Here is a 56,445-nt window from a genome sequence, read left to right as displayed (position 1 = left end):
GGGGCCAGCGCCCTGTTCGCGGCCGGGGGCACGGGCGAGTACTTCTCGCTCTCGGGCACCGAGTACAGCGAGGTGGTCCGCACGGCGGTGACCACCTGCCGGGGCAAGGTGCCCATCATCGCCGGCGCCGGCGGGCCCACCCGCACCGCCGTCGCCCACGCGCAGGAGGCCGAGCGCCAGGGCGCGCACGGCGTGCTGCTGCTGCCACACTACCTCACCGAAGCCGGCCAGGCCGGCCTGATGGCCCACGTGGAGCAGGTCTGCAAGAGCGTGAACTTCGGCGTGATCGTCTACAACCGCAACGTCTGCAAACTCACGCCCGAGTCGCTGGCCACCCTGGCCGATCGCTGCCCCAACCTGATCGGCTTCAAGGACGGCATCGGCGACATCGAGCTCATGATGTCCATCCACCTGAAGATGGGCGAGCGCTTCTCCTACCTGGGTGGCCTGCCCACGGCCGAGGTGTATGCCGCGGCCTACAAGGCGCTGGGCACGCCGGTGTACTCGTCGGCGGTGTTCAACTTCATCCCGAAGACGGCCATGGCCTTCTATGAGGCGGTGCGCAGCGACGACCACGCCACGCAGCACCGCTTGCTGAAGTCCTTCTTCATGCCCTACCTCGACATCCGCAACCAGGGCCCGGGCTACGCGGTGAGCATCGTGAAGGCCGGTGCGCAACTGGTGGGCCATGGCGCCGGCCCGGTGCGCGCGCCGCTCACCGACCTCCGGCCGGCCGAGCGGGAGCGCCTGGGCGAGCTGATTCACGCGCTCGGCCCACAATAGGGCCGATGAGCACCCAGCCCTACCCCCATCTGCTCGACCCGGCGCGCTTCCAAGGTGAAGTGGACGGCCGGCCCACCGCCCTCTTCTTCCTGCGCAACGCGCAGGGCATGGTGGTGGCCGTCACCAACCTCGGCGCCAAGGTGCTGCAGATCGTGGTGCCCGACCGCTCGGGCGCGCTGGACGACGTGGCGCTGGGCTACGACCGGTTGGCCGATGTGATCAGCGGCTCGCCCTCCATGGGCGCCTTCGTGGGCCGCTACGCCGGGCGCATCGGCGGCGCGCGCTTCACGCTCGACGGCCGCGAACACCGCCTCACGCCCAATGCGGGTGCACACTGCATCCACGGCGGACCGCGCGGTTCGCGCCACCGGGTCTTCGACGCCACGCAGCCCGACGCGCAGACGCTGCACCTGCACCACCGCTTCCTCACCGCCGAAGATGACTTCCCCGGCACGCTGGACCTGCAGTTGACCTACCGCCTCGGCGACGACAACGCGTTGATCCTCGAGCACACGGCCACCGCGCTCGACGACCCGGGCCCCGCGAGCTTCACCAGCCACATCTACTTCAACCTGGATGGCGTGGACCAGGGCCAGCGCATCGACGGCCACGTGCTGCAGGTGCCCTTGTCGCGCGAGGTGCTGGCCACCGGCGCCGACGGCATCGCCACCGGGGCCCGCGTGCCGCTCGACGGCCACCCGCAGGACCTGCGCACGGCCCAGGTGCTGGGCACCCTTCCCGACATCGACCTGAGCTATGTGCTGGAAGCCCAGCCCACCGCGCCGTTGCGCCACTGCGCGCAGCTGCACAGCGAAGCCAGTGGCCGCAGCCTGGAAGTGTGGACGACAGAACCGCTGCTGCAGGTGTACACCGCCGGCCAGCTCGGTGTGGCCGAACGCCCCGACCTCGGCAAGTGGGGCGTTCGGCACCGGCCCCGTGCGGCCATTTGCCTGGAGCCTCAGCATTTCCCCAATGCCCCCAATTGCCCGGCGTTGCCGCAGAACGTCGTGGCGCCCGGCCGGCCCTACCAGGCCACCACGCTCTACCGTTTCGGCGTGATCTGAACCGCCGCGACCCTCACCCGCCGGGCGAGAAGGTCTGATCCTGCTTGCGGCATTCGGGCGGTTCGCCGTAACCCGCCGAGCGCACCTGCTGCTCGCGGGAAATCTCGACCTCGAACCAGCGGCAGAACGGGTTCTCGTAGCGGTAGGCCCAGTAGCTGCCCCGGTCCCGCCCGAGCCCCTGCACCTCGCCGGGACGCCCCAGCTTCTCACGCACCTGCTCGGCGCTCATGCCGGGCAGGATCTGGGTGAAGTGCCGCTCGGTGAGCACCTGCTCCGAGCGGACCACGCGACCGGCCGCATCGAGGTCCACGAACCAGGTGTGGCGGCCATAAGGTCCGCGGGGGAATTCCAGCCGGCTTCCGCCGTCGATCTGGCGCGTGGTCTCGGGAGGGCCCAAGCGCGCCACGACCTGATCCCGGTTCAGACCGGCCATATCGGCCGTCGGTGCGTAGCCGCTGCAGGCGGACAGCAGGCAGACACCGGTCAAACACCACAAAGGCAAACGCATGGTCGGCTCCTGTTGAGGGCACAAGCCCCTTGGACGGTTTTCAGGGAGGGGAGTTCCGGTCGCTTCAGCCCAGCAGCGCGGCCAGGCCGCCCTCGGGCTCGAAGCGCTGGTTGCGGTGCAGCAGGCGCGTCGGGCCGGGCCAGACCCGGGCGGCGATGCTGTGTCTCGGATCGCCGGGATAGCAGATCACGCGCCGCCCGTCTTCATCGAAGGGCTCGGGCTCGATCAGCGACGGCGGGCGGCTGCGCGCGGCGGCCAGCACCTGCGCCACATCGGCCAGCCGGCTGAGCTCGCTCAGGCTCATGATCTGCGGCGGGGCCAGGTCGATCTCGCCGGCCCAGTAGCGTTCCAGCCCGCGGCGCGGCGACAGCCACACGGCTTCCGTGGCCTCGCGGGCGCAGTGTTCCACCGCCTGGTCGTCCGGCGCCGGGGCCACGAAGAAACGCGTGTCGAAGCGCTTGTTGGTCACGGAGGGCACCCGGGGCGTCACCCAGCGCGACCACGGCAGCACGGCAGCGGTGGGGATGGGCAGGCCCTGGGCCTGCAGGGCCGCAGCGAAGGCCAGGCCGGCGGCCGTCTGCTCGCGCACGGGCTGCACATGCCGGGCGGCGTTCGCCTGGCCCAGCAGCAAGCCGCACTCCTCGAAGGTCTCGCGCAAGGCCGCCACGTGCAGGCCCAGCGCGGTGTCGGCGTCCAGCGCGGGTTCACACAGGCCGTCCCGGCAGGCCGCGGCGGGTCGGTCCAGCGCCGCCGGATCGGCCTGCCGGTCGGCGGCGTCGAGCTTGCCGCCGGGGAAGACGTGCACGCCGCCGAGCACGCCGGAATTGCCGTGCCGGCGCACGAGCAAGACCTCCAGACCGGTGGGCCCGTCCCGGACCACCATCACGGTGGCCGCGGCCACGGGCGGGGTGAGCACTTCGTCGGAATTGATGGCAATGGGCATGGACCGATTGTCGTCGCCTTTGCCGTCGCCTGCCGCAGGGGCCGGGGCTCAGTCCAGGCGGATGCCGTTGTCGCGGATCACCTTGCCGTAACGCGCATGGTCCTCTTCGCCCAGCTTCTTGAACGCCTCGACGCTGCTGCCCACCGGCAGGTAGCCGAAGTCGGTGAGCTTCTTCTGCACATCGGGCAGCCGGACGATCCGGACCAGCTCGGCGTTGAGCTTGTTGACGATCGCGTCAGGCGTGCCCGCCGGGGCGTAGATGCCCTGGAAGGCATAGGTGTCGAAGCCCGGCACGGTCTCCGAGATCGCCGGCACGTTGGGCAAGGCCGGCGAACGCTGCAAGGTCGAGATGGCCAGCGCCTTCACCTTCTGCGCGGCCACCAGCGGAATGGCGGTGACGATGGGGTCGAAATACAAGGACACCATGCCGCTCATGACATCGGCCGAGGGGCTGGCCTTGTAGGGAACATGATTGAGCTTGATGCCGGTCTGGTTCATGAGCCACTCCACCGCCACGTGCGAATGCGAGCCGGCGCCCAGGCTGGCGTAGTCGATCGCGCCGGGGTCCTTCTTCGCCGCGCCGATCAGGTCCGCCATGCTGGAGATCGGCTTGTTCGGCGCCGCGATCACGACGAAGGGCACGTTGAGGATGTGCGACACCGGCTTGAAGTCCTTCAGCGGGTCGTAGCCCATCTTCGAGTAGATGTGCGGGTTCATCGACATGATGGCGGTCACCGACATCAGCAGGGTATAGCCGTCCGGCGCGCTCTTGGCCGCCGCCTCGGCGCCGATCATCCCGGACGCGCCGGGCTTGTTGTCAATGACCACCGGCTGCCCCCAGGCCTGGGCCAGCTTGTCGCCCAGGATGCGCGCCACGACATCGGGCGAGATGCCCGCCGCGAACGGCACGATGATGCGGATGGGCTTGTTCGGGTAGGCCGCCGCGCCTTGCGCCAGGGCCTGCGCCGCTGCGACGAGCAGCACGGGCGCGATCAGCCACGGCCGCAGAGTTGAAATCTTGAACATGTTGTCTCCATTGTTGTGGTGGGGGCGCGCACGGCGCGCGCCCCGGGGAATCAGAAACCGACCTGGTCCGCGCCCTTGAGCTGCAGCATCTGCCGCGTCTCGTCGGGCGTCGCCACCTCGAGGTTCAGCGCCTGGAGCACCGTGACGATGCGCTTGACCTGATCGGCGTTGCTGCGCGAGAGTTGGCCCGGTCCCTCCCACAACGAATCCTCCAGGCCCACGCGCACGTTGCCGCCCATGGCGGCGGCCATGGTCGCGATGGGCATCTGGTTGCGCCCCGCGCCCAGCACCGACCAGTAGTAGTCCGAGCCGAACAGGCGATCGGCCGTGCGCTTCATCTGCATCACGTCTTCGGGGTGCGGGCCGATGCCGCCCAGCAGGCCGAACACCGACTGGATCAGCAGCGGGCCCTTGACGATGCCGCGGTCCATGAAGTGGGCCGCGGTGTACAGGTGACCGATGTCGTAGCACTCGATCTCGAAACGCGTGTGGTTGTCGGCGCAGGATTCGAGGATGTACTTGATGTCGCGGAAGGTGTTCTTGAACACCCGGTCGTCCGACCCCTCCAGGTAGGGGCGCTCCCAGTCGTTCTTGAATTCCTTGAACCGGTTCAGCATCGGGTACAGGCCGAAGTTCATCGAGCCCATGTTCAGCGAGGCCACTTCGGGCTTGAGTTTGAGCGCGGGTTGCAGGCGCTCTTCCACCAGCATGTTCGGTGCGCCGCCGGTGGTGAGGTTGATGACCACATTCGAGCGCTCGCGGATCGCCGGCAGGAATTTCATGAACAGGTCCGGGTCCTGCGAGGGGCGCCCGTCAACCGGATGGCGCGCGTGCAGGTGCACGATGGAGGCGCCGGCCTCGGCGGCACCGACGGCGGCTTCTTCGATCTCCGACGCGGTGACCGGCAGGTGCGGCGACATCGACGGCGTGTGGATCGAACCCGTCACCGCGCAGGTGACGATGACTTTGTTCTGTTGGGCGGCCATTGGGCTTCGTCCTTTACTTGATGGCAATGGGATTGATGGGAGAGCCCACCGCGCCGGTGATCGGCAGCGACGGCGCGCAGAAGAAGAACTCGTAGACGCCGTCGGCCAGGCAGTCCTGGGCGAGTTCGCGCACGTTGAAGATCTCGCCCATGGTGATGCCGATCATGGGAATCACCACCCAGTGCCAGGGCTGACCGATTTCCATGCTTTCGTTCGGGCGGACTTCGCAGCCCCAGGTGTCGAAACAGATGGCGGCGATGTCCTTGCGGTGGATCCATTCGCAGGTCTCGAAACGCAGGCCGGGGGCATCGCCGCCGGCGTAGCCGCCCCAGTCGTCGGCGTCCAGGCAGTGCTCCATGTGGCCGGTCCGCACGATCACGAAATCGCCCGGGCGGATCTCGACCCCCTGGGCCTTCGCGCAGTCGTCCAGGTCCTGGCTGCTGATGCCGTAGCCGGGCGCGAGCGAGTCGCCGCCCTTGAACCGGGCCACGTCGAGCAGCACGCCCCGGCCGACCATCTTGTCGCGCGTCTTCTCGATGCCGTTCTTCTTCGCGCCCGTGGCATCGACCAGCGTGGCCTCATAGCCGTTCCACATCTTGTCGCCGTAGAAGATGTGGCCGAGCGCGTCCCATTGCGTGCCGCACTGCAGAGGCATGGTCACCATGTCGTCGGCGTAGCGCAGTCCCAGGTGGTCCTGGTTGCCGGCGACGGCATCGGTCCCCGTGGCGAGCATGGAGTGGATCGGGTTGAAGCGGCCGCCCCAGCCCGATTGCGGACCCCGGAAGTTGAAGTCCAGGCCCAGCGAGATGGCCTTGCCCTTTCTGATCAGGCCGGCGGCGCCGACCAGGTCGGACGGCTTCACATGGTTGAGGGTGCCGATCTCGTCGTCGGGACCCCAACGCCCCCAGTTGGACACCTTGGCGGCCATGGCATCGAGGTCGGCCCGCTTGAGGTGGCGCGACGGCGTGTTGGAGGGCACCACCTTGGGGGTGGGTTTCGTTTTCGTGTTCATCGAGTCTCCTGTGGTCGAACCGCACCGTCGGGAACGGCAGTGCAGGCCCCGGAGACTATTGGGTTTGCCTGGCGATCACCAATATCAAATAGGCATCGAACCTAAACCTGAACCGCGCCCGGCCAGTCGCCCGCGGCCATGTGCCTCTGCGCGATGCCGTGGAAGAGTTCGACCAGCTTCTGCCCGGCCGCGGGCATGCTGCGTTCACGCGAGTAGATCAACGACCAGGTGACATGCAGGCCGTGCACCGGCGCGAGCGAGATCGCCCCTGCCCGGTGCTCGTCGTGCATGGCGCTGTACGGGTTGACGGTGCATCCGAGGCCGCGCGAGACCGTCTTCACCAGCAGCCGCGTCGAATTGCTCTCGAACAGCAGCTTGACCTTCAGCCCGCTGCGCTTGAGCGCCTCGTCCAGGATGACGCGCATGGCGTTGGGCGAGCGCGTCAGCGCGAGGGGATGTTGGACCACCTGTTCGAGTTCCACCGTGCCATCCGGCCGCCGCTCGATGTCCATCCCTTTCGGATGCGCCAGGACCAGCGGCTCGGTGATGAGCGAGCGCGACTCCAGACCGCGCATGGATTCGGTGGACGACACGATGCCGGCGTCCAGATCACCGGCCAGCACCTGCTGGTAGATGGAGGAGCTGATGCCCTCGGTGATCGACAGGCGCACCGCCGGGTACTGGCGGTGGTACTGCTCCATCAGCGGCACCGTCATCAGGTCGCACAGCGAGGGTGGCATGCCGAAGCAGAACTGGCCCTGCACGCTGACGGCCAGCGCACCGACGTCGCTGCGGAGGTTCTCCATGTACTGCAGCAGTTCGCGCGAGCGGCTGGCCATCAGCTCGCCGGCCTCGGTCAACCGGGCCCCGCTGTCCGAGCGCACGAAGAGGGTCACCCCGAGCTCCTCCTCCAGCTGCTTGATCTGGCGCGAGAGCGCGGGCTGGGCGACAAACAGGACAGCCGCCGCCCGGCTGAAGCTGCCCAGTTCAGCGATGCGCAAAAAATACCGGAGCTGTCGCGGTGTCATTCCTGGGGGTCCTTTCAGTCTGCGGCCGGGCGCGTCATGGTAGAGGGTGGGCATGGTCCGAAGTGGGAAAACACCATGAAAACAACCTGTTTTTGATTCAAAAGTTTTCAATTGACAGGCTTTCCAGGGCGTTTCGACCCGTGGCGGCCAGAAACCACGGACCGGGCAGGGCATGGAACTTTGGCTTTAGCACTCGCTCATAGAGAGTGCTAACATGCTTCGCAGACACCTGAGGAGGGTTCACATGTCCCACACGCTAGCTCCTGTTGCCACCGCCACCACCGGCTCGATCGCCGTGGCGAATCCCTGGGCGCTCGTACCGCCCCTGGGCAACCTGGACGCCTACATTTCCGCGGTCAACCGCCTGCCGCTGCTCACGCTGGAGCAGGAGCAGCAGGCCGCCCGCCGCCTGCGCGATGACAACGACCTGGACGCCGCCGGCCAGCTGGTGATGTCCCACCTGCGCCTGGTGGTGTCGATCTCGCGCCAGTACCTGGGCTACGGCCTGCCCCATGGCGACCTGATCCAGGAAGGCAACGTCGGTCTGATGAAAGCCGTCAAGCGCTTCGACCCCGACCAAGGCGTGCGCCTGGTGAGCTACGCCATGCACTGGATCAAGGCCGAGATCCATGAGTACATCCTGAAGAACTGGCGCATGGTCAAGCTGGCCACCACCAAGGCCCAGCGCAAGCTGTTCTTCAACCTGCGCTCGCGCAAACAGGGCTTCCGCGCCGACGCGCTCGACGGCGACACCCACCGCGAGGTGCTGTCGGACAACGAAGTGGGCGTGATGGCGCGCGAACTCAACGTGAAGCCGGAAGAAGTGCGCGAAATGGAAACGCGACTCTCCGGCGGCGACGTGGTGCTCGACCCCGCCCCGGGCGACGACGGCGAGGACAGCTTCGGCCCCATCGCCTACCTGGCCGATGCCACCCACGAACCCACGGCGGTGCTGGAGTCGGCCCAGCGCGATGCGCTGGCCACCGAAGGCGTGGCGCGCGCCATGAGCGAGCTCGACGAGCGCTCGCGCCGCATCGTGAGCGAGCGCTGGCTCAAGGTGAACGACGACGGCTCTGGCGGCATGACGCTGCACGAACTGGCGGCCGAGTACGGCGTGAGCGCCGAACGCGTGCGCCAGATCGAGGTGGCGGCCATGAAGAAAATGCGCAAGGCGCTGGCCGCCTACGCCTGACCCGCTGTCCCCAGTTGCCACCACGGCCCCGGCGGTTTCACGACCCCGGGGCTTCTTTTTTTACGGACGGTGCCCGACAGCGGACCTGCGTCACGCGCGGTGGGCGCCACAGGCGACACAATCGAGGGATGTCTGATGTCTTGTGGAAGGGTGCGACGCCCGGGACCCGTCGTGCTCGCAGGCTGGTCGCCTGGCTGACGGTGGTCTTCTTCTCGCTGTTTCCTGTGCTTCACGCGGTGGCCGCCGACGTGGCCCCCGTGGTGCTGGACGGCTCGCAGCCCAGCGTGCCCCTGGCCCAGCGCAGCCTGTACTGGGTCGATCCCGGCGGCCAGCTCACGGTGCAGGAGGTGCAGGCGCGGCAGCACGAACTGCCTTTTGCCGTGCGCAGCGCCGAACACCGCCTGACACTGGCCGACGGCGCCGCGCTGTGGGTGCGTTTCGACGCCCAGGCCCTCGATGACCACGCCCGCTGGGAACTGGAGCTGGCGCGCTCCGGCACCGACCGCATCACCCTCTACCACCAGTTGGCCAACGGCGAATGGAAAGCCCAGCACGCCGGCGACCGCCTGGCGGTGAGCGACTGGGCCTTCCCCGACCGCTACCCGGTGTTCTCGCTCGACCCGCGCACCGATGCCGTGGTGACCTACTGGGTGCGGATCGAGCACGCGCGCGTGCCCTTCTCCGGCACCCTGCAGATCCACAACCACAACACGCTGCGCGAACTGCGCATCCACCAGCAGTTCCTGCTGGGGGCGTACTTCGGCATGACGCTGTTGCTCACGGCCACGGCCCTGGCCAATGCCCTGGTGTTCCGGGACACCAGCTTTGCGGCCTACGCGGTCTACATCACGGTCCTGGGCCTGGCGATGGCCTCGTCGCTGGGCGTGGCCGGGCAATTTCTCTGGCCGGATTCGGCGCGCTGGAACGGCCTGGCAGAGTTCGTGCTGATGCCCCTGACCGCCGTCTGCGGCCTGCTCTTCGTGAGGCAGGTGGTGCAACCCCGGCGCATCGGTCGCTGGCTGGACCGCTCGGCCCTGGCGATGCCCGTTCTGCTCGTGGGCCTCATCGTGTGGGACACGACATCCCCGGACGGCTGGACCCTGCAGGCGGTCACGGCCGCCTCGGCGGCCACCCTGGCGCTGGTCTACGCCATGCTCTGGGCCGCCTGGCGCACGGGCGACCGCTGGGTGCGCTGGATCGCGCTGGGCATGCTGCCGGTCCTGCTGGCCGGGGCACTGCCGGTGATGCGCAACTTCGGCCTGATCTCATCGGGTTTCCTGTCGCAATACGGCATGGTGATCGCCGCCGCCCTCGAAGCGCCCTTGCTGATCTACGGCCTGCTGCAGCGCTCGTCCCTGCAGCACGAAGCCCAGGCCCGCGCCCGCGCACTGGCGCTGACCGAGCCGCTCACCGGCCTGACCAACCGCCACAACTTCATGCTGCGGCTGCACGACAGCGTGGTGCGGGGCCAGCGCTACGGACACCAGAGCGCGCTGCTGCTGATCGGCCTGGACAACCACGCCTGGTTTGTCGAACAGCACGGCCGCGAAGTGGCCGATCGCGCGCTGGTGATCACCGGCTCGCTGTTGCGCTCGGTGGCGCGCGACGTGGACACGGCGAGCCGGGTCGACGACAGCACCCTGGCGTTGCTGATGGAAGGCCCGGTGCGCGAAGCACAGGCCCTGGCAGCGGCCACCGGCATCGTGGCCGGCGGCCTGCGGCCTTCGGTGCAACTGCCCGTGGGCACCACCTTGAAGTTCAAGATCGTCGTGGCGCTGCTGCCCGACCCCACCCCCGAACTTCAGCAGGACGCCCAGGCCCACCTGGACTGGCTGCGCCAGGCCCTGGACGCCTTGCGCAAGGACCCGCGCAAGGCGATCCTGAAACTGAACTTCTGATCAGCCTTCGCGGCGCAGCGCGGGGAAGAGGATCACGTCGCGGATGCTGGGGCTGTCGGTCAGCAGCATCATCAGGCGGTCGATGCCGATGCCGCAACCGCCGGCGGGGGGCATGCCGTACTCCAGCGCGCGGATGTAGTCGGCGTCGTAGTACATGGCCTCTTCGTCACCACCGTCCTTGGCAGACGCCTGCGCCTGGAAGCGCGCGGCCTGGTCTTCGGCGTCGTTGAGCTCCGAGAAGGCGTTGCCGAACTCGCGTCCGGTGATGTAGAGCTCGAAGCGCTCGGTGACCGCGGGGTTCGCGTCGTTGGCGCGGGCCAGCGGCGAGATCTCGGTCGGGTGGTCCATGATGAAGGTCGGGTTCCAGAGCTTGTCCTCGACCTTTTCTTCAAAGTACAGCACCTGCAGGCTGGGCAGGCTGCGGCCGGAGAGCTGGTGCTTTTCCTCGCTCAGGCCCAGCTTCTTGAGCTGCGCCTGCAGCCAGGCGGCATCGTCCACGCTGTCGCCCGCGTCGGTGTACTTGACGATGGCCTCGCGGATCGTCAGGCGCTCGAAGGGCGACAGGATGTCCACCGGCTGGCCCTGGTAGGTCAGCGGCTCGTCGCCGCGGACCTGGCGCACCACGTGGCGGATGAGCTGTTCGTTGAAGTCCATCAGGTCCTGGTAGTTCCAGTACGCCGCATAGAACTCCATCATGGTGAACTCGGGGTTGTGGCGGACGCTGATGCCTTCGTTGCGGAAGTTGCGGTTGATCTCGAACACGCGGTCGAAGCCCCCCACCAGCAGGCGCTTGAGGTAGAGCTCCGGCGCGATGCGCAGGAACATCTCCTGGTCGAGCGCGTTGTGGTGGGTCTTGAACGGCTTGGCGTTGGCACCACCGGGGATCGGGTGCAGCATGGGCGTTTCCACTTCCAGGAAGCCGTGGCTCACCATGAAGTCGCGGATGCTGGCCAGGGCCTGGCTGCGCGCGACGAAGCGCCTGCGGGCGGTTTCGTCGGTCATCAGGTCCACGTAGCGCTGGCGGTACTTGATCTCCTGGTCGGCGATGCCGTGGAACTTGTCGGGCAGCGGGCGCAGGCTCTTGGTGATCAGGCGGATGCGGTCGGCCTGGATGGTGAGCTCGCCGGTGCGGGTGCGCATGAGCACGCCCTCGACCGCGATGATGTCGCCCAGGTCCCAGTGCTTGAAGGCGCCGTGCTGCGCCTCGCCCACGCCGTCGTTGTTCACGTAGATCTGGATGCGGCCGCCGGAGGGGCCGAAGGACGCGTCCTGCAGCGTGGCGAAGCTGGCCTTGCCCATCACGCGCTTGAGCATCATGCGACCGGCCACGCTGGCGCGCACCGGCTCGGCTTCCAGCGCTTCCTTGGTGGTTTCGCCATAGCGGGCGAACAGATCGGCCGCCTTGTCGACCGGCTTGAAGTCGTTGGGAAACGCCACCCCCTGGCCCTGTTTCTGCGCCTCGCGCAGCGCCTTGAGCTTCTCGCGGCGTTCGGCGATGAGCTGGTTGTCGTCGTGCGCCGCAGGCGCACCGGTCTCGGCGGTGGGGGGGGTTTGGGCTTGGGTCATGAATGAAAAATGGGTTGGGCACCGAGGTGCGCAACCCATGATTGTAGTTTTCGGCCCGATCGGGGCCGAATTCGTGTCATTCGCCGAGGTAGGCGGCGCGCACCTTGGGGTCGTCGAGCATGTCGCGGCCCACGCCGGTCATGATGATCTCGCCCGAGTCCATCACGTAGCCGCGGTCGGCGATCTGCAGCGCGCGGCGGGCGTTCTGCTCCACCAGCAGGATGGTCACGCCCTGGGCGGAGACGTCGCGCACGACCTCGAAGATCTTGTCCACCATGATGGGCGACAGGCCCATGGACGGCTCGTCGAGCAGCAGCACCTTGGGCTGGCTCATGAGCGCGCGCGCCATGGCCAGCATCTGCTGCTCGCCGCCGCTCATGGTGCCGGCCAGCTGGTCCTTGCGCTCGCGCAGGCGCGGGAAGATGCCGAACATCTTCTCGATGTCCTGTGCGATGCCGGCCTTGTCCTTGCGGATGTAGGCGCCCATCTGCAGGTTCTCGGTGATGGTCATGCGGGTGAACACGCCACGGCCTTCCGGCACCATGGCCAGACCTTGTTTCACCAGGTCCCACGCGCCCTTGCCCTTGATGCTCTTGCCCAGGTATTCGATGTCGCCGGCCTCGTAGGCGAGCGAGCCGGTGACGGCCTTCATCGTGGTGGTCTTGCCGGCACCGTTGGAGCCGATGAGCGAGATCAGCTCACCTTCGCGCACCTCGAGATCGATGCCTTTGACGGCCTTGATACCGCCGTATGCGACCTTCAGACCGCTGACTTTGAGGAGTGTGTTTGCCATTTGGGTCAATCCTTGATCAGTGGCCGCCGGTGCCGAGGTAGGCCTCGATCACCTTGGGGTCCTTCTGCACGTCGGCCGGTGAGCCGGAGGCGAGCTGCTTGCCGTAGTCGAGCACGGTCACGCGGTCGCACAGGCCCATCACCAGCTTCACGTCGTGCTCGATCAGCAGGATGGTGCGGTCGTCCTTGCGGATGCGGTCGATCAGCTCGCGCAGTTGCACCTTTTCGGTGGCGTTCATGCCGGCGGCGGGTTCGTCCAGCGCGATCAGCTGCGGGTCGGTGGCCAGGGCGCGCGCGATTTCCAGGCGGCGCTGGTCACCGTAGCTGAGCGTGCGCGACTTGTAGTCGGCGAACTTCTCGATGCCCACATAGGCCAGCAGCTCGCGTGCGCGCGCCGTGATCGCGGCCTCCTCGCGCTTGAAACCCGGCGTGCGCAGCACGGCACCGATGAGGCCCGAATGCGTGCGCACGTGGCGCCCGACCATGACGTTTTCCAGCGCCGTCATCTCGGCGAACAGCCGGATGTTCTGGAACGTGCGTGCGATGCCGGCCTTGGCCACCTCGTGCACGGCCGTGGGCGTGTACGGTTTGCCTGCGAGTTCAAAGGAGCCGCTGTCGGGCGTGTACAGACCGGTCAGCACGTTGAAGAACGTCGTCTTGCCGGCGCCGTTGGGGCCGATCAGGCCATAGACCTGGCCGCGCTTGATTTCGATGCCCACATCGCTCAGCGCCTGCAGGCCGCCAAAGCGCTTGGAGACATTCGCCACTTTGAGAATGGTGTCGCTCATGTGAATGCTCCGCTTACTTGGACAGGGACTTGCCGTGCTCGGGCGAGGGCCACAAGCCCCTGGGGCGCAGCAGCATCACGATCACCATGGCCAGCGCGATCAGCAGTTGGCGCAGGATCTCAGGGCCAAGGCGACCGCCGGTCAGTTCGGTCAGCGGGTGCGCCACATGGCGCAGCACCTCGGGCAAGCCGGCGAGCAGCAGGGCACCCAGCACCACGCCCGGGATGTGTCCGATGCCACCCAGCACCACCATGGCCACCACCATCACCGATTCCATCAGCGAGAAGGACTCGGGCGAGACGAAGCGCTGGAACGAGGCGAACAGCACACCGGAGACGCCACCGAAGGACGCGCCCATGCCGAAGGCCAGCAGCTTGAGGTTGCGGGTGTTCAGGCCCATGGCCTTGGCGGCGATCTCGTCTTCGCGGATGGCCATCCAGGCACGGCCGATGCGCGAGTCCTGCAGGCGGTAGGAAATGACGATGGCCAGCACCACGAAGAACAGGAACAGGTAGTAGTACAGCGTGACCGGCTGGAAGGTGTAGTCACCGATGGTCAGTCGCTTGCCGAGATCGAGGCCGAAGACGGAGATGGTGTCGATCTGGCTGATGCCTTTGGGGCCGTTGGTGATGTTCAACGGGCGGTCCATGTTCAGCAGGAAGATGCGGATGATCTCGCCGAAGCCCAGGGTGATGATGGCCAGGTAGTCGCCGCGCAGCTTGAGCGTGGGCGCTCCCAGGATCATGCCGACCACCCCCGCGACCGCCGCCGCGAGGATCATCACCAGCCAGATGTTGTAGTGCAGGCCGTTGGGGAACATCGCCTTGATGGCCGGAAAGGTGTCAGCGAGGTGGGGCGAGCCCAGCAAGGCGAACACATAGGCCCCCACCGCGAAGAACGCGATGTAGCCCAGGTCCAGCAGGCCGGCGTAGCCGACCACGATGTTCAGGCCGAGGGCCAGCAGCACGTACATCAGCGCGATGTCGACAATGCGCACCCAGGAATTGCTGCCGGTGGATTGCAGGATGATGGGCAGCAGCAGCAAGGCCGCGGCTGCGATCAGGAAGATGATCAGCTTGCCGGTTTTGGTGTTCATCATGGTGTTTCTCCCGGACGGTCAGGCACGGTCCGCCACACGTTCACCCAGCAGCCCCGAAGGACGCAGCGTGAGCACGATGGCCAGCACGATGAAGGCGAAGATGTCGGTGTACTGGCTGCCCAGCACGCCCCCGGTGAGCTTGCCGAGGTAGCCGGCCCCCAGCGATTCGATCAGGCCGAGCGCAATGCCCCCGACCACCGCACCGGCGAGGTTGCCGATGCCGCCCATGACGGCGGCCACGAAGGCTTTCAGGCCGGGCATGAAGCCCATGGCGTGCTGCACCGTGCCGTAGTTGGAAGCCCACATCACGCCCGCGATGGCCGCGAGCATGGCGCCGATGATGAAGGTGGCGGAGATGACCACGTCGGGCTTGATGCCCATGAGCGCGGCCACGCGCGGGTTCTCGGCCGTGGCCCGCATGGCGCGACCCAGGTTGGTGCGGTTGACCAGCCACATGAGGAAGGCCAGCGTGACCGCCGTGGTGGCCAGGATCACGACCTGCGTGACCGAAACGACCGCGCCACCGATGGCGATCGGTTCCCGCGACAGCATCGAGGGATAGGACTTGGGGTTGGGTGCCCAGATGATCATGGCGAAGGTCTGCAAAAGCAATGACATGCCAATGGCAGTGATCAGGGGGGCGAGTCGGTTCGAGTTGCGCAACGGCCGGTAGGCCAGTTTCTCGATCGTGAAGTTGAGCGTGGCGCAGACCACCATGGCGATGATGGTGGCGAGGAAGAGAATCAGCCAGGTCGGCAGGCCGGTGGACGCATTCATCATCCAGCCGATGACGGTCCAGCTGGTGAGGGCCCCGACCATCAGCACGTCGCCGTGCGCAAAGTTGATCAGGCCGATGATGCCGTACACCATGGTGTATCCCAGGGCCACCAGCGCGTACATACTGCCCAACACCAGACCGTTGATGATCTGCTGCAGCAAAACTTCCATGAATGTTTCTCCGTGTTTTGTGACAGGCCGGGAAGCGCTTGTGACGCCGGCCCGCTTTGACCTAGCAAAAAACCCGCCAGACATGACCTTGAAACAGGATGACTGCGGGTTGGTGAACGGATTGTAGGGGTGGCTTTTCGGGCCCACATACGTGTAAGCCCTTAGCGGACGCGGGTTTACCCTCGCTTTAGGTGCAACTCCCCAGACCGCATCAGCGCGATTGGAGGTGCATTAGTCTTTTTGATTGTTGAGCTTCCGCAGCTCGCGCAGCTTGTCGCCGATGCGCAATTCCAGCCCGCGCTCCACCGGGCGGTAGAAGCCCGGGTCGGCCATGCCGTCGGGCAGGTAGCGTTCGCCGGCGGCGAAGCCCCCTTCCTCATCGTGCGCGTAGCGGTAGCCCTTGCCGTAGTCCAGCGACTTCATGAGCTTGGTCGGCGCGTTGCGCAAATGCATGGGCACGGGGCGGGTGCCGTCCTTCTTGACGAAGGCCTTGGCTTCGTTGAAGGCCTTGTAGACCGCGTTGGACTTGGGCGCCACCGCCAGGTACACCACGCACTGGGCCAGGGCCAGCTCGCCCTCGGGGCTGCCCAGGCGTTCGTACACCTCGGCCGCGTCCAGCGCCAGGCGCAGGGCGCGCGGGTCGGCCAGACCGATGTCCTCGCTGGCCATGCGGATCAGGCGGCGCGCCATGTACCGGGGCTCGGCGCCGCCGTCGAGCATGCGCACGAACCAGTACAGCGCGGCATCCGGGTCGGAACCGCGCACGCTTTTGTGCAGGGCACTGATGGTGTCGTAGAACTGTTCGCCGCCCTTGTCGTAGCGGCGCATGCGCTCGCCCAGCACCTTGAGCAGCCAGGCGTCGCTCACTTCGGCGAGCTTTTCGCGCCCGGCAGCGACCGCCAGGGTTTCCAGGGTGTTGAGCAGCCGGCGGGCATCGCCGTCGGCGTACGCGATGAGGCGGTCCACGGCCACCGGTTCGATCGACGGCACCGCATCGATCGCCTGGGCCTTGACCACGATCTGGCGCAAATCGTCTTCCGACAGGGGCCGCAGCACGTAGACGGCCGCCCGCGAGAGCAGCGCCGAATTGACCTCGAAGGACGGGTTTTCGGTGGTGGCACCGATGAAGGTGAACAGGCCGCTTTCCACGTGCGGCAGGAAGGCGTCCTGCTGGCTCTTGTTGAAGCGGTGCACCTCGTCCACGAACAGGATGGTGCGCTGGGGCGAGAGCCCGCTGCGCGCCGCCTCGGCCCGCTCCACCGCCTCGCGGATGTCCTTGACCCCACCCAGCACCGCGCTGATGGTGATGAACTGGGCATCGAACGCGTCGGCCATCAGGCGGGCGATGGTGGTCTTACCCACGCCCGGCGGGCCCCAGAGGATGCAGCTGTGCGGCTGGCCCGACTCGAAGGCCAGGCGCAGGGCCATGCCTTCGCCCAGCATGTGCTGCTGGCCAATCACCTCGGCGAGCGAACGCGGGCGCAGGCGCTCGGCCAGGGGCACGTGGGTACTGGCGGTCGACACGGCGAAGCGGTCAGGGCTTGATGACGGCGGCGCCCGGGGGCGGCTGGAACTTGAAGTCCCCGGCCTTCAATGGGGCGTTGGCCTGCCAGTTGTTGAAGCTGAGCACCGAGCGCTGGCCCAGGCTGTCCTCGATGTCGAGCACCGAGAGCTGGCCCTGGCGGAAGCCCACGCGCACCACCTGCAACTGGCCGTTGCGGTCTTTCGGGCGCGCTTCCACCCACTCCAGGCCGTCGCGGGCGGCGGCCGGTTTGAGCTCGAACGCCTCCGAAAGCCCCTTGAGGTCGGCCCCGGCGGCGATCAGCGCGGCCGGTGTGCTGCCCAGGGCTTCCTTCTGCGAGCGCGACGTCACCTGGTTCAGGTCCACGTCGTGCAGCCACAGGGTCTGGCCGTCGGCCACGATGGTCTGCTCGAATGGCTTGGCGTACACGAAACGGAAGCGGTTGGGTCGCAGGAACTCGAACGTGCCGCTGGAGGTCTTGCTGCGCGCCACGGTGTCGCTGGCGCGCTTGGGCGAGGTGACGACCTGGGTGAAGCCGGCCTTGCCGCTGTCCACTTCGCGCAGGAATTTCTCGAGATCTTGCAGGCCGTCGGCGTGGGCGGCGAACGCGGCCAGCGCCAGCGCGCAGGAGGTGAAAAGTGACTTGATCATGGAGGGTGTGATCCGGTTGCGCCGACTTGGTTGCAGGCCGGCGGGACTCATTCCCCGCTGCGCGAGGGCACCAGAATGTCGCGCTGGCCGCTGGAGGTGAGCGCGCTGACCAGCCCGGCGTTCTCCATGTCCTCCAGCAAGCGCGCCGCGCGGTTGTAACCAATCTTCAGCTTGCGTTGCACATAGGAGATGCTGGCCTTGCGGTCCTTGAGCACGATCTCGACGGCCTGGTCGTACAGGGCGTCCTTCTCGCCGCTGCCTCCTTCTCCGCCGCCCTCGCCGAACAGGTCGCCGCCCTCGCCGTCGCCCAGGCTGCTTTCCAGCACGCCGTCGATGTAGTTGGGCTCGCCACCCTGTTCCTTCAGGTAGGCCACCACGCGGTGCACTTCGTCGTCGCTAACGAAAGCGCCGTGCACGCGGATCGGGAAGCCTGTGCCGGAAGGCATGTACAGCATGTCGCCCATGCCCAGCAGGCTTTCGGCGCCCATCTGGTCGAGGATGGTGCGGCTGTCGATCTTGCTGCTGACCTGGAACGACAGGCGCGTGGGAATGTTGGCCTTGATCAGGCCGGTGATCACGTCCACGCTGGGGCGCTGGGTGGCCAGGATCAGGTGGATGCCGGCCGCGCGCGCCTTCTGCGCCAGGCGGGCGATCAGTTCCTCGATCTTCTTGCCCACCACCATCATCAGGTCGGCGAGTTCGTCGATCACGACCACGATGTAGGGCAGGCGCTCCAGCGGTTCGGGCTGCTCCGGCGTGAGGCTGAACGGGTTGCCGATGATCTCGCCGCGCGCCGTGGCGTCGTCGATCTTGGTGTTGAAGCCCGCCAGGTTGCGCACGCCCATCTTGCTCATGAGCTTGTAGCGCTTCTCCATCTCGGCCACGCACCAGTTCAGGCCGTTGGCCGCGTGCTTCATGTCCGTCACGACCGGTGCGAGCAGGTGCGGGATGCCCTCGTAGACGCTCATCTCCAGCATCTTGGGGTCGATCAGCAGCAGGCGCACGTCGCGCGCGTCGGCCTTGTAGAGCAGCGAGAGGATCATCGCGTTGATGCCGACCGACTTGCCCGAGCCGGTGGTACCGGCCACCAGGCAGTGCGGCATCTTCGCGAGGTCGGCCACCACGGGCTGGCCGCCGATGTCCTTGCCCAGGCCCATGGTCAGCATGGACTTGGCGTCGTTGTAGACCTGCGAACCCAGGATCTCGCTGAGCTTGATGGTCTGGCGCTTGGCGTTGGGCAGCTCCAGCGCCATCAGGTTCTTGCCGGGAATGGTCTCGATCACGCGGATCGACACCAGCGACAGCGAACGGGCCAGGTCGCGCCCGAGGTTGACGATCTGCGAACCCTTCACGCCGGTGGCGGGTTCGATCTCGTAACGCGTGATCACCGGACCCGGGGCGGCCGCCACCACGCGCACCTCCACGCCGAAGTCCTTGAGCTTCTTCTCGATCAACCGGCTGGTCATCTCCAGCGTCTGGCTGTCCACCCCGGCCTGGTGCAAGGGTGCGCTGTCGAGCAGATCCACCTGCGGCAGCTTGCTGTCGGGCAGCTCGGTGAACAGCGGCTTCTGGCGCTCCTTGGCCACGCGCTCGCTCTTGGGCACATCGACCAGCGTGGGTTCGATCACCACGGGCACCGGGTGGTGTTCCTCGATCTCGACGCGCTCGACCTTCACCACCTCTTCGCGCTCGCGCGCGGCCTTCTCGCCGATGCGCTGATCTTCCACCGCCTCGCGCTTCTCGCGCCGGGCCTCGAACCAGCCGTCCAGGGTGTGCCCGACTTCCTCGGCCCAGTGGCCCCAGGAGAAGCGGAAGACGGTGGGCAGGCACACCAGCAGCACAGCCAGCATGGCCAGCGCCGAACCGGTGAAGCCCAGCCAGCGCATGGCCACCGGGCCCAGTGCATGACCCAGCACGCCGCCCGCGTGGTCGGGCAACGCGGCCTCCAGGCGGTAGAGACGGCTCCATTCCAGCACCGTGCTGGCCGCCATCAGGGTCACCAAGGCCAGCCAGAACAGCGCGCGACGCGCCCACGGACGATGCCAGAGCCGGTCACCTGTGACCACGTCATCTTCGGTGCCTTGCGCACCGCGGATCCAGCGCGCCAGCGTGGACAGCCAGGCCCGCACCCCAGCAAGAAACAACCACCAGACCGAGAAGCCGAGCAGGTAATAACTCCAGTCCGACAGCAGGGCGCCCAGGCGGCCACCCCAGTTGCCCACCTCGGCGGACGTGCCGGTGGTGCTCCAGGCGGGATCGGCCAGGGAATGGGTGAGCAATGCCAGCAACCAGAACGCGAGCGCCGCAGCGCCCAGCACCAGGCCGATTTCCTGGGCAAACCGGGACACACCCGCTGGCGCCGCTGCACTGCGGTCGGCGTTGAGGGTGTTGAGTGAATAAGTCATAGGCCTCGCTGAAATCCAGCGACAAGCTTACCCCATGACTGTAACCAGCCGGTCACTGCCGGCAGGGCGCAAAAGCCGCCTCAACCGAGCGAGTTGAGGCGCTCCTTGATGACCGTGCTGCCCTCTTCCGTCACCTCGATGAAGCCCCGGTCTTCCAGGTCCTTCATGACCCGGCTGACCATCTCGCGGGAAGCTCCGATCATCTTGGCCACGTCCTGGCGCGAGACCCGGTCCTTGATGGTCAGCACGCCGTCCTTGTCGGGCTGGGCAAACTCCAGCAGGGCGCGGGCGACGCGGCCGTACACGTCCATCAGCGCGAGCGACTCGATCTTGCGGTCCGCGTGGCGCAGGCGCTGCACCAGGCCGCGCATGACCGCGTAGGCCATGGAGGTGTTTTCCGGCAAACAGCGCGCGAATTCGGTGCGTCCCAGGATCAGCACGTCGGTCTGCACCTCGGCGCGCACGGTGGCCGAATGCGGCTGGTTGTCGATCAGGCTCATCTCGCCCACGTAGTCGCCCGGGTTCATGGTCGCCAGGATGACCTCGCGCCCCCGGGTGTCGGTGGTCACCACGCGCGCGCGCCCGGTCAGCACGATGGCCAGGCAATTGGACTTCTTGCCCTGCTCGACGATGCACTCCCCCCGCTTGAAGCGCCGCTTGACCACGGAATCCGCCACCGACTCGGCCTGCGCCTGGGTCAAGGTGGAAAACAGCGGAACCCGGCGGATCAGATCGAGATTGGACAGGAGAGACATGCGTGTATTCCTTGGTTGGGACGGCGCGCGCGGCGCTCTTTCATACAATGATTCGCACACATCGGGCGCCAAACGGCACTGGTCTTGCCCGCAAGCGCACCCATATAACCACCGACTCTAAACCACTTGGCCCCAAATTCGATGGGGCGCTGAACATGAAACACGCGAAAGTCCTCATCCTGGGTTCGGGCCCTGCCGGCTACACCGCCGCCGTCTACGCCGCGCGCGCCAACCTCAACCCCGTGCTCATCACCGGCATCGCCCAGGGCGGCCAGCTCATGACCACGACCGATGTCGACAACTGGCCCGCCGACGCCGACGGCGTCCAGGGCCCCGATCTGATGCAGCGCTTCCTGGCCCATGCCGAGCGCTTCAAGACCGAAATCATCTTCGATCACATCAACAAGGTCGATTTCTCGAAGCGGCCGTTCGTGCTCACGGGCGACAGCGGCGAATACAGCTGCGACGCGCTCATCATCGCCACCGGCGCGTCGGCCAAATACCTGGGCCTGCCCTCCGAGGAAGCCTTCATGGGCAAGGGTGTGTCGGGCTGCGCCACCTGCGACGGCTTCTTCTACCGCGGCCAGGAAGTCAGCGTGGTCGGCGGCGGCAACACCGCCGTGGAAGAAGCGCTCTACCTGTCCAACATCGCCAGCAAGGTCACCCTGGTCCACCGCCGCGACACCTTCAAGGCCGAGGCCATCCTGGTCGACAAGCTGATGGACAAAGTGGCCGCCGGCAAGATCGAGCTCAAGCTGCACAGCACCCTGGACGAGGTGCTGGGCGACCCGACCGGCGTGACCGGTGTGCGCCTGAAGAGCGTGAAGACCGGCGCGACCGAAGACCTCGCGGTCAAGGGCTGCTTCATCGCCATCGGCCACCAGCCCAACACCGACATCTTCCAGGGCCAGCTGGAGATGAAGGACGGCTACATCACGACCCGTTCGGGCCTGCAGGGCATGGCCACCATGACCAGCGTGCCGGGCGTGTTCGCCGCCGGCGACGTGCAGGACCACGTGTACCGCCAGGCTATTACCAGCGCCGGCACCGGCTGCATGGCCGCCCTGGACGCCCAGCGCTTCCTGGAGCAGAACGCCGTCTGACAGCGGGGCTGACGGCCGGCCCTGGCGGCCTGGCCGGCAGTTGGCTATAATTGCGGGCTTTGCTGAGATTTACCGGCTTGCCCGGGCACGAAGCAGATTCGGGTTACCGCCACCCTTTCCTGGCGAGGTGAGGCTGATGGGCCGGCACGGAGACACCTCCGGCTTGCGTTCCACAGCTGTTTGAATGATCGGAGTGTCCTCATGGCACGCGTCTGCGACGTCACGGGCAAGAAGCCCATGGTCGGGAACAACGTTTCCCACGCCAACAACAAAACCAAGCGCCGGTTCCTGCCGAACCTGCAATACCGCCGTTTCTGGGTCGAGAGCGAAAACCGCTGGGTGCGTCTGCGCGTCTCCGGTGCCGCCCTGCGCCTGATCGACAAAAACGGCATTGACGCCGTGCTCGCCGACCTGCGCGCACGCGGTCAAGCTTAAGGAGAACCAAACATGGCAACCAAAGGCGCACGCGAGAAGATCAAGCTGGAATCCACCGCTGGAACCGGCCACTTCTACACCACCACCAAGAACAAGAAGACCACGCCCGAGAAGATGCTGATCAAGAAATTTGATCCGAAGGCTCGCAAGCACGTGGACTACAAGGAAATCAAGCTCAAGTAATCGAGCCGATTCCCCAACAAAAAACCCGCTGTGAAAACAGCGGGTTTTTTGTTGCCTGGGCGCCGCAGCCGCGGCGCCGAGATGGGTCAATCAGGCATGGGCAGAGCGCAGGCGGATCGAGAAGTCGCGCAACGCGGCGATGCCGCTCTCTTCCGCACGGCGGCACCAGGCCTGCAGGTCCACGGCGAGCTGCTCGCGGGTGGCGTTCGTGCTCGACCACAGGGCGCGCAACTCTTCGCGCATGGTCACCATCTTGTCGAGCACCGGGTGCTCGGCGCGCACCTGGGCCAGCTGGGGCTTGACGTTGGCGGGCACCTTGTCGTCGTCGCGGTGCAGCCAGCGGCGCGCGGCCTGCAGCACGGTGGCGTCGCCGCGGCGCTGCTTCAGGGCTTCGAGCTCTTGCTGGCAGGCAACGCGCATTTCGCGTGCATAGCCCGCCATCACCTCGTAGCGGTTGGCGATGATCGCCTCCAGCGTCTTCTCGTCGGCCACGGGGCGCACAGCGCCATAAGCCATCTTCGGCGGCACCTTCTTCACCGAGGCCAGGCCCACGGACTTCAGCATGGTGATGTACATCCAGCCGATGTCGAACTCGTAAGGCTTGACCGACAGCTTGGCCGAGGTCGGGTAGGTGTGGTGGTTGTTGTGCAGCTCTTCGCCACCGATGATGATGCCCCAGGGCGACACGTTGGTGCTGCCGTCGGCGGCCTCGAAGTTGCGGTAGCCCCACCAGTGGCCGATGCCGTTGATGATGCCGGCGGCGGTGATCGGAATCCAGGCCATCTGCAGCGCCCAGACCGACAGGCCCAGCACGCCGAACAGCGCCACGTTGATGATCAGCATCAGGCTCACGCCCAGGCGCGAGCGGCCGGTGTAGAGGTTTTTCTCGATCCAGTCGTTCGGCGTGTTGTGGCCGTAACGCTCCATGGTTTCGGCGTTCTTGGCTTCGGCCCGATAGAGTTCGGCGCCCTCGTAGAAGACCTTCTTGATGCCGAAGATGTGTGGGCTGTGCGGATCACCCTCGTGCTCGCATTTGGCGTGGTGCTTGCGGTGGATGGCCGTCCATTCCTTGGTGACCATGCCCGTGGTCATCCAGAGCCAGAAGCGGAAGAAGTGCGAGGCGATGGGGTGCAGGTCCAGCGACCGGTGCGCGGAATGGCGGTGCAGGTAGATGGTGACGCTGGCGATCGTGATGTGCGTGAACACCAGCGCCACGATGAGCACCTGCCACCAGGCCGCGCCCGTCAGGCCGTGGGCCAGAAACTGGATCAGGCCATCCCAGACAGCAGAAAAGATTCCGGAATCGGAAGAAAACATGGAGTTCCTAAAAGACCGCCCTGGGTCACGGACATGGAGGGGCGCCAAGCCCATGGGCGGTGTGGGCCAGCGAAGCCTGGATTTTAAGGCCGGGGGTGCAAATCACCAACCCATGGACGGCCCGGGATGAAAACTTAAGCCTTTATTTCAGGCAGCCTGGATGCAATTCAAGCCCTTTTCCGCCAAACGGCAGCAAAAAAGCCGTCTGTTGCGTGCCGATGTGGCCACAAACGCAGCCAATCGCCGTTCTCGCCGGCACACAGGCCTGAAGCCCCGGAAACGTGCACCCCCTCCAGCAGACCAGCCACCGGCACCGGCTCGAAGTCTGGATGGGCCGGCCCGAACGCCGCGCAGACGGCTTCGTTTTCGGCCTGGAGCAGGCTGCAGGTGGCGTACACCAGCCGCCCGCCGGGCTTGAGCAGGCGCGCCGCGCTGTTCAGGATGGCCAGTTGCAGCTCGGCCTGGGCGGCGACGGTCTGCGGCGTCTGGCGCCATTTCAGGTCCGGGCTGCGCCGCAGGGTGCCCAGGCCCGAACAGGGGGCGTCCACGAGCACGCGGTCGATCTTGCCCGCCAGGCGCTTGATGCGGTCGTCGCGCTCGTGGGCGATCGCCACCGGGTGCACGTTGGACAGCCCGCTGCGCGCCAGGCGGGGCTTGAGCGCATCGAGCCGGTGGCCGGAGGTGTCGAAGGCGTACAAGCGGCCGCTGTTGCGCATGGCCGCGCCGATGGCCAGGGTCTTGCCGCCGGCGCCGGCGCAGAAATCGACCACCATCTCGCCGCGCTTGGCATCCAGCAGCAGGGCCAGCAGCTGCGAGCCCTCGTCCTGCACCTCCACCTCGCCCTGCACGAAGGCCGGCAGTTTGGCCAGCGAGGGCTTGCCCTGCAGGCGGATGCCCAAGGGCGAATAAGGGGTGGCCGCGCCTGTGAGCCCGGCTTTCTGAAGGCCGGCCAGGGCGGCGTCGCGCTTGGCCTTGAGCACGTTCACCCGCAGATCCAGGGGCGCGGGCTGGTTCAGGCTGGCCGCCAGGGCGTCGAATTCATCGCCCACCTGCTCGCGCAGGGCCGTGGCCAGCCAGTCGGGCAGGTTGTGGCGGTGCGGCGCCAACAGGTCGGCGTCGGTGACGGCGTCGCAGTGGTCGAGCCAGGTTTTTTCAGCGTCGGTCAACGCGCTCTTGACGAAATCGCGGTCGCCCGGAAACGCCAGGATCGCCAGCCGGCGCCACTTGGAACCGCTGCCGGAGCGGGCCAGCCACTCCAGCTTGAGGCGTTCGCGCAGGATGGCGTAGACCGTGTCGGACAGCGTGGCCCGCTCGCGCGGGCCCAGGGAACGGTTTTCACGGAAATGGCGCGCGACGACCGCGTCGGCGGGGTGCTCGAACTTGAAGACCTGCTCGATCAGGCTGGCGCTTTCGTCCAGGAGGGCTTTGGGGTGCATAGGCGGTATTGTCACCCCCTGCGCCGCTGCGCGGCTTCCCCCAAGGGGGACGATGCCTGGGACCGGCAAAGCTGGATCCTCGGCATCTCTGGCCGAGGCTGGTTCGCCGGCCCGGCTTCCTGCACCGGGGATAATCGTGGGCTATGTCCGACATCCCGAACCAGGTGCGCCGCCGGCGCACCTTCGCCATCATTTCCCACCCCGACGCGGGCAAGACCACCCTCACCGAGAAGCTGCTGCTGTTCTCGGGCGCGATCAACATCGCCGGCAGCGTGAAGGCCCGCAAGGCCGCGCGCCACGCCACCAGCGACTGGATGGAAATCGAAAAGCAGCGGGGCATTTCGGTCGCCTCCTCGGTGATGCAGATGGAGTACCGCGACTGCGTGATCAACCTGCTGGACACCCCGGGGCACCAGGACTTCTCGGAAGACACCTACCGCGTGCTCACGGCCGTGGACGCCGCGCTGATGGTGATCGACGCCGGCAACGGCGTGGAACCCCAGACCCGCCGCCTGCTGCAGGTCTGCCGCGCGCGCAACACGCCCATCCTGACCTTCGTCAACAAGATGGACCGCGAGGTGCAGGCCCCGCTGGACCTGATGGACGAGATCGAGCGCGAGCTGGGCATGACGGTCGTGCCCTTCACCTGGCCGGTGGGCATGGGCAAGACCTTCCGGGGCGTGTTCGACCGCCGCACCGACCAGATGCGCGTGTTCGCCGCCGGCGAAGACCGCCGGGGTGGCGACGAGGACGTGCTGGCCGGTCTGGACAACCCCGAGAGCCTCAAGCGCTTCGGCGCCGAGTTCGAGCAGGCCCGCGACGAGCTGGAGCTCGTGGCCGGCGCCTCGCCCGCCTTCGAGGAAGACAAGTTCCTCGCCGGCCAGCAGACGCCCATGCTGTTCGGTTCGGCGGTGAACAACTTCGGCGTGCGCGAGGTGCTCGACGCCCTGGTCGACCTGGCACCGCCCCCGGGCGAGCGGCCCGCGATCCAGCGCACGGTCAAGCCCGAGGAAACCAAGTTCAGCGGCGTGGTCTTCAAGATCCAGGCCAACATGGACCCGGCGCACCGCGACCGCATCGCCTTCGTGCGCGTGGCCAGCGGCCATTTCGAGCGCGGCATGAAGCTCAAGGTGGTGCGCTCGGGCAAGGACCTGCGGCCCAACACCGTGGTGAGTTTCCTCTCACAGCGCCGCGAACTGCTCGACGAAGCCTTTGCCGGCGACATCATCGGCATCCCCAACCACGGCGTGCTGCAACTGGGCGACACGCTCACCGAGGGCGAAAGCCTGCAGTTCACCGGCCTGCCCTTCTTCGCGCCGGAAATCATCCGCAGCGTGGAAGTGGCCGATCCGCTGCGCAGCAAGCAGTTGCGCGCCGGTCTCACCCAGCTGGGCGAAGAGGGTGCCATCCAGGTGTTCCGCCCCGTGGCCGGCTCGGTGCTGCTGCTGGGCGCCGTGGGTCAGCTGCAGTTCGAGGTGGTCGCGCACCGGCTGGAGCACGAATACGGCGTGAAGGCCCGCATCATGAACAGCCCGTACCAGGTGGCCCGCTGGGTGACCTGCGCACCGGAGGACGGCGGCGAGGTCGAACTCAAGCGCTTCATCGACGCCAACAGCCACCGCGTGGCGCTGGACGCGGTGGACGCGCCCACGCTGCTGGTGGACCACGCGGCCACCTTGCGCGCGGTCGAGGCCAACTGGCCGAAGATCAAGTTCCACGCCATGCGCGAGCACGCAGGCCTGGTGTTCGCCAAGGGCGTCTGATCAGGCGGCGGCCAGCAGCCGCTCCACCGCGCGGGGGTAGATCACATGCTCCTGCGTGAGCACCCGCGCCGCCAGCGCCTCGGGCGTGTCCTCGGGCAGCACCGGCACCACCGCCTGCGCCAGGATCTCGCCATGGTCGAGTTCGCTCGTCACGCGGTGCACGGTGGCACCCGCGAAGCGGCAGCCCATCTCGATCGCGCGCTGGTGCGTCTTCAGGCCCGGGAACGCGGGCAGCAGGCTGGGGTGGATGTTGACCAAGCGGCCCTCGTAGTGCGCCACGAACCCCGGGGTGAGAATGCGCATGAAGCCCGCCAGCACGACCAGCGCGGGATCGTGGCGGTCGATCTCGGCCATCAGCGCGGCGTCGAAGGCCTCGCGGCTGGCGTAGGCGGTGTGGTCCAGTGCGGCGGTGGCGATGCCTTGTTCCTTCGCCCAGGCCAGGCCCTGGGCCGCGGCCTTGTTGCTCACCACGGCCGCCACGCGCGCGCCGAACCGGGCCTGCCAGCGCTGCGTCCGGGCCGTCTCCACGATGGCGGCCATGTTGGAGCCGCTGCCGGAGATGAGAATCACGATGTTTTTGTTCACGCCAGACATGGCCGGGAAGTGTAATGACCTCAGACCTGCAAACCCCATCCACCGGCCGCCCGCGCGGCCACGATTTCCAGCAGCGCCCGCTCTCGCCCGCCGAGGCGCGCGTGCTCGGCACCCTCATGGAAAAGGCGCGCACCGTGCCCGACAGCTACCCCATGACGCTCAACGCCCTGGTGACGGGCTGCAACCAGAAGTCCAGCCGCGACCCGGTGATGAACCTGGCCGATGCCCAGGTGCTGGAAGCGCTGGACAACCTGCGCAGCCTGCACATGGTGATGGAGGGCAGCGGCAGCCGCGTCACCCGCTACGAGCACAATTTCGCGCGCGCCGTGGGCGTGCCCGACCAATCCGCCGTGCTGCTGGGCATGCTGATGTTGCGCGGCCCGCAGACCGCCGGCGAGCTGCGCCTGAACACCGAGCGCTGGTACAAGTTCCTGGACATCGCCTCGGTCGACGGCTTCCTGGAGGAGCTGCAGGACCGCAGCGTCGAGAAAGGCGGCCCGCTCGTGGTGAAACTGCCGCGCGCGCCCGGCGCTCGCGAGCAGCGCTGGGCCCACCTGCTCTGCGGCCCGGTGGACACCACCGCCGTCGCAGCCACGCCGTCCACCCAGGGCAGCGCGGCCACCGAAGACGAGCTCATCGCCCTCACCCGCCGGGTGGCCACACTGGAAAACACCGTGGCCCTGCTGCAGGACCAGCTTCAAAATCTGAACGAGCAGCTCGGCTTGTCGCAGCCCGGACAGCCCTAAAACGAACGGTCGTGCGAAACTGGCCGGCGTTGTTCAATTTGCCGGCACACATCCTGTGGCGGCCACCAGGAGACATTCCATGGATTTGGCATTCACGCCCGAAGAACAGGCGTTTCGCGAAGACATCCGGGGCTGGGTCAAGGCCAACCTGCCCGCCGAAATCGCCCACAAGGTGCACAACGCGCTGCGCCTGACGCGCGACGACATGCAGCGCTGGGCCAAGATCCTCGGCAAGAAGGGCTGGCTGGGCTGGGGCTGGCCCAAGGAGTTCGGCGGCCCGGGCTGGACCGCGGTGCAGAAGCACCTGTTCGAGGAAGAGTGCGCCCTGGCCGGCGCGCCGCGCGTGGTGCCCTTCGGCCCCGTGATGGTGGCGCCGGTGATCATGGCCTTCGGCAACAAGGCCCAGCAGGAACGCTTCCTGCCCGGCATCGCCAGCGGCGAGGTGTGGTGGAGCCAGGGCTACAGCGAACCCGGCTCGGGCTCGGACCTGGCCTCGGTCAAGACCCGCGCCGAGCGCCAGGGCGACAAGTACATCGTCAACGGCCAGAAGACCTGGACCACGCTGGGCCAGTACGGCGAATGGATCTTCTGCCTGGTGCGCACCAGCACCGAAGGCAAACCGCAGACCGGCATCTCCTTCCTGCTGATCGACATGAAGTCGCCCGGCGTCACCGTGCGGCCCATCAAGCTGCTGGACGGCGAGAGCGAGGTCAACGAGGTCTGGTTCGACAACGTCGAGGTGCCGGCGGAAAACCTGATCGGCGAGGAGAACAAGGGCTGGACCTACGCCAAGCACCTGCTCAGCCACGAACGCACCAACATCGCCGACGTGAACCGCGCCAAGCGCGAGCTCGAGCGCCTGAAGCGCATCGCCAAGACCGAAGGCGTCTGGGACGACCTGCGCTTTCGCGACCAGATCGCGCTGCTCGAAGTCGACGTGGTGGCACTGGAGATGCTCGTGCTGCGCGTGCTCTCGGCCGAAAAGTCGGGCAAGAACTCGCTCGACATCGCCGGCCTGCTCAAGATCAAGGGCAGCGAGATTCAGCAGCGTTACAGCGAACTCATGATGCTGGCGGCCGGCCCCTACAGCCTGCCCTTCATCGAAGAGGCCATGGAGGCCGGCTGGCAGGGCGACTTCCCCGGCGGCGTCACCGCCAACGCGCCGCTGGCGTCCACCTACTTCAACATGCGCAAGACCACCATCTACGGCGGCAGCAACGAAGTGCAACGCAACATCGTCGCGCAAACCGTTCTGGGCTGAGGAGAAAAACATGGACTTTGATTTCAGCGACGACCAACAACAACTGCGCGACGCCGTGCGCAAATGGGTCGACAAGGGCTACACCTTCGAGCGCCGCAACACCATCGTGGCCGCCGGCGGCTTCGACCGCGCCGCCTACGGTGAACTGGCCGAACTCGGCCTGGCCGGCCTCTACGTGAGCGAGGACGACGGCGGTCTGGGCATGGGCCCCATCGAAGGCATGGTGGTCATGGAAGAGCTGGGGCGCGGCATCGTGCTCGAGCCCCTCGCCCAGACCCTCATCACCTCCGGCGTGCTGGGCGGCTACGCCCCGGCCGCCCTCAAGGCCGCCTGGCTGCCGCGCATGGCCTCCGGCGAAGCGCTGGTGGTGCTCGCGCACCAGGAGCGCAAGGCCCGCTACAGGCTCGACGTCTGCGCCACCACCGCCACCCAGGCCGGCGGCGGCTGGACGCTCTCGGGCATCAAGAACGTGGTGCCCGCCGCCGACCAGGCCGACGCCTTCGTGGTGCCCGCCGTGGCCGGCGGCAAGCTCGCCCTGTTCCTGGTGGAGCGCACCGCCTCGGGCGTGAGCACCCGCGGCCATGGCACGCAGGACGGCGGCCGTGCCGGCGACCTCACGCTCAAGGAAGCCCCCGCCCAGCTGATCACGACGGACGGCCTGACCGCGCTGGAACACGCTGTGGACATCGGCATCGCCGCCACCTGCGCCGAAGGCGTGGGCGTGATGGACAAGACGCTGGACATCACCGTCGAGTACATGAACACGCGCAAGCAGTTCGGCGTGGCCATCGCCAGCTTCCAGGCGCTGCGCCACCGCGTGTCGGACATGAAGATGCAGCTGGAACTGGCGCGCTCCATGAGCTACTACGCCAGTCTCAAGCTCAACGCCCCGGCGCCCGAGCGCCGCGCCGCCATGGCGCGGGCCAAGGTGCAGCTGGGCACGGCCATGCGCTTCGTCGGCCAGCAGGCGGTGCAGCTGCACGGCGGCATCGGCGTGACCGACGAGTACATCGTGAGCCACTACTTCAAGAAGCTCACGCAGCTGGAAATGAGTTACGGCGACACCCTGCACCAGCTGGGCGAAGTCTCCGCCCGCATGCAGGACACGGCCGGCGTGTTCGCCTGATCCCATGACGACGCGCCGCACCCTGTTCGCCGCCGCCGCCAGCAGCCTCTTGCTCGTGGCCTGTGCCAACACACCGCAGGGCACCGGGCAACCGCCCATCGTGTTCGTGCACGGCAACGGCGACGCTGCCTCCATCTGGCAGACCACCCTGTGGCGCTTCGAGTCCAACGGCTGGCCGCGCGAGCGCCTGCACGCGATCGACCTGCCCTACCCGCTCGCGCGCGACGACGACGGCAAGGCCCAGCCCGGGCGCTCGTCCACCGCCGAGCACATGGCCTTTCTCAAGGCCGAGGTGGACAAGGTCCTGAAGACCACCGGTGCGCCGCAGGTGGTGCTGGTGGCCAACTCGCGCGGCGGCTACGCGGTGCGCAACTACATCCAGAACGGCGGCGGCGACAAGACGGTGAGCCACGCGCTGCTGGGCGGCACGCCCAACCACGGCGTCTGGGCCATCAAGGGCTTCCGCGAAGCCAACGAGTTCGCCGGCACCGGCCCCTTTCTCAGCGCCCTGAACGCGCCCAAGAACGCCGCCGGCGACGAGGTGGCCGGCCCGGTGAAGTGGATGACCCTGCGCTCGGACAACAACGACAAGTTCGCCCAACCCGATGGCGTGTGGATCGGCGCCCGGGGCACCGCCACCAACGTGAGCTTCGACGGGCCGGCGCTCAAGGGCGCCCACAACGTCGTGCTGCCCCGCGTGGATCACCGCGAGACCTCCTTCTCACCGGCGGCCTTCGACGCCATGCACCGCTTCATCACCGGCCAGGCGCCCCGCACGCTGGCGATCACCCCCCAGACCCCGGTGGTGCTCAACGGCAAGGTCACCGGCCTGGGCGTGTCGTCCACCGACCCGGCGTCGGGCAACGACACCAACAACCTGCCCCTGCCAGGCGCGCAGCTCACGGTCTACGCCACCGACCCCACCACGGGCGAGCGCCGGGGTGCGGCCGTGCACAGCAAAACCGTGGGCACCGACGGCCTCTGGGGCCCGTTCACCGCGCAGGCCGGTGTGGCCCACGAGTTCGTCATCAGCGCGCCGGGCTACGCCACCACCCACATCTACCGCAGTCCTTTCCCGCGCGGCAGCGGGCTGGTCCACCTGCGGGCCGAGCGCATCGCGGCCGCCGACAAGGGCGCCAGGTCCGTCGTCACCTTCACCCGGCCGCGCGGCTACTTCGATGCCGCGCGCGACACGATGTCGTTCGACGGCAAGGCCTTGCCCGGTGTGCCACCCGCGGGAGCGGGGGTCTCCAGCTCGAAACTGGCCCTCGCCACGGAAGGTGTGCGGCCCATCGCAGCGGAGTTCAACGGCGAAAAAATCACCGGCCGGACTTGGCCAGCGGGCGAGAACCACCTCGTGGTCCTCGAACTGACGTACTGAAACCCGGGCCTCAGGCGTGCAGCCGCGAGGTCTTGGGCAGGTGCGACATCAGGAACTCCATCTGGTCCGCCAGGATGCGGCGGTTGCGCAGGATGAAGTCTTCCCACAGGCTGGGCACGTAGGGCGTGTACAACAGCCCCATGTGGGCCTGTTCGGGCGTGCGGTTGCCCTTGCGGTGGTTGCACGACTTGCAGGCCGTCACCACGTTCATCCAGGTGTCGCGCCCGTTCTGCCCCAGCGGCACGATGTGCTCTCGCGTGCACACCTCGTCGTGACAAGGCTCGCCGCAGTAGGCGCACACGTTGCGGTCGCGCGCGAACAGCTTGCTGTTGGTCAGCGTGGGGCGCAGGTCGAAGGGGTTGATGCGCGGCACGCCCTGGGTGCCGATGATGGAATTGACCGTGATGATGGACTGGCGCCCGGTCACCGCGTTGTGCCCGCCGTGGAACACCGCGATCTCGGCCCCCATCTCCCAGCGCACCTCATCCGCCGCGTAATGCAACACGGCTTCCTCCAGGCTGATCCACGACTGTGGCAGTCCCTGTGCGGAGAGCTTCAAGACCTTCAAGACGGGCTCCTTCCAACGAACAAGTCACCGGGGAGGGACGGCCCTGGGAAAGCCGCCCTGCGGCCGCGGGCGGGGCCTGCGGGCGCATATCATCGTGTGCCAATATAGCAAGCTTTGACGCAGCGGCTGTGACGCAGGCCTGGAAGCCACGCCTTTCGCCCTCAAATACCCTCTCACCGCAGCCCCCGACCATCTTTCTTCGGCATGAAAATCTATCGCGGTTTGCGCTCCCGCCCCACCGGCTCCCCGGACTGCGCGTTGACTATCGGCAACTTCGACGGCGTGCACCGGGGCCACCAGGCCATGCTCGCGCTGCTCAACAACGAAGCCCGGCACCGCGGCGTCCCCAGCTGCGTGATGACCTTCGAGCCCCATCCGCGCGACTACTTCGCCGCCCTGCACCACAAGCCCGAACTGGCGCCCGCGCGCATCGCCACGCTGCGCGACAAGCTGCAGGAGCTGGAGCGCTGCGGCGTCCACGAATGCGTGATCCTGCCGTTCAACGCCCGGCTGGCCAACCAGTCGCCCGAGGCCTTCATCGAAGACACGCTGGTGGGCGCGTTCGGCGTGCGCTACGTGCTGGTGGGTGACGATTTCCGCTTCGGCGCCCGGCGCGCGGGCGACTACGCCATGCTCGACGCGGCGGGCAACCGCCTGGGTTTCGACGTGGCGCGCATGCAGAGCTACGAGGTGCATGGCCTGCGCGTGTCCAGTTCCGCCGTGCGCGACGCCCTGGGCGCCGGGCGCATGGACGACGTGTCGGCCCTGCTGGGCAGGCCCTACAGCATCAGCGGCCACGTGGTGCACGGGCGCAAGCTCGGCCGCCAGCTGGCCGAGAGCAGCCCCGGGCGCGGCGACGGTTTTCGCACCCTCAACCTGCGCTTCTCGCACTGGAAACCGGCCGCCAGCGGCATCTTCGCGGTGCACGTGCACGGCCTGGGGCCGCACGCCGATTCGCCCCCCCTGCCGGGCGTGGCCAACCTGGGCGTGAGGCCCTCGCTGGACCCGGACGACGTCAACGGCGGGCGGGTGCTGCTGGAGACCCATTGCCTCGACTGGCCGGCCTCCCTGGCCGCCAGCCTGCCCGGCGGAGAGGCCTACGGTAAAATCGTGCGCGTGGAACCGCTGCACAAACTGCATGACGAGCTGAAGTACGACAGCCTCGACGCCCTGACCCAGGGCATCGCACGGGACTGCGACGACGCACGCGCGTTCTTTGCGTCGCTGCACACCCAGACCCACCGGCAGACCACCCGCGACCGAATTTAGACGACCTGTCTGTCCGGTCGCTGCCCTTCGACAGGCTCAGGGCGAACGGTTTCTGTCCCCAGTCCCTCACACTCCCCGGTACGGGCTGAGCTTGTCGAAGCCACCACGGAATTCCTGTCATGTCCGACACCCCCACCGATTACCGCAGCACCCTCAACCTGCCCGACACCCCCTTCCCCATGCGCGGCGACCTGCCCAAGCGCGAGCCAGGCTGGGTGAACAGCTGGAACCAGGAGGGCCTCTACAAACGCCTGCGCGACGCCCGCGAAGGCGCGGCGCTGTTCGTGCTGCACGACGGCCCGCCCTACGCCAACGGCCAGATCCATATGGGCCACGCCGTCAACAAGGTGCTCAAGGACATGATCGTCAAGAGCCGCCAGCTGGCCGGCTTCGACGCCCAGTACATCCCCGGCTGGGACTGCCACGGCCTGCCGATCGAGAACGCGATCGAGAAAAAGCACGGCCGCAACCTCAGCCGCGACGACATGCAGGCCAAGAGCCGCGCCTACGCCACCGAACAGATCGGCCTGCAACGCGAGGACTTCAAGCGCCTGGGCATCCTGGGTGACTGGGAGCGCCCCTACCGCACCATGGACCCGGCCAACGAGGCGGGCGAGATCCGCGCCTTCAAGCGCGTGATCGAGCGCGGCTTCGTCTACCGCGGCCTCAAGCCCGTCTACTGGTGCTTCGACTGCGGTTCCTCGCTGGCCGAGTTCGAGATCGAGTACGCCGACAAAAAGAGCGACACGCTGGACGTGGCCTTCGAGGCCAACGACCCGGCCGCGCTCGCCAAGGCCTTCGGCCTGGCCGCGCTGCCGGCGGGCAAGACCGGCTTCGCCGTCATCTGGACCACCACCGCCTGGACCATCCCGGCCAACCAGGCGCTCAACGCCCACCCGGGCCTGACCTACGCGCTGGTCGACACGCCGCGCGGCGTGCTGCTGCTGGCTGAGTCGCTGGTCGAGAAATGCCTGGAGCGCTTCCAGCTCGAAGGCCAGGTGATCGCCACTGCCCCCGGCGAGGCCCTGCGCGACCTGAGCTTCCGCCACCCCCTGTACGACGCCGACGCCGGCTACCGCCGCCTCTCGCCGCTGTACCTGGCCGACTACGTGAGCGACAGCGACGGCACCGGCATCGTGCACTCGGCCCCGGCCTACGGCCTGGACGACTTCAACTCCTGCGTGTCGCACGGCCTGGCCTACGACGACATCCTCAACCCGGTGCAAGGCAACGGCACCTACGCGGCCGATTTCCCGCTGTTCGGCGGCCAGCACATCTGGAAGGCCGTGCCGGCCATCCTGGAAGCGCTGAAGAACGCCGGCCGCCTCATGGCGACCCAGCCCATCACCCACAGCTACCCGCACTGCTGGCGCCACAAGACGCCGGTGATCTACCGCGCCGCCGCGCAGTGGTTCATCCGCATGGACGAGGGCGAAGGCGTGTTCACCAAGGACAAGGCGCCGCGCACCCTGCGCCAGACCGCGCTGGACGCGATCGAGCACACCCACTTCTTCCCGGAAAACGGCAAGGCGCGCCTGCACGACATGATCGCCAACCGGCCCGACTGGTGCATCTCGCGCCAGCGCAGCTGGGGCGTGCCGATCCCGTTCTTCCTGCACAAGGATTCGGGCGAGCTGCACCCACGCACCATGGAGATCCTCGACCAGGCCGCCGACATCGTCGAGAAGGGCGGCATCGAGGCCTGGAGCCGCGTGACGGCCGAGGACATCCTGGGCGCGCAGGACGCGCCGAACTACACCAAGAGCCAGGACATCCTGGAGGTCTGGTTCGACTCCGGCTCGACCTTCCAGCACGTGCTGCGCGGCAGCCATGCCAAGGCCTACGTCAACGGCGCCTTCCACTCCCAGGGCCCCGAGGCCGACCTGTACCTCGAAGGCCACGACCAGCACCGGGGCTGGTTCCATTCCTCCCTGCTGCTGGGCTGCGCCCTGCACGACCGCGCGCCCTACCGCGGCCTGCTCACCCACGGCTTCACCGTGGACAGCCAGGGCCGCAAGATGAGCAAGTCGCTCGGCAACGGCATCGACCCGCAGGACGTGACCAAGAAACTGGGCGCCGAGATCATCCGCCTGTGGGTGGCCGCGAGCGACTACTCGGGCGACATCGCCGGCGACGACAAGATCCTCGCCCGCGTGGTCGACGCCTACCGCCGCATCCGCAACACGCTGCGCTTCCTGCTCGCCAACGTGAGCGACTTCGACCCGGCCACCGACGCCGTGCCACTGGACCAGATGCTGGAGATCGACCGCTACGCGCTCGCGCGCGCCGCGCAGTTCCAGGCCGAGGTGCTGGCGCACTACGACGTGTACGAGTTCCACCCGGTGGTGGCCAAGCTGCAGGTGTACTGCTCGGAAGACCTGGGTGCGTTCTACCTCGACGTGCTCAAGGACCGGCTCTACACCACCGCGCCCAAGAGCCTGGCCCGGCGCAGCGCCCAGACCGCGCTGCACCAGATCACCCACGCCATGCTGCGCTGGATGGCGCCGTTCATGAGCTTCACCGCCGAAGAAGCCTGGCCGGTGCTGGCCGGTGCGCAGAACCAGGGCTCGATCTTCTTCGAGACCTACGCCCAGCTGCCCAACGCCGACGAAGCCCTGCTGGCCAAGTGGACGCGCCTGTGCGAGGTGCGCAACCTGGTCAACAAGGAGATCGAGACTGTGCGCACCGCCGGCCAGGTGGGGGCCTCGCTGCAGGCCAACGTGCGCCTCACCGCGCCGGCCGACGACCACGCCCTGCTGGCCTCGCTGGGCGACGACCTGAAGTTCGCGCTGATCGTCTCGGCCGTGGAGCTGCTGGCCGGCGACGAGCTGGCGGTGCAGGTCGTGCCGTCCACCGCCGCCAAGTGCGAGCGCTGCTGGCACTACCGCGACGACGTGGGCACGGACGCCGCCCACCCCACGCTGTGTGGCCGCTGCACCAGCAACCTCTTTGGCGCGGGCGAACCGCGCACGGTGGCCTGATGGCGAGCAAAAGCCCCAACAGCCACCTCTGGCCCTGGCTGGGCCTGGCGGCCGCCCTGCTGGTGGCCGACCAGGTCACCAAGCAGTGGATCCTGGCGGTGTACCAGCTGGGCGACAGCACGCACGTCACCAGCTTCTTCAACCTCGTGCGCGTGCACAACACGGGCGCGGCGTTCTCGTTCCTGGCGGGCGCGGGCGGCTGGCAGCGCTGGTTCTTCACCGCCGTGGGCGTGGGTGCGGCGGTCTTCATCGTCTGGATGCTGCGCTCGCACCCCGGCCAGAAGCTGTTTGCGTTCGCGCTGTCCTGCATCCTGGGCGGCGCCCTGGGCAACGTGATCGACCGCCTGTGGCACGGTTACGTGGTCGACTTCCTCGACTTCCACTGGTCCTTCCTGGCCGGCCTCTTCCCCGGCGGACATTTCCCGTCGTTCAACCTCGCCGACATCGCCATCTCGGTCGGTGCGGCCGCCCTGATCCTGGACGAGATCCTGCGCGTGCGCCGCCGCCGCTGAGCCCCCGCGCGGCCCCGCGAATCCGCACCGCCCGCGGGGCGACGTCCTCGGGCGTATAGTTTTGAGGTTCATGAAACATCTGTTGGACCTTCTCGCGGCCATCGCCCTGCTGGTGTGGGGCACCCACCTCGTGCGGGCCGGCGTGCTGCGTGTCTTCGGCAGCAGCCTGCGGCAGTTCCTGGCCGCCAGCATGGGCAACCGCTTCACGGCAGCCCTTTCCGGCCTGGGCGTGACCGCCCTGGTGCAGTCCAGCACCGCCACCGCGCTGATCACCGCCTCCTTCGTGGGCCGGGGCCTGATCGCACTGCCCGCCGCCCTGGCCGTGATGCTGGGCGCCGACATCGGCACCAGCCTCATGGCCGTGGTGTTCTCCTTCGACCTGTCCTGGCTCTCGCCGCTGTTCATCTTCCTGGGCGTCACCTTGTTCATCTCGCGCCAGGGCACGTCCGTGGGCGACTTCGGCCGCGTGCTGATCGGCCTGGGCCTGCTGCTGCTGGCCCTGCGGCTGATCTCGGCCGCCACCAGCGTGCTGACGCAGAACCCCGCGGTGCAACTGATGCTGGAATCGCTCACCAGCGACCTGCTGCTGGAAATCCTGCTGGGCGCCACCCTCGCGGTGGTGGCCTACTCCAGCCTCGCGGTGGTGCTGCTGGCCTCCTCCCTGGCGGTGCAGGTGGTCGGGCTGGAGGTGGCCCTGGGCATCGTGCTCGGCGCCAACCTGGGCAGCGGGTTGCTGGCCGTGATCACCACCGCCAAATCCGGCATCAGCACCCGCCAGGTGCCGCTGGGCAACCTGCTGTTCAAGGTGCTGGGCGTGGCCATCGCGATCTGGCTCATTCCCCTGTGGCTGCAGGTCGTGCAGCCGCTGGTGCAGGACCCGGCCACGCTCACCGTGCTGTTCCACCTGTGCTTCAACCTGATGGTGGGCGCCGTCTTCATCGGCCTGACCAAGCCCGTGGCGCGCCTGGTCAACCGCCTGCTGCCGCTCAAGAAAGACAAGAGCCCGCTGGACCGGCCCAACCACCTCGACCCCTCGGCCCTGGCCACGCCTTCGCTGGCCATCTCCTGCGCCGCGCGCGAGGCCATGCACCAGGCCGACGTGGTCGAGACCATGCTGCGCGGCGTGGTCACCGTGATCCGCAACAACGACGCCAAGCTCTCGCAGGACCTGCGCAAGCTCGACGACACGGTCGACAACCTCTACTCTTCGATCAAGTACTACCTCACCAAGATCTCGCGCCAGCAACTCAGCGAGGCCGAGAGCCGGCGCTGGACCGACATCATCAGCTTCACCATCAACATGGAGCAGATCGGCGACACCGTCGAGCGCGTGCTGCTGGACATCGAGGACAAGAAGATCCGCAAGGGCCGCAGCTTCTCCGAAGCCGGCATGGCCGAGATCACCGAACTGCACGCGCGCCTGCTCGACAACCTGCGCCTGGGCATGAGCGTGTTCCTCAACGGCAACGTGCGCGACGCACAGAAGCTGGTGGAAGAGAAGGTGCGCTTTCGCGACATGGAGCGCGAGTACGCCGCCACCCACCTGGACCGGCTCTCGGGCATGACCCCGCAGAGCATGGACACCAGCTCGCTGCACCTGGACCTGATCAGCGACCTCAAGCGCATCAACTCGCACATCTGCTCGATCGCCTATCCCATCCTCGACAGCGCCGGCGTGCTGGCCCCCAGCCGCCTGCGCGAGCCCACCCCGCCGTCGCACGCCAGCCGGCTCTGAGCAGCCGCACGGCTGCAAGCCCAGGGGGGCTGTGCTACGCTGACCCTCCGTTTTTGCGCCCGACACAGGAGACAACATGCCCGGACTGCTGCCCCACATCGACCCCGACGGTCTGCTCGAGTTCTCGGTCGTCTACACCGATCGCGCGCTCAACCACATGTCCAAGCGCTTCCAGGGCGTGATGACCGACATCTCGGCCATGCTCAAGCGCGTCTACGGCGCGCATTCGGCCGTGCTGGTGCCCGGCAGCGGCACCTTCGGCATGGAATCGGTGGCGCGCCAGTTCGCGCACGGCAAGCATGTGCTGGTGATCCGCAACGGCTGGTTCAGCTACCGCTGGACGCAGATCTTCGACATGGGCGGCATCCCCGCCAGCCACACCGTGATGAAGGCGCGCCGCACCGGCGAGGGCGCGCAGGCGCCCTGGGCGCCCGCCCCGATCGACGAGGTGGTGGCCACCATCGCGCGCGAGAAGCCCGCCCTGGTGTTCGCACCGCACGTGGAAACCGCCGCCGGCATGATCCTGCCCGACGACTACCTCAAGGCCGTGGCCGACGCCGTGCATGCCGTGGGCGGCCTGTTCGTGCTCGACTGCATCGCCTCCGGCGCCATGTGGGTGGACATGAAGGCCACCGGCGTCGACATCCTCATCTCGGCCCCGCAGAAGGGCTGGAGCAGCTCGCCCTGCTGCGCCATGGTGATGCTCAGCGAACGCGCCCGCAGCGCCATCGACGCCACCCAGAGCACCACCTTCGCGATGGACCTGAAGAAGTGGCTGCAGATCATGGAGACCTACGAAGGCGGCGGCCACGCGTACCACACCACCCTGCCGACCGACGCGCTCACCCGCCTGCGCGAGACCATGAAGGAAACCGAGGCCTATGGCGTCGAGCGCGTGCGCCAGGAACAGCTGGCGCTGGGCGCACAGGTGCGCGCGCTGCTGGTGCGCCACGGCTTCCCCAGCGTGGCTGCGGCCGGCTTCCAGGCGCCGGGCGTGGTGGTGAGCCACACCACCGACCCCGACATCCAGTCGAGCAAGAAATTCCTCGCCCAGGGCCTGCAGACCGCCGCTGGCGTGCCGCTGCAATGCGACGAAGGCCCGGACTTCAAGACCTTCCGCATCGGCCTGTTCGGCCTGGACAAGTGGCACGACGTGCCGGCCACGCTCCAGCACCTGGAGCGGGCCTTGGCCGAGGTCGCGCCCAAGGTGGCGCAACCGGCCTGACGAGAAAAGCGGCCCAGGCCGCTTTTTTTACGGCAGCAGCACGGTGCAGCCGGTGGTGGCGCGCGCCTCCAGGCTCTTGTGCGCTGCCTGCACATCGGTCAGGGGGAAGCGCTGGTCGATGCGCACCTTCACCTTGCCGCCCTCCACCACCGCGAACAGGTCGTCGGCCATGGCCTGCGTGCGCTCGCGGCTGGTGATGTGGCTGAACAGGGTCTGGCGCGTCACATAGATCGAGCCCTTGGAGGCCAGGATGCCGGGCGCGAACGGCGGCACCGGGCCCGAGGCGTTGCCGAAACTCGCCATCAGGCCGAAGGGGCGCAGGCAGTCCAGCGACTTGTCGAAGGTGTCCTTGCCCACCGAGTCGTAGACCACCTTCACGCCCTGGCCGTTGGTGATGTCCTTGACCCGCGCGGCGAAGTCCTCGGTGCGGTAGTTGATGGCATGCGCCGCGCCGTGTTCCAGCGCCAGCGCGCACTTCTCGTCGGAGCCTGCCGTGCCGATCAGTTGCAGGCCGAGCGACTTGGCCCACTGGCAGGCGATCAGGCCCACGCCCCCGGCGGCGGCGTGGAACAGCACGAAGTCGCCCGCCTCCAGCCCCTCGACCGGCCGGCAGCGCTTGAGCAGGTACTGCGCGGTCAGGCCCTTGAGCATCATGGCCGCGCCCGTCTCGAAATCGATCGCATCGGGCAGGCGGCAGACGTTCATCGCCGGCAGCACGCGCAGGTCGCAATAGCTGCCGGGCGGGTTGGCGGCGTAGGCCGCGCGGTCGCCCGCCTTGAGGTGGGTCACGCCTTCGCCCACCGCCTCGATCACGCCCGCGCCTTCCATGCCCAGCGCCAGTGGCATCGGGAACGGGTACAGGCCGGTGCGCTGGTACACGTCGATGAAGTTCAGGCCGATGGCGTGGTGCCGGATGCGCACCTGGCCCGGGCCGGGCTCGCCCACGCTCACGGTGTCGACCACCAGTTGTTCGGGGCCGCCCACGGCGTGGATGCGCACGGCGCGGCTGGTCTGTTCGCTCATCTCGTTCTCCTCGGGGGTTCAAAGCGGCCATGCTGCCACGAAACGCCGGCACACCCGACCGCGTGGCCGATCACCCCCAGGCCCCAGCCGGGCATGGGCTCGCGGGTACAGTGCGGGCCATGTCCGAAAACGCCAGCGTCCGCCTGAACCCCACCACCCTCCTGCTGCTCGTCATTCCGCCCCTGATGTGGGCGGGCAATGCCGTGGTGGGCCGCATGATGCAGGGCGTGGTGCCGCCGGTCACGCTGAACTTCCTGCGCTGGACCCTGGCCTTCGTGCTGTTGCTGCCGTTCGCGGGCCGGGTGTTGCGCCCGGGCCCCGACGGCCTGTGGCCGCACTGGCGGCGCTTCGCCCTGCTGGGCCTGCTGGGCGTGGGCTGCTACAACGCCTTTCAGTACGTGGCCCTGAAAACCTCCACGCCGATGAACGTGACCCTGGTCGCGGCCAGCATGCCGGTCTGGATGCTGGTGCTGGGCCGGATCTTCTACGGCGTGGCGATCTCGCGCCGCGCGGCGCTGGGCGCGCTGCTCTCGCTGTGCGGTGTGGCGGTGGTGCTCTCGCACGGCAACCTCGACCACCTGCTGGCCGTCAAGCTGGTGCCGGGCGACGGCTGGATGCTGCTGGCCTCGCTGCTGTGGGCCTGGTACAGCTGGTTGCTGGTGCGCCCCAAGCCCGGCACCGAGCCCGCCCACATCAAGGCCGACTGGGCCGCCTTCCTGCTCGCGCAGATCACCATGGGGCTGTTGTGGTCGGGCCTGTTCGCCGCGGGCGAGTGGCTCACGCTGCCCCCGATGGCCGACGGCCAGTCCCCCATCCAGTGGGGTTGGCCGCTCGCGGCCGCGCTGGTGTATGTGGCCGTGGGCCCGTCGCTGGTGGCCTACCGCTGCTGGGGCGCCGGCGTGGCGCGCGTGGGCCCGGCCATGGCCGCGTTCTTCAACAACCTCACGCCGCTGTTCGCCGCCCTGCTCTCCGCCACCCTGCTGGGCGAGCCGCCCCGGCTCTTCCACGCGATCGGCTTCGTGCTGATCGTCGGCGGCATCCTGGTCTCGTCGCGCAAGTAGTCACGCCAGGCGGAAGGCCGCCACCGCCTGCACCAGCTGATCGGCCTGCGACTTCAGGCTCTGCGCCGCGGCGGCGCTTTCCTCCACCAGCGCGGCGTTCTGCTGCGTGGCCTGGTCCATCTGCGTCACCGCCTCACCGACCTGCGACACGCCGTCGCTCTGCTCGCGGCTGGCCGCGCTGATCTCGCCCACGATATCGGTCACACGGCGGATCGAGCTCACCACCTCGCTCATGGTGCTGCCGGCCTGGTCCACCAGCGCCGTGCCCTGCTCCACGCGGTCCACGCTCACCCCGATCAGGCCCTTGATCTCCTTGGCGGCGGCGGCGCTGCGCTGCGCCAGGCTGCGCACCTCGGCCGCCACCACCGCGAAGCCCCGGCCCTGCTCGCCCGCGCGCGCCGCCTCCACCGCGGCGTTGAGCGCGAGGATGTTGGTCTGGAAAGCGATGCCGTCGATCACGCTGATGATGTCGGCGATCTGGCGCGAGCTGTCGTTGATGCCCTTCATCATGTCGACCACCTGGGCCACCACATCGCCGCCCTGCGTGGCCACTTCGGACGCGCTGATCGCCAGCCGGTTGGCCTGCTGCGCGTTCTCGGCATTGAGCTTCACGGTGGAGCTCAGTTCCTCCATCGAGGCCGCGGTTTCCTCCAGCGCCGAGGCCTGCTGCTCGGTGCGCGCCGACAGGTCGTGGTTGCCCTGGGCGATCTGCGAACTGGCTGCGGCCACGCCCTCGGCGTTGCCGCGCACGCTGCCCACCACGCGGGTGAGCTCGGCCTGCATGGTCGACATGGCCTGAAGCAACTGGCCCATTTCATCGCCACCGCCAGGTGGCACGGCCTGGCTCAGGTCGCCGGCAGCCACGCGGGCCGCCACCGTGCGGGCCAGCTCGGCCGGGCGTGTGATCGAGCGGCCGATGACGATCGCAAAGGCCACGCCCGCGCTCAGCAAAGCCGCGATGGTGCTCAGCACCCAAGCCAGCTCGCCGCGCTGTTCGGTGTAGCGGCTGTCGATCTCCACACCCAGTTCTTTCGTCGCGCGGTCGCTCAGGCCGTACATGCCGTCGATCGCGGCGGTCGTCGCCTTGAAGTAGTCGGCCGAGGCGTACTGCAGCGCCGGCGCCTCGACGATCTGCTCGCGCGCCAGCTTGAGCGCGCCTTCGAATTCGCTGCGCGCCTGCGCATGCGCGGCGGCCAGACGGGTCTTGAGCGTTGCGTCGTGCTCGAACGCTTTTTCCAGGCTGATGTCGAGCTCGCGCACCCCCACGCGCGCACGCTCCACCAGGCTGGCGATCTGCGCCTTCTCTTCCGGTGTGGCCGACTGGCGCACCAGCAACGCGGAGCCGCGCGCCCGCGCCTGGCCCAGCATCTCGGTCAGGCGCGGCATCTGCTGCAGCGTGCCGATGATGAGAAAGTAGGTGGACTTGTCCGGGTCGGAGGTCAGGCCGAAGTGGTCCGACACGCGGTCGTTGAGTTCGATCAGGCCCGCGATCATCGCGGTGTGGCGGGCGAAGCTTTCAGGCCCCGTGACACCGCGCGCGGCCACCGCCTGCGACAGCGACTGCCACTGTTCGGCGATCGCTTGCCAATCGCGGCGGATGCGCGCGTCGTCCACGTCGCTCGCCAGCAGCGTCTCGAAGCGCTGCACCGCCTGCTGCACCTCGTCCGCGCGGGCCTGGCGCTGGGGTTCGGCATCGGCCTTGCCACCGAGCACGGTGGCCGTCATGCCGCGGTGGATCTGCGCCAGGCGCACCACTTCCAGCAACGAGCGCGAAGGCGCCAGGCCCTGGCGCTCGGACTCGATGGCGGCGAGTCCGCTCAGCGCGTCGCGCACATAGGCCGTCAAGGGCACGGCCACCAGCAGCGCGGCGATGAGCCCGAGCAGGACAAGCTTGTGGACCAGGCGCAGGTTGCGGATCAGGGAGGACATGGAGACCGATCGAAGAGGGTTGAACGTGGTCCAACCATCGACGGTCACCCCGGCAAATTGAGGCAGAAAATCACGACTTTTCCATCGCGTTTTTCATTCGGAAAAACCGCATGGAAGTGGTGCAGAAAGTGCGCCTCGGCGGTGCGTTTTCACCGCTTTTCGACACCCTCGCACAAGCCTGGTGCGAAGGCGCCGAACGGGCTCAGAAGGTGCCTGGGTAGGCCCCGCCGTCGGCCAGCACGTTCTGGCCCGTCATGTAACCCGCCTGCACGCTGCACAGGAAGGCGCAGATCGCACCGAACTCCTGCGGTTGGCCGAACCGCTTGGCCGGGATGGTGCTGCGGCGCGCGTCCATCACCGCGTCCAGCGGCTGGCCCGCCTTGCTCGCGGCACCGGCCATGGTGGTCTTGAGCCGGTCGGTCTCGAAGGCGCCCGGCAACAGGTTGTTGATGGTCACGCCCTGCGCGGCCAGCGGGCTGCGCGCCGCGCCGGCCACGAAGCCGGTGAGGCCGCTGCGCGCGCCGTTGGACAGGCCCAGGATACCGATGGGTGCCTTCACCGCGCCCGAGGTGATGTTGACGATGCGGCCGAAGCCGCGTTGCGCCATGCCGTCCACCACGGCCTTGATGAGCTCGATCGGCGTGAGCATGTTGGCGTCCAGCGCCTGGATCCAGTCGTCGCGCTCCCACGAGCGGAAATCGCCCGGCGGCGGGCCGCCCGCGTTGTTGACCAGAATGTCGAAGGCCTTGCCCGGCCCGCCCGCCACCGACAGCGCGGCCGCGCGGCCATCGGGCGTGGTGATGTCGGCCGCCACGCCCAGCACGCTCACGCCGGGCGCCGCAGCGCGCAGCGCGCCCACCGCCGCGTCGAGGTCGGCCGCGCCGCGCGCCACCAACACCACGTTGACGCCCTCGGCCGCAAGCGCCTGCGCGCAGCCCAGCCCCAGGCCCTTGCTCGCGCCACACACCAGCGCCCATTTGCCCTTGATGCCCAAATCCATGTGAATCTCCAGAAAGAAGTTATTTTTTTGATGACGAACCGAAGCGCGTCACCAGAAACACGCCGCCGAGCACGAGCACCGTGCCCGCGACGATCCAGCGGTTGAAAGGTTCGTCCAGGATCAGCACGCCCATCACGATGGTGGACATGGGGCCGATCATCCCGGTCTGCGCGGCCAGGCCGGCGCCGATGCGCTCGATCGCCATCATCACCATCACGACCGGCGCGAAGGTGCACAGCGTGGCGTTGAGCAGCGAGAGCCAGATCACCTCCGGCGCCACGGCCGCCGCGCTCATGGGCCGCAGCAGCACGAACTGCAGCAGGCACAGCACGCAGGCCACGCTGGTGGCCAGGCCCACCAGGCGCATGGAGCCCAGCCGCTTGACGAGCTCACCGCTGTACACGAGGTAGATCGCGTAGCTCACGGCGCTGGCGAACACCAGCACCGTGCCCAGCAAGGCATTGGGGCCCTGGAAGCCGGCTTCATGGCCGAACACCAGCACCACGCCGGCATAGCTCACCACCATGGCGATGGCCTGCAGGCCGGTGACGCGCCGCTTGTAGATCACCCAGCCCAGCAGCAACACCAGCGTGGGGTTGAGGTAGAGGATCAGGCGCTCCAGGCTCGCGCTGATGTACTGCAGGCCCCAGAAGTCCAGAAAGCTCGCGAGGTAATAACCGGTGAAGCCCAGGCCGAACACGCCCAGCCAGTCGCGCCGCGTGAGCGGCGCCGGCTTCTCCCCGCCGGGCCGGTGGCTGGCCCACCACGCCAGCGCCAGGAACAGCGGCAGCGCGAACAGCATGCGGTACATGATCAGCGTGACCGCATCGACCCCATGGCGATAGGCCAGCTTGACGATGATGGCCTTGCCGCTGAACGCAATGGAGCCCGCGCTGGCGAGCAGCAGGCCGGTGGCGAAATGGGGTGAGTGAGAGGGAGCGGAAGGCGCGGCGGGCATCCGGCCGATTATCCGGGCGGTGCGAAGGGCCCGTGGCGCACGGGGCTTCGTCTTTGGCGATGGCAGGCAGCGGCAGGCCCAACGCCAGCGTCTCGGGGCAAACCCTGGAACGCGCATTTCAGGGCGCCGGCAAGCGAACTCAAACCCACATGCATGCACTTCGTTCGTGTCTGCCCAGTCAGACCGTTCGCTGGAGCGCCGTCGCGCTCAAAAACAACTTGTAGCGACGCATCACAGGAGGATTCGAGGATGACCGTATCCACGCCAGCAGGGCACCCCAGCCGCCGCATTCGGATGCCATGGCTTTTTGTTTTTGCGTTGTTCGTTGCCTTGCTGCTGGGCTTCCCTCACACGGCGCAAGCCGCTTTTCCCATCACACAGCAGAACGCAGGGGCCTGCACCAAAGCACCGTGCAGCGGCTGGTACATGGATGAGAAATATCTGGGCGTCTTCCCCACCCGGAAAGCGGCCTGTGATGCAGAGTTCGCCCACTACGTCGCCAACGCCCCACGCGGCACCAGCTACCACTCAGGCGAAGTGATCAATGAAAACACCATCTACATCGCCTGCATGGTGCTGGGCATGCAAAGTGGGACCCACATTGGCACCATTCATCACTTTTCACAGGCCAACTACGCCCCGGTAAAACCCATCTATGGCTGCCCCCTCGGCGCCACGCAGAATGGGTCGCTCTGCACCTGCACAGCGCCCCATGTCGAGAATGCCACTCAGAATGGTTGCACGATCGCCGCCACCCCACCGGAACCCGAGTCCTGCACCGCCGGCGCGACACCCGGCGACAACCCTGAAGGCTACTTCGTGGTGCCTGCCAGCGGTGAAATCGTCCAGTCCCAGAGCGACTACAAGGGCGCCGGCACGCAGGCGCTGAGCTTCGTGCGCAGCTTCCGGAGCAACCGCATCCTGGGTGCGGCCACCCAGGCCGCGCCTGCAGGCAAAGGCGCTACCTGGTCGCACAACTACGCCACGTCGCTCAAGATGTATGGCGATCCAGGCAGCGCCTCGCGCACGGCCGCCATTCTTTTCGGCGACGGCAGCGTTCGCGCTTTCATCTGGAATCAATCCCCCGCAGGCTGGAAGGCCACCAGTGGCGCCGATACCCTGATCACCTCGGCCACCGCGGCAAGCTACAAACGAGCGGACGACGACAGCACCTGGCACTTCGATGCCACGGGCAAGCTGCTGGCACACGTGCCACGCCATGGAGGGGCCACCAACCTTCAGTACAACAGCCTGTCGCAACTGGCCTCCGTCACCAACCGTTCCGGCCGTCGGCTCACGTTCAACTACAACACGGCAGGCCAGCTCACCACCATGACGGCCCCGGGCGGCGACGTGACCACCTACGGCTACGACGGCCTGGGCAACCTGCTCACCACCACCTGGCCCGACGGCAATGTTCGCCGCTACCACTACGAAGACCGCCGCTTCCCGAACTCGCTCACCGGCCTCACCGACGAAACCGGCCAACGCATCAGCACCTACACCTACGACGCACAAGGCCGCGCGGCAGAAACCCAGCGCGCTGGCGGTGTGGACCGCCTGCAGTTCAACTACAGCACGAGCGCCACAGGCCAGCCCCAGACCCAGGTCACCAACTTCAGCGCCGGCACCCCCACCTCGCGCACCCACAGCTTCGTGAGCCTGAACCAGATGCTGCGCCCGGCAGGCGTGTCCGCCCCCTGCCCCACTTGCAGCGCCACCGTGCAGGCCACCCAGTACAACGCCGCCGGCCTCAAGACCCGTGAGCTGGCCCATGACGGCTCGGTCGTCTTCTACACCTACAACACCCTGGGCCAGGAAACCCAGCGCGCCACGTTCCCACCCAGCTTCTCGGCTGCGCTCGCCCGGCCGGCCCTGAGCAACGCCACCGCGGTGACCACCACCCAATGGCACACCACCTGGAACCTGCCCACGCGCATCACCGAGCCCCTGCTCAACACCGCGTACACCTACAGCGCCAGCGGTATCACCGCCGTCAGCACCAGCGCCACGACGGATGCCACCGGCGCCACCGGCTTCAACGCCACCCTGAGCGGCCCCCTCTCCACCACCCAGTACGGCTACGACACCAACAACCTCACCACCAGCATCACCGAGCTCACCAATGGCGCGCAGACCCAGCGCTGGAACCTGGCCTACAACACCACCGGCGATCTGACCTCGATCACCGATGTGACGGCGGGCAACCAGAGCGCCACGCTCACCAACGACGCGCAGGGCCGACTCACCCGCATCAGCGCCAGCAATGGGGCCCAGGCCACGTTTGCCGCCAACAGCCGAGGCCAGATGACCGCGGCCTACACGCCCAAAGGCAACGTGACCTACGCCTACGACGCGCGCAACCTCATCAACGAGATCCGCTTCAGCGATGGGCGCTGGGTGCGCTACAGCTACAACGCAGCCCAGAAGCTCATCGAGATTCGAGACAGCTCGGGCCTGCTGGAGCGCATCGCCAGCAACGAGACCGAAGGCCTGGACCCGCAGCGCCTCATGCACCGCGTGGCTCGATGGCTGGTGGAGCAGGAAGACCGGGTGACGCAGATGCTGCTGCCCAGCGCCCACGCCAACCCGGCGCTCGTGCTCGTGCCGATGGGCGTGGTGCTCGGCATCATGGCGGTGGGCGAAGCGCAAAGGCAGAACACTGCCCGCGTGGCGCCCGAAGGGGGCGCCAGCCCCGGCATGGCGCCTTCGCTCACGGCCACGCACTGGTTGCTGCAGACGGGCATCCTTCTATCGGGGCAGACACAGACCTCTTCAACGGCGCCTGCGCCCACTTACGATCAAGCAGGGCTCCTGGTCAGTCCCAAGTCGTGTGTGCCTCCGCCGGGGAATTGTGATCCACGTGAACACCGGCAGCTACAAGATCAAGTCGATCAATCGTGCAAGGTAGCACCTAGAGCGTGCCGTATTGGAATGTCGCGCGGTGAATTGCTCGGGAGAATAGAAAATGGTCGTGCATGTGGTGCTGCACGTGACAAGTTAAACAAGAAGTGCTTTTCCGGGGGTGACACCGATCATCGCAATGAAACCATCAAAGCTTGGAAAGCCATTGCAAACTGTGAATCCATACTGGCGAAACTCCCATGAACTATGAAATCTTTAAGCGCGGCAACTATCCGATGGATCGGCCTGCAGCGCAGCAATTCAGAATAGGTGACAACTGGGAAGGCGACGAGGCGGAACGGTTCTTTCGGGGCAGGCGTGCTGAGGATGTCAACTACCAAACACTATCTCAAGAATATCGAAATGATTGGTCAATAGCCCCCTGCCTCTTGAATGATGAAGCCTATGTATTTTTTCTGCCTGCATTCATGAAAACTGCTCTTGAAGACTATGAACAGGGAGAAACGCCAACGCTAACAGCCACGGTGGTTAGCGATTTTCTGGAAATGGCTTCCGGCGCGCTTAACAACCGCTTGCTATCGATCCTAAAAACATTTACTCCAGATGAACTCGCATTTATCACCGAGTACCTTGAGGAAGTCAATGATCGCTACTACCAGGATTTTGGCGATGAAAATGATGCAACACGCGCATTAAAACTTTTTTGGCATCAATTCAAAAAACCTTCTTCGGATTAGATGACCGCGGCCTACACGCCCAAAGGCAACGTGACCTACGCCTACGACGCGCGCAACCTCATCAACGAGATCCGCTTCAGCGATGGGCGCTGGGTGCGCTACAGCTACAACGCAGCCCAGAAGCTCATCGAGATTCGAGACAGCTCGGGCCTGCTGGAGCGCATCGCCAGCAACGAGACCGAAGGCCTGGACCCGCAGCGCCTCATGCACCGCGTGGCTCGATGGCTGGTGGAGCAGGAAGACCGCGTGTCGCAGATGCTGCTGCCCAGCGCCCACGCCAACCCGGCGCTCGTGCTCGTGCCGATGGGCGTGGTGCTCGGCATCATGGCGGTGGGCGAAGCGCAAAGGCAGAACACTGCCCGCGTGGCGCCCGAAGGTGGCGCCAGCCCCGGCATGGCGCCTTCGCTCACAGCCACGCACTGGTTTCTGCAGACGGGCATCCTTCTATCGGGGCAGACACAGACCTCTTCAACGGCGGCCGCTCCGACCTACGATCAAGCAGGGCTCCTGGTCAGTCCCAAGTCGTGTGTGCCTCCGCCGGGAAATTGCGACCCGAACAAACATCGGGATTTACAACGTGAAGTAGATCGCGCCTGCAGCCAACCGAGGCGTTGTACTGGCAACATGACTCGAATTCAAATTGTCAACTCAATTGAAAAGTTCCGGGCTTGCGGCGTAGCCCGCGACAAGGTCAACAAGATATGCTTCGCTGGCGGGGATAAGAATCACCGCGATCAAGCCCTACGGGAATGGGAAGGCATAGCTAACTGCGAAACAGTACTCAGCCGCATACCATGAGCAGCGACTTGTTTGATTCACGACCATACACCCATCGACCCATCGATCCGCAAAGGGCTGGCGATGGTTGGGAGTATGACCGGGCCGACGAGTTCTATTCTGGAAGAAGCCTTCATGACGTAACACGGGATAGCTACAAAGACTATCCAGGAGATTGGGCCTCTTCGATATACCTGTTGACGGCTGACGCGTTTCAGTACTTCTTGCCGGCGTTTATGCGTATCGCTACTGAGGCGCGATCAAAACCAAATGCTGAGACCGAATATGCAGCAATGTTGGGCGGCAATCTAGTGTCCGTGCTAACGCACATCGCACAAGGCGAGATGGTGGAGCGCAAGACCGCCCTGTTCAATGCTTACTCAACAGCCCAACTTGAGGCAGTTGCGAACTTCTTTGAAGAGGAAGTCAGCTGGGATGGAAGCGCAGACTTCCCAAGCACTATGGGCGCGCGCAGCTTCTGGAGACAGTTCAAACGGCAATGATCGAGCCGCTGCGCTGGGTTCCTGCTCAGGAGACAACGCTTCGGCCCCTCAGTCCACCGCACGCCGGCGCGGCTGCAGCACCACGACCAGCAGCAACAGCACGGCCGCCATCAGCAGCAAGGCAGAGACCGGCCGCTCGATGAACACGAACCAGTTGCCGCGCGAGAGCTGCAGCGCGCGGCGCAGATGCTCTTCCAGCCCCGGCGCGAGCACGAAGCCCAGCAACAGCGCCACGCCCTCGCAACCCAGGCGCTGCAGCACGAAGCCCAGCAGGCCCAGGGCCATGACCAGCCACACCCCCCAGCCATGCGGCCCGAGCGCGAGCGCGCCCAGGCCGGCGGCCACCAGCAGGGCCGTCAGCAGCGCGCGGCGCGGCAGGCGCAGCACCGCCAGCAGCGCGGGCGCCCACCAGCGCGCCAGCGGCAGGTTGAGCAGCAGCAGGAACAGGTTGCCCACCCACATGGACACGAGCAGGCCCCAGAACAGTGTGGGCTGCGTGCCCATGACCGACGGGCCCGGCTGGATCGCGTGCAGGCCCAGCGCGCCCAGCAGCAGGGCCATCACCGTGTTGGGCGGCAGGCCCAGCGCCAGCATGGGCAGGTAGGCGGTCTGTGCGCCCGCGTTGTTGGCGGCCTCGGGCGCGGCCACGCCGCGCAGGTTGCCCTGGCCCAGCGGGGGCGTGCGATGGCGCGAGACCACGGCCTCCAGCCGGTAGGCCGCCAGCGAAGACAGCAGCGCACCGCCGCCCGGCACCACGCCGAGCACGGCCCCCAGGCCGGTGCCGCGCAGCAGGGCCGGCAGCGCGTCCTTGAGTTCCTGGCGCGTGGGCCGCGTGGCCATGCCCGAAACGACCGGGGTACCTGGGGCGGCTTCGCGCGCCGGTGCGCCGGGTGCGAGGGCAGAGAGCCCCGCCAGTTCGGCCGCCACTGGTGCGACCACGAAGAAGCCCAGCGCCAGCGCGATGAACCCCACGCCGTCGGTCAGGCCGTGGTGGCGCCCCATCCAGGGCTCCAGCGCCTCGGGCACGAAGCGGGCGGAGCCGGTGTGGCCGTCCCAGCCCGTCAGACCCAGCAGCAGGCCCAGCACCGTCATGGCCAGGGCCTTGAGGAAGGAACCCGATGCCAGCACCGTGGCACCCACCAGCCCGACCACCAGCAGCAGGAAACGCTCGGGCGAGCCGAACTGCAGGCCCAGGGACACCACCGCCGGCGCGAGCAACACCACCACGGCCACGGCCAGGCAGCCGGCGGCGAACGAGCTGAGGGTCGCCATGGAAAGCGCCACACCGGCGCGGCCCTGCAAGGCCATGGGATGCCCGTCGTGGCTGGTCATCACCGACGAGGCCTCGCCGGGTTGGTCGAGCACGATGGCCGGCAGCGAGCCACCGTACTGCGCGCCGTAGTAGACGCCCGCCAGCACCAGCAGCGCGGGCAGCGAAGGCAGGCCCAGCGTGGCCGGCAGCAGCAGCGCGATGGCGGCCACCGGCCCCAGGCCCGGCAGCGCGCCGAACACGCTGCCCACCAGCACACCCAGCGCGATCAGGCCCAGTGCCTGCCAGCCCCACACGGCGGCCAGGCCTTGCGCCAGCGCATCCCACCAGGAGAATTCCATGCCCGTGTGCCCTCGTCGTCGGGTTCAGCGCAAGGCGCGCGTGGGCCACAACGGCAGATCCAGCCCCAGGGGGCCGATCCACAGGGCACACACCGCCGCCGCCAGCGCGATGGCCCACCACCACGCGCGGCCGCCGGCGCCGCCGGGCTCACCTGGCACGACCGCCAGCACCAGGCCCGACACGCCCGCGGCCAGGCCCAGCGTGGGCCAGCCCTCGAACCAGGCGCCGACCCAGGGCCACTGCCCGGGCCCGCTGCAGAAAGCCAGCCAGAACAGGCCGCCGAGCACGCGCAGCAAGGGGCCCCAGCCCCAGTGGCGCACACGCCCGCGGCCCACGGCCTCGAAGGTGAGTGCCTTGAACAGGATGAGCAGGCCCAGCAGGCTGAGCATCAAGCCGAGCAGCAGCGGCACGTAGCCTGAGCCCATGTCGGCCGCCGAGCCCAGCGGATGGCGCGTGGCCGCCCAGCCGAAGCCCACGCCCAGGGCCAGGAACAGCAAGCCGGCCAGAAAGTCCTGCAGGTTCTTGATCATGGGTCGCCGTGACCGCGCGGGCCGCTCACTGCACGGGGGGCGTGCAGGCCAGCACCTCGTCCATGGTGGTCAGGCCTTCGGCCACGCGCGCCGCCCCCGCCAGGCGCAGCGGGCGCATGCCGTCCTGCACAGCCTGCCGGCGCAGGGCGTCGAGCACCGGCTCGCGGCTGACCTTGTCCTTGAAGGCTTCGGTGACGGTGAGCAGTTCGTACAGGCCCATGCGGCCCCGGAAGCCGGTCATGCGGCAGTCCACGCAGCCCACCGCTTGGTAGGGCCGGTAGCTGCCGCTGACCTGCCAGGGCTTCACCAGCTCGGCCAGGGCCGCCCGCGAGGCGGTGGTCTCGTCCGCGTCCTGCGGCTTGCGGCAGGCCGGGCACAGCGTGCGCACCAGTCGCTGGGCGAGCACGCCCAGCACGGTGGCGTTGATGAGGTAGGGCGGTATGCCCAGCTCCATCAGCCGCATGATGGCCGATGGGGCGTCGTTGGTGTGCAGCGTGGTGAACACCAGGTGGCCGGTGAGTGCGGCCTGCACCGCCATCTCGGCGGTGGCCAGGTCGCGCACCTCGCCGACCATGATGATGTCCGGGTCCTGCCGCATCAGCGAGCGCAGGCCCTGCGCGAAGTCGAGATCCAGGTGCGGCAGCACCTGCGTCTGGTTGAAGGCCGGCTCGATCATCTCGATCGGGTCTTCCACCGTGCTCACGTTCACCTCTTCCGTGGCCAGGCGCTTGAGCGTGGCGTACAGCGTGGTGGTCTTGCCCGAGCCGGTGGGGCCGGTCACCAGCACGATGCCGTGCGGGTGCCGCGTGAGGCCTTCCCAGCGCTGTGCATCATGTGCGGCGAAGCCCAGGGCGCTCAGGTCCTTCACGGTGGACTCGGGGTCGAAGATGCGCATGACCAGCTTTTCGCCGAAGGCGGTGGGCAGGGTGGACAGGCGCATCTCCACCTCGTCGCCGCGCGCACCGCCCACGCCGGGGCGCAGGGTCTTGATGCGGCCGTCCTGCGGGCGGCGCCGCTCGACCACGTCCATGCGGCCCAGCAGCTTGATGCGCGCGGTCATGGCATTCATCACGCCGATGGGCATCTGGTACACGGGGTGCAGCACGCCGTCGATGCGAAAGCGGATCACGCCCTGCTCGCGCCGGGGTTCGAGGTGGATGTCGCTGGCGCGCTGGTCGAAGGCGTATTGCCAGAGCCAGTCCACCACCTGCACCACGCCCTGGTCGTTGGCGTCGAGCTGCTTGTTGGCCTTGCCCAGCTCCACCAGCTGCTCGAAGCTGCCGAAGCCGCCCGGCGCGCCGCTCTTGCTGGCCGCGCGCACCGACTTGGCCAGCGCGAAGAACTCGCCGGTGAAGCTCTTGATGGATTGCGGGCTGGCGAGCACCAGCCGCACGCTGCGCCGCGTCTGGCGTTCCACTTCGGGCACCCAGTCGCGGATGAAGGGTTCGGCCGTGGCCACCACGACCTCGGTCGGGCTCACCAGCACCGGCAGCACCTTGTGGCGCTCGGCGTAGGCGGCGCTCATCACGTCGGCCACCTTGCCCACGTCGACCTTGAGCGGGTCGATGCGCATGTACTCCAGGCCGCTGCGTTTGGCCAGCCATTGCGCGAGCATCTCCACGTCGAGCACGTGCTGGTCGGCCGCGCGCGACATGCCCACCACCGCCAGGCGCTGCAGCGGGTGCTGCGAGCTGTGCGCCGATGCGCAGCGCGTGGTGGTGCGCTCGGCCTCCTCGGCGGAGATCACGCCGTCCTCGCGCAGCCAGCCCACGAGGCGGCGCCAGTCCAGCGGGCCATCGAAGGTGATCTGCGGCGGTGGCGTCGTCGAGGTCTTCATCATGCGTCGATCAGGATACCGGTTTGAACAGGCGCAGCCACTTCACAGCGGGTAAACCCCAGCGGGCCTGCACCGCTTCCGCGCGCGCCAGCAGGGCCATGCGGGTGGGCCGCTCGGCGGTGCGTTGGGCCAGCACCACGGTGTTGCCTTCGCGCGTGGGCTTGAAGGCCCAGACCGCGTCGGACCCGAAGGCGGCGCAGATGCTCTGCAGCGAGCGTTCGTAGCTGGCGTCGCGGCCGAAGAGGTTGACGGTGAGGCAGCCTTCGTCGGTGAGCACCGTGCGGCAGTCGGCGTAGAAGTCGGGGCTGTCGAGCACGGGCGCGGCGGCTTCGTGGTCGTAGAGGTCCACCTGCAGTGCGTCGTAGGCGCCGGTGTGGTCGGCGCGGCGAATCTCTTCACCGGCGTCGGCGAGCAGCACGCGCAGGCGCGGCCCGTCAGCGGGCAGTTTGAACCATTGCCGACACACCGCGACCACCTGGGGATTGATCTCGATGGCGGTGGTGTCCATGCGCAGTTTCTTGAAGCAGAACTTGGTGAGCGCGGCGGAGCCCAGGCCCAGTTGCAGTGCGCGGCGTTTGGGCACCGAGTCCGGATCGACGAACAGCAGCCAGGCCATCATGCGCTGGACGTAGTCGAGTTCGATGTCGAACGGCGACTCCAGCAGCATCGAGCCCTGGATCCATTCGGTGCCCAGGTGCAGGAAGCGCACTTCGCTGTCTTCGGAGATGGTCACGTCCGGCAGGGTCTGGACCGCACGCCGTGCGCGCGCGGCGGCGTTGGCGCCGGCCTTCATGCCTTGCCCTCGCTGTCACGCGGGGAATGTTCGGAGGGGTGGGGGGAGTGCTGCATCTGGGTGTCTGGCCTTGGGAGGACGATTATGAACACTGTGTCGGGCTGGGGTTTTCCTCCGGCGACTCCCTGCGGTTCGGGCCGGGGGGCCGACTCCGCTCATGTCCCCCGACCCGGCTTCGCCGGGTCTCCTCCTTTACTTCGCTGCGTCGGCCCCCCGGCC

The 56,445-nt window shown here is 67.5% G+C and carries 49 protein-coding genes (1 of these 49 only partly in view); 22 read left to right on the top strand and 27 right to left on the bottom strand.

Going from position 1 to position 56,445, the window contains the following annotated elements; translation table 11 throughout:
• Together kdgD and AC07ZS_RS14430 are read left to right on the top strand one after the other, a co-directional pair.
• Positions 1–783 carry the 3' portion of a 5-dehydro-4-deoxyglucarate dehydratase gene (gene kdgD, locus AC07ZS_RS14435; RefSeq protein ID WP_494799229.1) on the top strand. The gene continues 129 nt to the left of window position 1, outside the view, so only the last 783 of its 912 coding nucleotides appear in the window; the start codon falls outside the window, past its left edge; it ends in the stop codon at positions 781–783.
• A gap of 5 nt (positions 784–788) precedes the next feature.
• Positions 789–1,847, top strand: a complete 1,059-nt coding sequence (locus AC07ZS_RS14430; RefSeq protein WP_494799228.1) for an aldose epimerase family protein — start codon at positions 789–791, stop codon at positions 1,845–1,847.
• 13 nt (positions 1,848–1,860) lie between these two features.
• Here AC07ZS_RS14430 and AC07ZS_RS14425 read toward each other — a convergent pair whose 3' ends face one another.
• The 6 genes from AC07ZS_RS14425 to AC07ZS_RS14400 form a co-directional block, all read right to left on the bottom strand.
• A complete protein-coding gene (locus tag AC07ZS_RS14425; protein ID WP_494799227.1) occupies positions 1,861–2,355 on the bottom strand; it encodes a hypothetical protein in 495 nt (164 codons plus the stop codon).
• 64 nt (positions 2,356–2,419) lie between these two features.
• Positions 2,420–3,298, bottom strand: a complete 879-nt coding sequence (locus AC07ZS_RS14420) for an NUDIX hydrolase (protein WP_494799226.1) — start codon at positions 3,296–3,298, stop codon at positions 2,420–2,422.
• Between the two features lie 48 nt (positions 3,299–3,346).
• The gene (locus AC07ZS_RS14415; protein WP_291121125.1) at positions 3,347–4,324 is read right to left on the bottom strand and encodes a Bug family tripartite tricarboxylate transporter substrate binding protein; all 978 of its coding nucleotides are present in this window, start codon (positions 4,322–4,324) and stop codon (positions 3,347–3,349) included.
• Positions 4,325–4,374: 50 nt separating this feature from the next.
• Positions 4,375–5,310 carry a 3,5-dioxohexanoate:acetyl-CoA acetone transferase gene (gene kce / locus AC07ZS_RS14410; protein ID WP_494799225.1) on the bottom strand — a complete coding sequence of 312 codons (936 nt, stop codon included), beginning with the start codon at positions 5,308–5,310 and terminating at the stop codon, positions 4,375–4,377.
• 13 nt (positions 5,311–5,323) lie between these two features.
• Positions 5,324–6,322 carry a cyclase family protein gene (locus tag AC07ZS_RS14405; RefSeq protein ID WP_494799224.1) on the bottom strand — a complete coding sequence of 333 codons (999 nt, stop codon included), beginning with the start codon at positions 6,320–6,322 and terminating at the stop codon, positions 5,324–5,326.
• Positions 6,323–6,423: 101 nt separating this feature from the next.
• The gene (locus AC07ZS_RS14400) at positions 6,424–7,350 is read right to left on the bottom strand and encodes a LysR family transcriptional regulator (RefSeq protein ID WP_494799223.1); all 927 of its coding nucleotides are present in this window, start codon (positions 7,348–7,350) and stop codon (positions 6,424–6,426) included.
• 244 nt (positions 7,351–7,594) lie between these two features.
• On the opposite strand from AC07ZS_RS14400, the gene rpoH reads away from it, so the two are divergent.
• Both rpoH and AC07ZS_RS14390 read left to right on the top strand, forming a co-directional pair.
• Entirely contained in the window at positions 7,595–8,542 is a 948-nt protein-coding gene (gene rpoH / locus AC07ZS_RS14395) for an RNA polymerase sigma factor RpoH (protein ID WP_494799222.1), read from the top strand.
• Positions 8,543–8,670: 128 nt separating this feature from the next.
• Positions 8,671–10,440, top strand: a complete 1,770-nt coding sequence (locus tag AC07ZS_RS14390) for a 7TM diverse intracellular signaling domain-containing protein (RefSeq protein WP_494799221.1) — start codon at positions 8,671–8,673, stop codon at positions 10,438–10,440.
• Here the strand turns inward: AC07ZS_RS14390 and lysS are convergent, their stop codons facing one another.
• The 9 genes from lysS to AC07ZS_RS14345 form a co-directional block, all read right to left on the bottom strand.
• The gene (gene lysS, locus AC07ZS_RS14385) at positions 10,441–12,006 is read right to left on the bottom strand and encodes a lysine--tRNA ligase (protein ID WP_494799220.1); all 1,566 of its coding nucleotides are present in this window, start codon (positions 12,004–12,006) and stop codon (positions 10,441–10,443) included. It lies immediately after the preceding gene.
• Positions 12,007–12,082: 76 nt separating this feature from the next.
• Entirely contained in the window at positions 12,083–12,799 is a 717-nt protein-coding gene (locus AC07ZS_RS14380) for an ABC transporter ATP-binding protein (protein ID WP_494799219.1), read from the bottom strand.
• A 16-nt stretch (positions 12,800–12,815) separates the two neighbouring features.
• Complete coding sequence (locus AC07ZS_RS14375; protein ID WP_494799218.1) at positions 12,816–13,586, bottom strand: ABC transporter ATP-binding protein; 771 nt, start codon at positions 13,584–13,586, stop codon at positions 12,816–12,818.
• Positions 13,587–13,599: 13 nt separating this feature from the next.
• On the bottom strand, positions 13,600–14,685 hold the full coding sequence (locus AC07ZS_RS14370; RefSeq protein WP_494799217.1) for a branched-chain amino acid ABC transporter permease: 1,086 nt from the start codon (positions 14,683–14,685) through the stop codon (positions 13,600–13,602).
• Positions 14,686–14,703: 18 nt separating this feature from the next.
• Positions 14,704–15,633, bottom strand: coding sequence for a branched-chain amino acid ABC transporter permease (locus AC07ZS_RS14365; protein ID WP_494799216.1), 930 nt, complete (start codon positions 15,631–15,633; stop codon positions 14,704–14,706).
• Positions 15,634–15,864: 231 nt separating this feature from the next.
• The gene (locus AC07ZS_RS14360; protein ID WP_494799215.1) at positions 15,865–17,157 is read right to left on the bottom strand and encodes a replication-associated recombination protein A; all 1,293 of its coding nucleotides are present in this window, start codon (positions 17,155–17,157) and stop codon (positions 15,865–15,867) included.
• Positions 17,158–17,167: 10 nt separating this feature from the next.
• Entirely contained in the window at positions 17,168–17,803 is a 636-nt protein-coding gene (lolA, locus tag AC07ZS_RS14355) for an outer membrane lipoprotein periplasmic chaperone LolA (RefSeq protein WP_494799249.1), read from the bottom strand.
• 50 nt (positions 17,804–17,853) lie between these two features.
• Positions 17,854–20,211 (bottom strand): DNA translocase FtsK, encoded by a 2,358-nt coding sequence (locus AC07ZS_RS14350; protein ID WP_494799214.1) that lies wholly within the window; start codon positions 20,209–20,211, stop codon positions 17,854–17,856.
• A gap of 80 nt (positions 20,212–20,291) precedes the next feature.
• The gene (locus AC07ZS_RS14345) at positions 20,292–20,966 is read right to left on the bottom strand and encodes a Crp/Fnr family transcriptional regulator (protein WP_204734019.1); all 675 of its coding nucleotides are present in this window, start codon (positions 20,964–20,966) and stop codon (positions 20,292–20,294) included.
• A 155-nt stretch (positions 20,967–21,121) separates the two neighbouring features.
• Here AC07ZS_RS14345 and trxB point away from each other — a divergent pair, with 155 nt between their 5' ends.
• The 3 genes from trxB to rpmG all read left to right on the top strand — a co-directional run bounded on the left by trxB (position 21,122) and on the right by rpmG (position 22,687).
• A complete protein-coding gene (gene trxB, locus AC07ZS_RS14340; protein WP_494799213.1) occupies positions 21,122–22,069 on the top strand; it encodes a thioredoxin-disulfide reductase in 948 nt (315 codons plus the stop codon).
• Positions 22,070–22,270: 201 nt separating this feature from the next.
• Entirely contained in the window at positions 22,271–22,504 is a 234-nt protein-coding gene (gene rpmB / locus AC07ZS_RS14335) for a 50S ribosomal protein L28 (protein ID WP_056269541.1), read from the top strand.
• A gap of 12 nt (positions 22,505–22,516) precedes the next feature.
• Positions 22,517–22,687 carry a 50S ribosomal protein L33 gene (gene rpmG, locus AC07ZS_RS14330; RefSeq protein ID WP_056269543.1) on the top strand — a complete coding sequence of 57 codons (171 nt, stop codon included), beginning with the start codon at positions 22,517–22,519 and terminating at the stop codon, positions 22,685–22,687.
• A 90-nt stretch (positions 22,688–22,777) separates the two neighbouring features.
• Here rpmG and AC07ZS_RS14325 read toward each other — a convergent pair whose 3' ends face one another.
• Both AC07ZS_RS14325 and AC07ZS_RS14320 read right to left on the bottom strand, forming a co-directional pair.
• The gene (locus AC07ZS_RS14325) at positions 22,778–24,004 is read right to left on the bottom strand and encodes a DesA family fatty acid desaturase (protein ID WP_494799212.1); all 1,227 of its coding nucleotides are present in this window, start codon (positions 24,002–24,004) and stop codon (positions 22,778–22,780) included.
• Positions 24,005–24,171: 167 nt separating this feature from the next.
• The gene (locus tag AC07ZS_RS14320) at positions 24,172–25,440 is read right to left on the bottom strand and encodes an RsmB/NOP family class I SAM-dependent RNA methyltransferase (RefSeq protein ID WP_494799211.1); all 1,269 of its coding nucleotides are present in this window, start codon (positions 25,438–25,440) and stop codon (positions 24,172–24,174) included.
• A gap of 143 nt (positions 25,441–25,583) precedes the next feature.
• Between AC07ZS_RS14320 and AC07ZS_RS14315 the strand changes: the two genes are divergently transcribed.
• The gene (locus tag AC07ZS_RS14315; protein ID WP_494799210.1) at positions 25,584–27,203 is read left to right on the top strand and encodes a peptide chain release factor 3; all 1,620 of its coding nucleotides are present in this window, start codon (positions 25,584–25,586) and stop codon (positions 27,201–27,203) included.
• On the opposite strand, the gene purN is transcribed toward AC07ZS_RS14315, so the two are convergent.
• Entirely contained in the window at positions 27,204–27,797 is a 594-nt protein-coding gene (purN, locus tag AC07ZS_RS14310) for a phosphoribosylglycinamide formyltransferase (RefSeq protein WP_494799209.1), read from the bottom strand.
• Between the two features lie 14 nt (positions 27,798–27,811).
• Here purN and AC07ZS_RS14305 point away from each other — a divergent pair, with 14 nt between their 5' ends.
• From AC07ZS_RS14305 to AC07ZS_RS14290, 4 genes are all read left to right on the top strand, one after another.
• A complete protein-coding gene (locus AC07ZS_RS14305; protein ID WP_494799208.1) occupies positions 27,812–28,543 on the top strand; it encodes a YceH family protein in 732 nt (243 codons plus the stop codon).
• Positions 28,544–28,622: 79 nt separating this feature from the next.
• Complete coding sequence (locus AC07ZS_RS14300) at positions 28,623–29,804, top strand: acyl-CoA dehydrogenase family protein (protein WP_494799207.1); 1,182 nt, start codon at positions 28,623–28,625, stop codon at positions 29,802–29,804.
• Positions 29,805–29,814: 10 nt separating this feature from the next.
• On the top strand, positions 29,815–30,930 hold the full coding sequence (locus AC07ZS_RS14295; RefSeq protein WP_494799206.1) for an acyl-CoA dehydrogenase family protein: 1,116 nt from the start codon (positions 29,815–29,817) through the stop codon (positions 30,928–30,930).
• A gap of 4 nt (positions 30,931–30,934) precedes the next feature.
• The gene (locus tag AC07ZS_RS14290; protein WP_494799205.1) at positions 30,935–32,311 is read left to right on the top strand and encodes a twin-arginine translocation pathway signal; all 1,377 of its coding nucleotides are present in this window, start codon (positions 30,935–30,937) and stop codon (positions 32,309–32,311) included.
• 10 nt (positions 32,312–32,321) lie between these two features.
• On the opposite strand, the gene AC07ZS_RS14285 is transcribed toward AC07ZS_RS14290, so the two are convergent.
• Positions 32,322–32,879 carry an HNH endonuclease gene (locus tag AC07ZS_RS14285; RefSeq protein ID WP_494799204.1) on the bottom strand — a complete coding sequence of 186 codons (558 nt, stop codon included), beginning with the start codon at positions 32,877–32,879 and terminating at the stop codon, positions 32,322–32,324.
• Between the two features lie 204 nt (positions 32,880–33,083).
• On the opposite strand from AC07ZS_RS14285, the gene AC07ZS_RS14280 reads away from it, so the two are divergent.
• The 5 genes from AC07ZS_RS14280 (at position 33,084) to AC07ZS_RS14260 (ending at position 40,601) form a co-directional block, all read left to right on the top strand.
• On the top strand, positions 33,084–34,148 hold the full coding sequence (locus AC07ZS_RS14280) for a bifunctional riboflavin kinase/FAD synthetase (protein ID WP_494799203.1): 1,065 nt from the start codon (positions 33,084–33,086) through the stop codon (positions 34,146–34,148).
• Between the two features lie 119 nt (positions 34,149–34,267).
• Entirely contained in the window at positions 34,268–37,129 is a 2,862-nt protein-coding gene (ileS, locus tag AC07ZS_RS14275; protein WP_494799202.1) for an isoleucine--tRNA ligase, read from the top strand.
• Positions 37,129–37,641, top strand: coding sequence for a signal peptidase II (gene lspA, locus AC07ZS_RS14270; protein ID WP_494799201.1), 513 nt, complete (start codon positions 37,129–37,131; stop codon positions 37,639–37,641). Before ileS ends, lspA begins: the two co-directional genes overlap by 1 nt.
• A gap of 70 nt (positions 37,642–37,711) precedes the next feature.
• Entirely contained in the window at positions 37,712–39,376 is a 1,665-nt protein-coding gene (locus AC07ZS_RS14265) for a Na/Pi cotransporter family protein (RefSeq protein ID WP_494799200.1), read from the top strand.
• Between the two features lie 76 nt (positions 39,377–39,452).
• On the top strand, positions 39,453–40,601 hold the full coding sequence (locus AC07ZS_RS14260) for an aminotransferase class V-fold PLP-dependent enzyme (RefSeq protein ID WP_494799199.1): 1,149 nt from the start codon (positions 39,453–39,455) through the stop codon (positions 40,599–40,601).
• A 27-nt stretch (positions 40,602–40,628) separates the two neighbouring features.
• On the opposite strand, the gene AC07ZS_RS14255 is transcribed toward AC07ZS_RS14260, so the two are convergent.
• A complete protein-coding gene (locus tag AC07ZS_RS14255) occupies positions 40,629–41,624 on the bottom strand; it encodes a quinone oxidoreductase family protein (RefSeq protein WP_494799198.1) in 996 nt (331 codons plus the stop codon).
• A gap of 119 nt (positions 41,625–41,743) precedes the next feature.
• On the opposite strand from AC07ZS_RS14255, the gene AC07ZS_RS14250 reads away from it, so the two are divergent.
• Positions 41,744–42,685: a DMT family transporter gene (locus AC07ZS_RS14250; RefSeq protein ID WP_494799197.1), complete on the top strand. Its 942-nt coding sequence runs from the start codon at positions 41,744–41,746 to the stop codon at positions 42,683–42,685.
• Here AC07ZS_RS14250 and AC07ZS_RS14245 read toward each other — a convergent pair whose 3' ends face one another.
• The 3 genes from AC07ZS_RS14245 to AC07ZS_RS14235 all read right to left on the bottom strand — a co-directional run bounded on the left by AC07ZS_RS14245 (position 42,686) and on the right by AC07ZS_RS14235 (position 46,572).
• The gene (locus tag AC07ZS_RS14245) at positions 42,686–44,614 is read right to left on the bottom strand and encodes a methyl-accepting chemotaxis protein (RefSeq protein WP_494799196.1); all 1,929 of its coding nucleotides are present in this window, start codon (positions 44,612–44,614) and stop codon (positions 42,686–42,688) included.
• A gap of 202 nt (positions 44,615–44,816) precedes the next feature.
• Positions 44,817–45,614: an SDR family oxidoreductase gene (locus AC07ZS_RS14240; protein ID WP_494799195.1), complete on the bottom strand. Its 798-nt coding sequence runs from the start codon at positions 45,612–45,614 to the stop codon at positions 44,817–44,819.
• 19 nt (positions 45,615–45,633) lie between these two features.
• Positions 45,634–46,572, bottom strand: a complete 939-nt coding sequence (locus AC07ZS_RS14235) for a DMT family transporter (RefSeq protein WP_494799194.1) — start codon at positions 46,570–46,572, stop codon at positions 45,634–45,636.
• Positions 46,573–46,998: 426 nt separating this feature from the next.
• Between AC07ZS_RS14235 and AC07ZS_RS14230 the strand changes: the two genes are divergently transcribed.
• Genes AC07ZS_RS14230 through AC07ZS_RS14215 form a run of 4 tightly spaced genes read left to right on the top strand, consistent with a single transcriptional unit; the run spans position 46,999 to position 51,454 of the window.
• The gene (locus AC07ZS_RS14230; RefSeq protein WP_494799193.1) at positions 46,999–49,680 is read left to right on the top strand and encodes a DUF6531 domain-containing protein; all 2,682 of its coding nucleotides are present in this window, start codon (positions 46,999–47,001) and stop codon (positions 49,678–49,680) included.
• Positions 49,677–50,174 carry a DUF6714 family protein gene (locus AC07ZS_RS14225; RefSeq protein ID WP_494799192.1) on the top strand — a complete coding sequence of 166 codons (498 nt, stop codon included), beginning with the start codon at positions 49,677–49,679 and terminating at the stop codon, positions 50,172–50,174. The genes AC07ZS_RS14230 and AC07ZS_RS14225 overlap by 4 nt, the downstream gene beginning before the upstream one ends.
• Positions 50,175–50,972: a hypothetical protein gene (locus AC07ZS_RS14220; protein ID WP_494799191.1), complete on the top strand. Its 798-nt coding sequence runs from the start codon at positions 50,175–50,177 to the stop codon at positions 50,970–50,972.
• Complete coding sequence (locus AC07ZS_RS14215) at positions 50,969–51,454, top strand: DUF6714 family protein (RefSeq protein WP_494799190.1); 486 nt, start codon at positions 50,969–50,971, stop codon at positions 51,452–51,454. Before AC07ZS_RS14220 ends, AC07ZS_RS14215 begins: the two co-directional genes overlap by 4 nt.
• A 48-nt stretch (positions 51,455–51,502) precedes the next feature.
• On the opposite strand, the gene AC07ZS_RS14210 is transcribed toward AC07ZS_RS14215, so the two are convergent.
• The 4 genes from AC07ZS_RS14210 to AC07ZS_RS14195 are packed head-to-tail and all read right to left on the bottom strand — an operon-like array spanning position 51,503 to position 56,226.
• Complete coding sequence (locus tag AC07ZS_RS14210; RefSeq protein WP_494799189.1) at positions 51,503–53,065, bottom strand: tripartite tricarboxylate transporter permease; 1,563 nt, start codon at positions 53,063–53,065, stop codon at positions 51,503–51,505.
• 24 nt (positions 53,066–53,089) lie between these two features.
• Positions 53,090–53,596, bottom strand: a complete 507-nt coding sequence (locus AC07ZS_RS14205) for a hypothetical protein (RefSeq protein WP_494799188.1) — start codon at positions 53,594–53,596, stop codon at positions 53,090–53,092.
• A gap of 25 nt (positions 53,597–53,621) precedes the next feature.
• Positions 53,622–55,433, bottom strand: a complete 1,812-nt coding sequence (gene tfpB / locus AC07ZS_RS14200) for a type IV pilus assembly ATPase TfpB (RefSeq protein ID WP_494799248.1) — start codon at positions 55,431–55,433, stop codon at positions 53,622–53,624.
• Positions 55,434–55,443: 10 nt separating this feature from the next.
• Positions 55,444–56,226: a spermine/spermidine synthase domain-containing protein gene (locus AC07ZS_RS14195; protein ID WP_494799187.1), complete on the bottom strand. Its 783-nt coding sequence runs from the start codon at positions 56,224–56,226 to the stop codon at positions 55,444–55,446.
• Positions 56,227–56,445: the final 219 nt, after the last annotated feature.

It is taken from the genome of Hydrogenophaga sp. GW456-12-10-14-TSB4, assembly GCF_059424305.1.
The sequence above is the reverse complement of the archived record's forward strand: the minus strand, read 5'-3'. Positions and strand labels throughout refer to the sequence as shown.

Excerpts from the sequence above, each read along its gene's own strand:
- AC07ZS_RS14375 (WP_494799218.1), bottom strand. The coding sequence starts at position 13,586 with ATGAGCGACACCATTCTCAAAGTGGCGAATGTCTCCAAGCGCTTTGGC.
- AC07ZS_RS14260 (WP_494799199.1), top strand. The coding sequence starts at position 39,453 with ATGCCCGGACTGCTGCCCCACATCGACCCCGACGGTCTGCTCGAGTTC.
- AC07ZS_RS14430 (WP_494799228.1), top strand. The coding sequence starts at position 789 with ATGAGCACCCAGCCCTACCCCCATCTGCTCGACCCGGCGCGCTTCCAA.
- trxB (WP_494799213.1), top strand. The coding sequence starts at position 21,122 with ATGAAACACGCGAAAGTCCTCATCCTGGGTTCGGGCCCTGCCGGCTAC.
- AC07ZS_RS14345 (WP_204734019.1), bottom strand. The coding sequence starts at position 20,966 with ATGTCTCTCCTGTCCAATCTCGATCTGATCCGCCGGGTTCCGCTGTTT.
- AC07ZS_RS14305 (WP_494799208.1), top strand. The coding sequence starts at position 27,812 with ATGACCTCAGACCTGCAAACCCCATCCACCGGCCGCCCGCGCGGCCAC.
- AC07ZS_RS14265 (WP_494799200.1), top strand. The coding sequence starts at position 37,712 with ATGAAACATCTGTTGGACCTTCTCGCGGCCATCGCCCTGCTGGTGTGG.
- AC07ZS_RS14205 (WP_494799188.1), bottom strand. The coding sequence starts at position 53,596 with ATGATCAAGAACCTGCAGGACTTTCTGGCCGGCTTGCTGTTCCTGGCC.
- AC07ZS_RS14370 (WP_494799217.1), bottom strand. The coding sequence starts at position 14,685 with ATGATGAACACCAAAACCGGCAAGCTGATCATCTTCCTGATCGCAGCC.
- AC07ZS_RS14390 (WP_494799221.1), top strand. The coding sequence starts at position 8,671 with ATGTCTGATGTCTTGTGGAAGGGTGCGACGCCCGGGACCCGTCGTGCT.
- AC07ZS_RS14320 (WP_494799211.1), bottom strand. The coding sequence starts at position 25,440 with ATGCACCCCAAAGCCCTCCTGGACGAAAGCGCCAGCCTGATCGAGCAG.
- lysS (WP_494799220.1), bottom strand. The coding sequence starts at position 12,006 with ATGACCCAAGCCCAAACCCCCCCCACCGCCGAGACCGGTGCGCCTGCG.
- AC07ZS_RS14415 (WP_291121125.1), bottom strand. The coding sequence starts at position 4,324 with ATGTTCAAGATTTCAACTCTGCGGCCGTGGCTGATCGCGCCCGTGCTG.
- kce (WP_494799225.1), bottom strand. The coding sequence starts at position 5,310 with ATGGCCGCCCAACAGAACAAAGTCATCGTCACCTGCGCGGTGACGGGT.
- AC07ZS_RS14425 (WP_494799227.1), bottom strand. The coding sequence starts at position 2,355 with ATGCGTTTGCCTTTGTGGTGTTTGACCGGTGTCTGCCTGCTGTCCGCC.
- AC07ZS_RS14255 (WP_494799198.1), bottom strand. The coding sequence starts at position 41,624 with ATGAGCGAACAGACCAGCCGCGCCGTGCGCATCCACGCCGTGGGCGGC.
- AC07ZS_RS14225 (WP_494799192.1), top strand. The coding sequence starts at position 49,677 with ATGAACTATGAAATCTTTAAGCGCGGCAACTATCCGATGGATCGGCCT.
- tfpB (WP_494799248.1), bottom strand. The coding sequence starts at position 55,433 with ATGAAGACCTCGACGACGCCACCGCCGCAGATCACCTTCGATGGCCCG.
- rpmG (WP_056269543.1), top strand. The coding sequence starts at position 22,517 with ATGGCAACCAAAGGCGCACGCGAGAAGATCAAGCTGGAATCCACCGCT.
- ileS (WP_494799202.1), top strand. The coding sequence starts at position 34,268 with ATGTCCGACACCCCCACCGATTACCGCAGCACCCTCAACCTGCCCGAC.
- AC07ZS_RS14220 (WP_494799191.1), top strand. The coding sequence starts at position 50,175 with ATGACCGCGGCCTACACGCCCAAAGGCAACGTGACCTACGCCTACGAC.
- AC07ZS_RS14230 (WP_494799193.1), top strand. The coding sequence starts at position 46,999 with ATGGATGAGAAATATCTGGGCGTCTTCCCCACCCGGAAAGCGGCCTGT.
- purN (WP_494799209.1), bottom strand. The coding sequence starts at position 27,797 with ATGTCTGGCGTGAACAAAAACATCGTGATTCTCATCTCCGGCAGCGGC.
- rpoH (WP_494799222.1), top strand. The coding sequence starts at position 7,595 with ATGTCCCACACGCTAGCTCCTGTTGCCACCGCCACCACCGGCTCGATC.
- AC07ZS_RS14215 (WP_494799190.1), top strand. The coding sequence starts at position 50,969 with ATGAGCAGCGACTTGTTTGATTCACGACCATACACCCATCGACCCATC.
- AC07ZS_RS14420 (WP_494799226.1), bottom strand. The coding sequence starts at position 3,298 with ATGCCCATTGCCATCAATTCCGACGAAGTGCTCACCCCGCCCGTGGCC.
- AC07ZS_RS14290 (WP_494799205.1), top strand. The coding sequence starts at position 30,935 with ATGACGACGCGCCGCACCCTGTTCGCCGCCGCCGCCAGCAGCCTCTTG.
- AC07ZS_RS14245 (WP_494799196.1), bottom strand. The coding sequence starts at position 44,614 with ATGTCCTCCCTGATCCGCAACCTGCGCCTGGTCCACAAGCTTGTCCTG.
- AC07ZS_RS14195 (WP_494799187.1), bottom strand. The coding sequence starts at position 56,226 with ATGAAGGCCGGCGCCAACGCCGCCGCGCGCGCACGGCGTGCGGTCCAG.
- AC07ZS_RS14315 (WP_494799210.1), top strand. The coding sequence starts at position 25,584 with ATGTCCGACATCCCGAACCAGGTGCGCCGCCGGCGCACCTTCGCCATC.
- AC07ZS_RS14380 (WP_494799219.1), bottom strand. The coding sequence starts at position 12,799 with ATGGCAAACACACTCCTCAAAGTCAGCGGTCTGAAGGTCGCATACGGC.
- AC07ZS_RS14405 (WP_494799224.1), bottom strand. The coding sequence starts at position 6,322 with ATGAACACGAAAACGAAACCCACCCCCAAGGTGGTGCCCTCCAACACG.
- lspA (WP_494799201.1), top strand. The coding sequence starts at position 37,129 with ATGGCGAGCAAAAGCCCCAACAGCCACCTCTGGCCCTGGCTGGGCCTG.
- AC07ZS_RS14325 (WP_494799212.1), bottom strand. The coding sequence starts at position 24,004 with ATGTTTTCTTCCGATTCCGGAATCTTTTCTGCTGTCTGGGATGGCCTG.
- AC07ZS_RS14240 (WP_494799195.1), bottom strand. The coding sequence starts at position 45,614 with ATGGATTTGGGCATCAAGGGCAAATGGGCGCTGGTGTGTGGCGCGAGC.
- rpmB (WP_056269541.1), top strand. The coding sequence starts at position 22,271 with ATGGCACGCGTCTGCGACGTCACGGGCAAGAAGCCCATGGTCGGGAAC.
- AC07ZS_RS14295 (WP_494799206.1), top strand. The coding sequence starts at position 29,815 with ATGGACTTTGATTTCAGCGACGACCAACAACAACTGCGCGACGCCGTG.
- AC07ZS_RS14210 (WP_494799189.1), bottom strand. The coding sequence starts at position 53,065 with ATGGAATTCTCCTGGTGGGATGCGCTGGCGCAAGGCCTGGCCGCCGTG.
- AC07ZS_RS14250 (WP_494799197.1), top strand. The coding sequence starts at position 41,744 with ATGTCCGAAAACGCCAGCGTCCGCCTGAACCCCACCACCCTCCTGCTG.
- AC07ZS_RS14400 (WP_494799223.1), bottom strand. The coding sequence starts at position 7,350 with ATGACACCGCGACAGCTCCGGTATTTTTTGCGCATCGCTGAACTGGGC.
- AC07ZS_RS14280 (WP_494799203.1), top strand. The coding sequence starts at position 33,084 with ATGAAAATCTATCGCGGTTTGCGCTCCCGCCCCACCGGCTCCCCGGAC.
- AC07ZS_RS14300 (WP_494799207.1), top strand. The coding sequence starts at position 28,623 with ATGGATTTGGCATTCACGCCCGAAGAACAGGCGTTTCGCGAAGACATC.
- AC07ZS_RS14350 (WP_494799214.1), bottom strand. The coding sequence starts at position 20,211 with ATGACTTATTCACTCAACACCCTCAACGCCGACCGCAGTGCAGCGGCG.
- AC07ZS_RS14365 (WP_494799216.1), bottom strand. The coding sequence starts at position 15,633 with ATGGAAGTTTTGCTGCAGCAGATCATCAACGGTCTGGTGTTGGGCAGT.
- AC07ZS_RS14235 (WP_494799194.1), bottom strand. The coding sequence starts at position 46,572 with ATGCCCGCCGCGCCTTCCGCTCCCTCTCACTCACCCCATTTCGCCACC.